The 57,671-nt window shown below is 59.1% G+C and carries 48 protein-coding genes and 2 tRNA genes (1 of these 50 cut by a window edge); 30 read left to right on the top strand and 20 right to left on the bottom strand.

What is annotated here, in order from left to right:
• Positions 1-74 precede the first annotated feature (74 nt).
• On the bottom strand, positions 75-1,748 hold the full coding sequence (gene recN, locus AC1Q6I_RS12635) for a DNA repair protein RecN (protein WP_024077448.1): 1,674 nt from the start codon (positions 1,746-1,748) through the stop codon (positions 75-77).
• Positions 1,749-2,002: 254 nt separating this feature from the next.
• Between recN and grpE the strand changes: the two genes are divergently transcribed.
• From grpE to AC1Q6I_RS12675, 8 genes are all read left to right on the top strand, one after another.
• Positions 2,003-2,563 (top strand): nucleotide exchange factor GrpE, encoded by a 561-nt coding sequence (gene grpE, locus AC1Q6I_RS12640; RefSeq protein ID WP_024077447.1) that lies wholly within the window; start codon positions 2,003-2,005, stop codon positions 2,561-2,563.
• A 102-nt stretch (positions 2,564-2,665) separates the two neighbouring features.
• Positions 2,666-4,582 (top strand): molecular chaperone DnaK, encoded by a 1,917-nt coding sequence (gene dnaK / locus AC1Q6I_RS12645; RefSeq protein WP_024077446.1) that lies wholly within the window; start codon positions 2,666-2,668, stop codon positions 4,580-4,582.
• Positions 4,583-4,899: 317 nt separating this feature from the next.
• Positions 4,900-6,024, top strand: coding sequence for a molecular chaperone DnaJ (dnaJ, locus tag AC1Q6I_RS12650; RefSeq protein WP_024077445.1), 1,125 nt, complete (start codon positions 4,900-4,902; stop codon positions 6,022-6,024).
• 10 nt (positions 6,025-6,034) lie between these two features.
• The gene (gene dapB / locus AC1Q6I_RS12655; RefSeq protein ID WP_024077444.1) at positions 6,035-6,841 is read left to right on the top strand and encodes a 4-hydroxy-tetrahydrodipicolinate reductase; all 807 of its coding nucleotides are present in this window, start codon (positions 6,035-6,037) and stop codon (positions 6,839-6,841) included.
• 258 nt (positions 6,842-7,099) lie between these two features.
• Positions 7,100-8,236, top strand: coding sequence for a glutamine-hydrolyzing carbamoyl-phosphate synthase small subunit (gene carA / locus AC1Q6I_RS12660; RefSeq protein ID WP_024077443.1), 1,137 nt, complete (start codon positions 7,100-7,102; stop codon positions 8,234-8,236).
• 105 nt (positions 8,237-8,341) lie between these two features.
• Entirely contained in the window at positions 8,342-11,563 is a 3,222-nt protein-coding gene (gene carB, locus AC1Q6I_RS12665) for a carbamoyl-phosphate synthase large subunit (protein ID WP_024077442.1), read from the top strand.
• Complete coding sequence (greA, locus tag AC1Q6I_RS12670) at positions 11,560-12,036, top strand: transcription elongation factor GreA (protein WP_024077441.1); 477 nt, start codon at positions 11,560-11,562, stop codon at positions 12,034-12,036. The genes carB and greA overlap by 4 nt, the downstream gene beginning before the upstream one ends.
• Positions 12,037-12,064: 28 nt before the next feature.
• Positions 12,065-12,469, top strand: coding sequence for a hypothetical protein (locus tag AC1Q6I_RS12675; protein ID WP_041161027.1), 405 nt, complete (start codon positions 12,065-12,067; stop codon positions 12,467-12,469).
• A gap of 9 nt (positions 12,470-12,478) precedes the next feature.
• Here AC1Q6I_RS12675 and AC1Q6I_RS12680 read toward each other — a convergent pair whose 3' ends face one another.
• Positions 12,479-12,787 carry a YhbY family RNA-binding protein gene (locus tag AC1Q6I_RS12680; RefSeq protein ID WP_017139256.1) on the bottom strand — a complete coding sequence of 103 codons (309 nt, stop codon included), beginning with the start codon at positions 12,785-12,787 and terminating at the stop codon, positions 12,479-12,481.
• A gap of 105 nt (positions 12,788-12,892) precedes the next feature.
• Between AC1Q6I_RS12680 and rlmE the strand changes: the two genes are divergently transcribed.
• From rlmE to AC1Q6I_RS12760, 16 genes are all read left to right on the top strand, one after another.
• Positions 12,893-13,543 (top strand): 23S rRNA (uridine(2552)-2'-O)-methyltransferase RlmE, encoded by a 651-nt coding sequence (rlmE, locus tag AC1Q6I_RS12685; protein ID WP_015885924.1) that lies wholly within the window; start codon positions 12,893-12,895, stop codon positions 13,541-13,543.
• Positions 13,544-13,743: 200 nt separating this feature from the next.
• Positions 13,744-15,654 (top strand): ATP-dependent zinc metalloprotease FtsH, encoded by a 1,911-nt coding sequence (ftsH, locus tag AC1Q6I_RS12690; protein ID WP_032803717.1) that lies wholly within the window; start codon positions 13,744-13,746, stop codon positions 15,652-15,654.
• A gap of 8 nt (positions 15,655-15,662) precedes the next feature.
• Positions 15,663-16,514 (top strand): dihydropteroate synthase, encoded by an 852-nt coding sequence (gene folP, locus AC1Q6I_RS12695; protein WP_024077438.1) that lies wholly within the window; start codon positions 15,663-15,665, stop codon positions 16,512-16,514.
• Positions 16,515-16,530: 16 nt separating this feature from the next.
• On the top strand, positions 16,531-17,868 hold the full coding sequence (glmM, locus tag AC1Q6I_RS12700; protein WP_024077437.1) for a phosphoglucosamine mutase: 1,338 nt from the start codon (positions 16,531-16,533) through the stop codon (positions 17,866-17,868).
• 66 nt (positions 17,869-17,934) lie between these two features.
• A complete protein-coding gene (gene tpiA, locus AC1Q6I_RS12705) occupies positions 17,935-18,690 on the top strand; it encodes a triose-phosphate isomerase (RefSeq protein ID WP_069077025.1) in 756 nt (251 codons plus the stop codon).
• A 4-nt stretch (positions 18,691-18,694) separates the two neighbouring features.
• Positions 18,695-19,078, top strand: a complete 384-nt coding sequence (gene secG / locus AC1Q6I_RS12710; protein WP_010206600.1) for a preprotein translocase subunit SecG — start codon at positions 18,695-18,697, stop codon at positions 19,076-19,078.
• 22 nt (positions 19,079-19,100) lie between these two features.
• Positions 19,101-19,186 (top strand) — tRNA-Leu (locus AC1Q6I_RS12715).
• Positions 19,187-19,282: 96 nt separating this feature from the next.
• Positions 19,283-19,359: transfer RNA gene (locus AC1Q6I_RS12720), tRNA-Met, on the top strand.
• Between the two features lie 140 nt (positions 19,360-19,499).
• Positions 19,500-19,958 (top strand): ribosome maturation factor RimP, encoded by a 459-nt coding sequence (gene rimP / locus AC1Q6I_RS12725; RefSeq protein WP_032865935.1) that lies wholly within the window; start codon positions 19,500-19,502, stop codon positions 19,956-19,958.
• A gap of 47 nt (positions 19,959-20,005) precedes the next feature.
• Positions 20,006-21,487 (top strand): transcription termination factor NusA, encoded by a 1,482-nt coding sequence (gene nusA, locus AC1Q6I_RS12730; RefSeq protein WP_008057419.1) that lies wholly within the window; start codon positions 20,006-20,008, stop codon positions 21,485-21,487.
• Between the two features lie 27 nt (positions 21,488-21,514).
• The gene (gene infB, locus AC1Q6I_RS12735; protein WP_024077435.1) at positions 21,515-24,040 is read left to right on the top strand and encodes a translation initiation factor IF-2; all 2,526 of its coding nucleotides are present in this window, start codon (positions 21,515-21,517) and stop codon (positions 24,038-24,040) included.
• A gap of 159 nt (positions 24,041-24,199) precedes the next feature.
• The gene (gene rbfA, locus AC1Q6I_RS12740) at positions 24,200-24,595 is read left to right on the top strand and encodes a 30S ribosome-binding factor RbfA (RefSeq protein WP_024077434.1); all 396 of its coding nucleotides are present in this window, start codon (positions 24,200-24,202) and stop codon (positions 24,593-24,595) included.
• Positions 24,596-24,598: 3 nt separating this feature from the next.
• Positions 24,599-25,516, top strand: coding sequence for a tRNA pseudouridine(55) synthase TruB (gene truB, locus AC1Q6I_RS12745; RefSeq protein WP_010562682.1), 918 nt, complete (start codon positions 24,599-24,601; stop codon positions 25,514-25,516).
• Between the two features lie 115 nt (positions 25,517-25,631).
• Positions 25,632-25,901, top strand: a complete 270-nt coding sequence (gene rpsO / locus AC1Q6I_RS12750) for a 30S ribosomal protein S15 (protein ID WP_003176135.1) — start codon at positions 25,632-25,634, stop codon at positions 25,899-25,901.
• Positions 25,902-26,096: 195 nt separating this feature from the next.
• Complete coding sequence (gene pnp / locus AC1Q6I_RS12755; RefSeq protein WP_024077433.1) at positions 26,097-28,202, top strand: polyribonucleotide nucleotidyltransferase; 2,106 nt, start codon at positions 26,097-26,099, stop codon at positions 28,200-28,202.
• A gap of 296 nt (positions 28,203-28,498) precedes the next feature.
• Complete coding sequence (locus AC1Q6I_RS12760; RefSeq protein ID WP_024077432.1) at positions 28,499-29,116, top strand: BON domain-containing protein; 618 nt, start codon at positions 28,499-28,501, stop codon at positions 29,114-29,116.
• Between the two features lie 149 nt (positions 29,117-29,265).
• Here AC1Q6I_RS12760 and AC1Q6I_RS12765 read toward each other — a convergent pair whose 3' ends face one another.
• From AC1Q6I_RS12765 to dksA, 14 genes are all read right to left on the bottom strand, one after another.
• Positions 29,266-32,199: a DUF748 domain-containing protein gene (locus tag AC1Q6I_RS12765; RefSeq protein ID WP_102623721.1), complete on the bottom strand. Its 2,934-nt coding sequence runs from the start codon at positions 32,197-32,199 to the stop codon at positions 29,266-29,268.
• A gap of 89 nt (positions 32,200-32,288) precedes the next feature.
• Entirely contained in the window at positions 32,289-33,305 is a 1,017-nt protein-coding gene (locus tag AC1Q6I_RS12770; RefSeq protein ID WP_102623720.1) for a class I SAM-dependent rRNA methyltransferase, read from the bottom strand.
• 68 nt (positions 33,306-33,373) lie between these two features.
• The gene (locus tag AC1Q6I_RS12775; RefSeq protein WP_102623719.1) at positions 33,374-34,243 is read right to left on the bottom strand and encodes an oxygenase MpaB family protein; all 870 of its coding nucleotides are present in this window, start codon (positions 34,241-34,243) and stop codon (positions 33,374-33,376) included.
• Between the two features lie 15 nt (positions 34,244-34,258).
• Positions 34,259-36,196, bottom strand: coding sequence for an acetate--CoA ligase (acs, locus tag AC1Q6I_RS12780; protein ID WP_069077022.1), 1,938 nt, complete (start codon positions 36,194-36,196; stop codon positions 34,259-34,261).
• 105 nt (positions 36,197-36,301) lie between these two features.
• Positions 36,302-37,966, bottom strand: a complete 1,665-nt coding sequence (gene pgi / locus AC1Q6I_RS12785; protein ID WP_024077427.1) for a glucose-6-phosphate isomerase — start codon at positions 37,964-37,966, stop codon at positions 36,302-36,304.
• A 224-nt stretch (positions 37,967-38,190) separates the two neighbouring features.
• Entirely contained in the window at positions 38,191-39,042 is an 852-nt protein-coding gene (gene panC, locus AC1Q6I_RS12790) for a pantoate--beta-alanine ligase (protein ID WP_024077426.1), read from the bottom strand.
• A complete protein-coding gene (gene panB / locus AC1Q6I_RS12795; protein WP_024077425.1) occupies positions 39,039-39,839 on the bottom strand; it encodes a 3-methyl-2-oxobutanoate hydroxymethyltransferase in 801 nt (266 codons plus the stop codon). The genes panC and panB overlap by 4 nt, the downstream gene beginning before the upstream one ends.
• A 322-nt stretch (positions 39,840-40,161) precedes the next feature.
• Positions 40,162-40,644 carry a 2-amino-4-hydroxy-6-hydroxymethyldihydropteridine diphosphokinase gene (gene folK / locus AC1Q6I_RS12800; RefSeq protein ID WP_024077424.1) on the bottom strand — a complete coding sequence of 161 codons (483 nt, stop codon included), beginning with the start codon at positions 40,642-40,644 and terminating at the stop codon, positions 40,162-40,164.
• Between the two features lie 2 nt (positions 40,645-40,646).
• Positions 40,647-42,050 (bottom strand): polynucleotide adenylyltransferase PcnB, encoded by a 1,404-nt coding sequence (locus AC1Q6I_RS12805; RefSeq protein ID WP_069077021.1) that lies wholly within the window; start codon positions 42,048-42,050, stop codon positions 40,647-40,649.
• Between the two features lie 696 nt (positions 42,051-42,746).
• Positions 42,747-44,186, bottom strand: a complete 1,440-nt coding sequence (locus tag AC1Q6I_RS12810; protein ID WP_024077422.1) for a sigma-54-dependent transcriptional regulator — start codon at positions 44,184-44,186, stop codon at positions 42,747-42,749.
• 22 nt (positions 44,187-44,208) lie between these two features.
• Complete coding sequence (locus AC1Q6I_RS12815; RefSeq protein ID WP_024077421.1) at positions 44,209-47,163, bottom strand: sensor histidine kinase; 2,955 nt, start codon at positions 47,161-47,163, stop codon at positions 44,209-44,211.
• Positions 47,147-47,323 carry a hypothetical protein gene (locus AC1Q6I_RS12820; RefSeq protein WP_003176118.1) on the bottom strand — a complete coding sequence of 59 codons (177 nt, stop codon included), beginning with the start codon at positions 47,321-47,323 and terminating at the stop codon, positions 47,147-47,149. Before AC1Q6I_RS12820 ends, AC1Q6I_RS12815 begins: the two co-directional genes overlap by 17 nt.
• 62 nt (positions 47,324-47,385) lie before the next feature.
• Positions 47,386-48,273, bottom strand: a complete 888-nt coding sequence (gene gluQRS, locus AC1Q6I_RS12825) for a tRNA glutamyl-Q(34) synthetase GluQRS (protein ID WP_024077420.1) — start codon at positions 48,271-48,273, stop codon at positions 47,386-47,388.
• Positions 48,274-48,357: 84 nt separating this feature from the next.
• Entirely contained in the window at positions 48,358-48,792 is a 435-nt protein-coding gene (gene dksA / locus AC1Q6I_RS12830; RefSeq protein ID WP_041161025.1) for an RNA polymerase-binding protein DksA, read from the bottom strand.
• Between the two features lie 320 nt (positions 48,793-49,112).
• Between dksA and AC1Q6I_RS12835 the strand changes: the two genes are divergently transcribed.
• Together AC1Q6I_RS12835 and sfsA are read left to right on the top strand one after the other, a co-directional pair.
• The gene (locus tag AC1Q6I_RS12835; protein ID WP_024077418.1) at positions 49,113-50,285 is read left to right on the top strand and encodes a pyridoxal phosphate-dependent aminotransferase; all 1,173 of its coding nucleotides are present in this window, start codon (positions 49,113-49,115) and stop codon (positions 50,283-50,285) included.
• Positions 50,285-50,998, top strand: coding sequence for a DNA/RNA nuclease SfsA (sfsA, locus tag AC1Q6I_RS12840; RefSeq protein ID WP_069077020.1), 714 nt, complete (start codon positions 50,285-50,287; stop codon positions 50,996-50,998). Before AC1Q6I_RS12835 ends, sfsA begins: the two co-directional genes overlap by 1 nt.
• On the opposite strand, the gene AC1Q6I_RS12845 is transcribed toward sfsA, so the two are convergent.
• On the bottom strand, positions 50,995-51,312 hold the full coding sequence (locus AC1Q6I_RS12845) for a Rieske (2Fe-2S) protein (RefSeq protein WP_024077416.1): 318 nt from the start codon (positions 51,310-51,312) through the stop codon (positions 50,995-50,997). The two genes, sfsA and AC1Q6I_RS12845, sit on opposite strands and share 4 nt — an antisense overlap.
• A 156-nt stretch (positions 51,313-51,468) precedes the next feature.
• Here AC1Q6I_RS12845 and AC1Q6I_RS12850 point away from each other — a divergent pair, with 156 nt between their 5' ends.
• The 3 genes from AC1Q6I_RS12850 to AC1Q6I_RS12860 are packed head-to-tail and all read left to right on the top strand — an operon-like array spanning position 51,469 to position 54,148.
• Positions 51,469-52,347, top strand: coding sequence for a heme/hemin ABC transporter substrate-binding protein (locus AC1Q6I_RS12850; protein WP_069077019.1), 879 nt, complete (start codon positions 51,469-51,471; stop codon positions 52,345-52,347).
• A complete protein-coding gene (locus AC1Q6I_RS12855) occupies positions 52,344-53,381 on the top strand; it encodes a FecCD family ABC transporter permease (RefSeq protein ID WP_102623718.1) in 1,038 nt (345 codons plus the stop codon). The genes AC1Q6I_RS12850 and AC1Q6I_RS12855 overlap by 4 nt, the downstream gene beginning before the upstream one ends.
• Positions 53,381-54,148: a heme ABC transporter ATP-binding protein gene (locus tag AC1Q6I_RS12860; protein WP_102623717.1), complete on the top strand. Its 768-nt coding sequence runs from the start codon at positions 53,381-53,383 to the stop codon at positions 54,146-54,148. The genes AC1Q6I_RS12855 and AC1Q6I_RS12860 overlap by 1 nt, the downstream gene beginning before the upstream one ends.
• A gap of 258 nt (positions 54,149-54,406) precedes the next feature.
• Here the strand turns inward: AC1Q6I_RS12860 and AC1Q6I_RS12865 are convergent, their stop codons facing one another.
• The 3 genes from AC1Q6I_RS12865 to AC1Q6I_RS12875 form a co-directional block, all read right to left on the bottom strand.
• Positions 54,407-54,679 (bottom strand): TfoX/Sxy family protein, encoded by a 273-nt coding sequence (locus AC1Q6I_RS12865; RefSeq protein ID WP_024077412.1) that lies wholly within the window; start codon positions 54,677-54,679, stop codon positions 54,407-54,409.
• 201 nt (positions 54,680-54,880) lie between these two features.
• Complete coding sequence (locus tag AC1Q6I_RS12870) at positions 54,881-55,225, bottom strand: pentapeptide repeat-containing protein (RefSeq protein WP_024077411.1); 345 nt, start codon at positions 55,223-55,225, stop codon at positions 54,881-54,883.
• A 92-nt stretch (positions 55,226-55,317) separates the two neighbouring features.
• Positions 55,318-56,874, bottom strand: coding sequence for a bifunctional aminoglycoside phosphotransferase/ATP-binding protein (locus AC1Q6I_RS12875; RefSeq protein WP_102623716.1), 1,557 nt, complete (start codon positions 56,872-56,874; stop codon positions 55,318-55,320).
• Between the two features lie 118 nt (positions 56,875-56,992).
• Between AC1Q6I_RS12875 and mrcB the strand changes: the two genes are divergently transcribed.
• A protein-coding gene (gene mrcB / locus AC1Q6I_RS12880; RefSeq protein ID WP_024077409.1) for a penicillin-binding protein 1B crosses the window boundary here: on the top strand, positions 56,993-57,671 show its beginning. The gene runs 1,646 nt beyond the window's last position; the window shows 679 of its 2,325 coding nt (coding positions 1-679); the start codon lies at positions 56,993-56,995; its stop codon lies beyond the right edge, outside the window.

Raw genomic sequence — 57,671 nt, forward strand, 5'->3', positions numbered from 1 at the left:
AGACGTGTTCTGCAAACGAATGAAGGCGACCCTAGGGTCGCCTTCGTGCTGTCTTAAGAAAGGAAATGTTCGGCTTAGGCTTTCGCAGCCACGACCATTTTTTTCGCGTGAGCCAAGGACTCCTTGGTCAAGTCGATACCGCCCAGCATGCGCGCCACTTCTTCCACTCGCTCTGACTTGTTCAGCTTGGACACAGCGGTATGGGTCTTATCGTTGCCTCGCACTTTATGCACAAACAAGTGCTGATGCCCTTGGGCGGCCACTTGCGGCAAGTGGGTCACCGTCAGCACCTGGCCGCGATCCCCCAGGCGACGGAGCAATTGACCCACGATTTCGGCGGTCGGCCCGCCAATGCCAACGTCCACCTCATCGAATACCAGCGTCGGGACGCGTGAAGTCTGGGCCGTAATCACCTGGATCGCGAGGCTAATCCGCGAAAGCTCACCCCCCGAGGCCACTTTTGCCAACGCTTTGAGTGGTTGTCCAGGGTTGGCGCTGACCAACAGTTCCACCTGCTCAAGGCCGTGGGGTTGCAGTTCATCGCTGGTATTGGTGTGCAGTTCAATGCTGAAGCGCCCACCCGGCATGCCGAGGCGCTGGATTTCCTGCTCTACAGCACTGGCCAGGCTGGTCGCTGCCTGCTGGCGAAGATCGCTCAATTCGCGAGCCTTCTCCTGGTAATGGCGAGCGAAGGAGGCGAGTTCGTCGCCCAGCCGCTCAATGGATTCGTCGTTCGCGTTCAGGGTTTCGATTTCATCCAGCAGTTTCTGCTGCATGGCCGCCAATTCGGTAGGCTGGATTCTATGTTTGCGCGCCAGGGTGTAGATGGTGTCCAGGCGTTCTTCTATTTCCTGCAAGCGTGCTGGGTCGGCGTCGAAGTGATCAAGGAAGCGGTTGAGTTCGCCCACGGCCTCCTCGACCTGGATCTGCGCACTGGTCAGCAGGGTGGTGGCCTCGTTCAGCGAGCCGGACGCATTGTTCACGCTGGATAGCCGATTGAGGCTGGCCGTCAGCGCGTTGAGTACATTGCCCGAATCACTTTCACTGCATTGCTCTACGACTTGCCTGCAAATAGCCAGTAGCGTTTCGGCGTTGGTGAGGTTCTTGTGTTCCTGTTCGAGCTGTTCCAGCTCGGTTTCGCCAAGGCCCAGGCTTTCGAGTTCTTCGAGCTGATAGCTGAGCAGTTGATGGCGCGCGCGTTGTTCGTCGCCGGAGTTGGAGAGTCGCTCCAGTTCCAGGCGGGTCTGGCGCCAGCGTTGGGCGGCCAGGAGAACCTGGCGGGCGAGGTCTGTGGCGCCGGCGTATTCATCGAGCAGGCGGCGATGGGTGTCGGTTTTCAGTAAGGATTGGTGTTCGTGCTGGCTGTGGATATCGATCAGCAGCTCACCCAGGGCCTTCAGGTCGCCAAGGGGGCAGGGGGTGCCGTTGATATAGCCGCGGGAGCGCCCTTCGGCCGTGATGACTCGGCGCAAAATGCAGGGGCCTTCATTATTAAGGTCGCGTTCGGCGAGCCAGGCTTCCGCCTCGGGGATGTCCGCCAGGTCGAAGGTGGCCAGGATGTCGGCCTTGTCCGCACCGGGGCGCACTACGCCGCTGTCGGCACGGTCGCCGAGGGCCAGGCCCAGGGCGTCGAGCATGATCGACTTGCCGGCGCCGGTTTCGCCTGTGATTACGCTCATCCCGCGATCCAGTTCGAGATCCAGATGTTCAACGATGGCGTAGTTATGTACGGACAGGTGCACGAGCATGACGGCCGCTCCCAGGCTTTAGGTCTGGTTATTTATACAGTGTTTTGTTCTGGGCTGACAATCCTGACGCTTAGCTCGATTTGCTTGAATGTGGGATTTTTTTAGTGCGATGGGGAATGAGCGTGCAGGAGTTGATCTGGAGCAATTGAAAGACTTTTGGTAAGGCTTGCGCCCTTGAACCTGGAAATTGTGGCCCCATATACCGGAACAGAAGCGCGAGTTGAGTTCGCGCATGATTTTGAAAGGAGAAATCTATGGCTGACGAACAGACGCAGGATACGCAAACTCCAGACGCCAATCCGGCGGCCGGTGATGAGCTGGCGACCCGTGTACAAGTGCTCGAAGAGCAATTGGCCGCTGCGCAGGATCAGTCTTTGCGTGTTGCCGCCGATCTGCAGAACGTCCGCCGTCGTGCCGAGCAGGACGTGGAGAAGGCTCATAAATTTGCGCTGGAAAAATTCGCCGGTGATCTGTTGCCGATCATCGACAGCCTGGAGCGTGGGCTGGAGTTGTCTAACCCGGATGACGAAAACATCCGTCCGATGCGCGAAGGGATTGAGCTGACCCTGAAAATGTTCCAGGACACCCTGAAGCGTTATCAGTTGGAAGCTATCGATCCACAAGGCGGCGAGCCGTTCAGCGCCGAGCATCACCAAGCCATGGCCATGCAGGAAAGCCATGACCTGGAGCCTAACAGCGTGTTGAAAGTGTTCCAGAAGGGTTACCAGCTCAATGGTCGCCTGTTGCGCCCGGCAATGGTGGTGGTGAGCAAGGCGCCAGCACCTGTTGCACCTTCTATTGATGAGCAGGCTTGAAATTTGCCGTAAGGCCCCCATCTATAAGTCAAGCGATTAAGTGCTACCGCAGTTAGCTACCACTGCTGCGGCATCCAAATTCAAGTTTCGGGAGAGTAAATCATGGGCAAAATTATCGGTATCGACCTGGGGACCACCAACTCCTGCGTCTCTGTGCTGGAAAACGGCGTTGCAAAAGTTATCGAAAACGCCGAAGGCGCGCGTACCACGCCGTCGATCATTGCTTACGCCAACGACGGTGAAATCCTCGTTGGTCAGTCGGCCAAACGTCAGGCTGTGACCAATCCGCATAACACCCTGTACGCGGTGAAGCGTCTGATCGGTCGTAAGTTCGAAGAAGAAGTCGTACAGAAAGACATTAAGATGGTCCCTTACAAAATCGCCAAGGCCGATAACGGTGACGCCTGGGTTGAAGTAAACGGCCAGAAAATGTCGCCGCCGCAAATCTCGGCTGAAATCTTGAAAAAGATGAAGAAAACTGCCGAAGACTACCTCGGTGAAGCGGTGACCGAAGCGGTGATCACCGTTCCGGCCTACTTCAACGACAGCCAGCGCCAGGCGACCAAGGATGCCGGCCGCATCGCGGGCCTGGACGTTAAACGTATCATCAACGAACCCACTGCCGCTGCACTGGCTTACGGCATGGATAAGGCCAAGGGCGATCACACCGTCATCGTTTATGACCTGGGTGGCGGTACCTTCGACGTTTCCGTTATCGAGATCGCTGAAGTTGACGGCGAGCACCAGTTCGAAGTGTTGGCCACCAATGGTGACACCTTCCTCGGTGGTGAAGACTTTGACATTCGTCTGATCGACTACCTCGTTGACGAATTCAAGAAAGAAAGCGGCATGAACCTTAAGGGTGACCCGCTGGCCATGCAGCGCCTGAAAGAAGCCGCTGAGAAAGCCAAGATCGAGCTGTCTTCCGCTCAGTCGACCGACGTTAACCTGCCGTACATTACTGCAGATGCTACCGGTCCTAAGCACTTGAACGTGAAGATCTCGCGCGCCAAGCTGGAAGCGCTGGTTGAAGACCTGGTTCAGCGCACCATCGAGCCTTGCCGTATCGCGCTGAAAGACTCTGGTATCGACGTTGGCGCGATCAACGACGTGATCCTGGTTGGCGGTCAGACCCGTATGCCACTGGTTCAGAAGCTGGTTACCGAGTTCTTCGGCAAGGAAGCACGTAAAGACGTGAACCCGGACGAAGCGGTTGCCATGGGTGCTGCGATCCAAGGTGCGGTATTGGCCGGTGACGTGAAAGACGTGCTGCTGCTGGACGTGAGCCCGCTGACCCTGGGTATTGAAACCATGGGTGGCGTGATGACGGCGCTGATCGAGAAAAACACCACGATTCCTACCAAGAAATCGCAAGTGTTCTCGACTGCCGATGACAACCAGGGCGCCGTGACCATCCATGTGTTGCAAGGTGAGCGTAAGCAGGCTGCGCAGAACAAGTCCCTGGGCAAGTTCGACCTGGCCGAGATTCCACCAGCACCACGTGGCGTGCCACAAATCGAAGTGACCTTCGACATCGACGCCAACGGCATTCTGCACGTAGGCGCCAAGGACAAGGCCACCGGCAAGACTCAATCGATCGTGATCAAGGCCAACTCCGGCCTGTCCGAGGAAGAAATTCAGCAGATGATTCGCGATGCTGAAGCCAACTCCGAAGAAGATCGCAAGTTCGAAGAGCTGGCCGCTGCGCGTAACCAGGGTGATGCCCTGGTTCACTCGACACGCAAAATGGTCGCTGATGCTGGCGATAAAGTAACTGCCGAAGAGAAGGCTGCGATCGAAGCTGCCGTGGTTGCCCTGGAAGCCGCCGTTAAAGGTGACGACAAGGCTGCCATTGAAGCCAAGGTTGAGGAACTGTCGAAAGTTTCCGCGCCAGTTGCCCAGAAAATGTACGCCGAGCAAGGCCAGCCAGCTGAAGGCGCTGCGCAACACGCAGAGCCTGAAGCCAAGCACGACGACGTTGTCGATGCCGAGTTCGAAGAAGTCAAAGAGCAGAAGTAATCTGCTTGGCCGGTTGACCGCTATCAAGCGGTGACTGGTAGGATGTCGCCGCGCGGGAGCTTGCTCCCGCGTTGGTGTGTCTGGGGTATGCGAATTTTTACAGCATGCGACAACGTTCGGATGCTGGCGGTGTGATCGGGAATGCTCCTGCTTCCTGGGCGACAGTCACCGCGTTTTTGGCCGGGTCCCTGGCTGAAAGCAGTTATGACCAGGATCGCTGAATTGACGTGAGTTGGGTCCGGGCCTGTATTGGGGCTCAACGAGTTTGGCAGGGCTCAGGAGGGTCTGGCCGAACGTCCTTAAGAGTGCAAAGACTTATGGCAAAGCGTGACTATTACGAAGTATTGGGTGTGGAGCGTGGCTCCAGCGAGGCGGACCTGAAAAAGGCTTACCGTCGCCTGGCGATGAAGCACCACCCGGACCGTAATCCGGATAACAAAGAATCCGAAGAAATGTTCAAAGAGGCCAACGAGGCCTACGAATGCCTGTGTGATCCCAACAAGCGTGCGGCCTACGACCAGTATGGTCACGCCGGCGTCGACCCGAGCATGGGTGGCGGCGGAGCCGGCTTCGGCGGTCAGAACTTCTCCGATATTTTCGGCGATGTGTTCAGTGACTTCTTCGGCGGCGGCCGCGGTGGCCAGCGGGGTGGTGCCCAGCGGGGCAGCGACCTGCGCTACACCCTGGAGCTGAACCTGGAAGAAGCCGTGCGCGGCACCAGCGTCAATATCCGCGTGCCGACGCTGGTCAACTGCAAGCCGTGCGACGGTTCGGGGGCTAAGAAAGGCTCCTCGCCGATCACCTGCCCGACCTGTGGCGGTATCGGTCAGGTGCGCATGCAGCAGGGCTTCTTCTCGGTGCAGCAGACCTGCCCGCGTTGCCATGGGCAGGGCAAGATCATTTCCGATCCGTGCGACTCCTGTCACGGCGAAGGCCGCGTCGAAGAGTACAAGACGCTGTCGGTGAAGGTGCCTGCAGGCGTGGATACCGGCGATCGCATTCGTCTGTCGGGCGAAGGCGAGGCGGGGACGCAGGGTGGTCCGACGGGCGACCTGTATGTGGTGATCAATGTGCGCGAGCACTCGATCTTCCAGCGCGACGGCAAGCACCTGTTCTGCGAAGTGCCGATCAGCTTTGTCGATGCAGCCCTGGGCGGTGAGTTGGAGATTCCGACGCTGGATGGTCGGGTCAAGCTCAAGATTCCTGAGGGGACGCAGACCGGTAAGCAGTTCCGTATCCGTGGCAAGGGCGTTGCGCCGGTGCGTGGTGGTGGTGCCGGTGACTTGATGTGCCGTGTGGCGGTGGAAACTCCGGTCAACCTGGGTCGTCGTCAGCGAGAGTTGCTGGAAGAGTTTCGCAGTTCGTTGGAAGGTGATGACTCCCATTCGCCGAAGACCACGGGCTTCTTCGATGGCGTGAAGCGCTTCTTCGGCGACCTGTAAGGAGTTGAGTATGCGACGTATAGCCGTAATGGGCGCTGCCGGGCGCATGGGCAAGACGCTGGTCGAGGCGGTGCAGCAGCGATCGCCGGCCTCCGGGTTGACGGCGGCGATCGTTCGCCCTGGCAGCACGCTGATTGGTGCGGATGCGGGTGAATTGGCCTCGTTGGGGCGCATTGGTGTGTCGTTGTCCGGCAATCTGGAGCAGGTGGCTGATGAGTTCGACGTACTGATCGACTTCACCCTGCCGGACGTGATGCTGAAGAACCTGGCGTTCTGTCGCAAGGCAGGCAAGGCCATGGTGATCGGTACGACGGGCTTGAGTGCGGAGCAGAAGCAGTTGCTGGTGGCGGCGGGCAAGGATATTCCGATCGTGTTTGCCGCTAACTTCAGTGTGGGTGTGAACCTTTCGCTCAAGCTGCTTGATCTCGCAGCTCGCGTGCTGGGGGATGAGGCGGATATCGAAATCATCGAGACCCATCACCGGCACAAGATCGATGCGCCCTCGGGCACCGCGTTGCGTATGGGGGAGGCTATTGCCGATGCGTTAGGTCGCGACCTGTCGAAAGTGGCGGTATACGGCCGTGAAGGTCATACCGGCGAGCGTGCGCGTGACACCATCGGCTTCGCTACCGTTCGCGGTGGTGATGTAGTTGGCGATCACACTGTGTTGTTCGCATCCGAAGGCGAGCGCCTTGAAATCACGCATAAGGCGTCCAGTCGCATGACGTTTGCCAAGGGGGCGGTACGTGCTGCGCTCTGGTTGGACGGTCGCGAGCCGGGGCTTTACGACATGCGCGATGTGCTGGATCTGCACTAATCGATAGCTAAAACGGGGCTTCAGGATTATCCTGAGGCCCCGTTTTACCCGCTAAGCGACGTCCTGTCGCATTCTCCTGCCTTTAAGGCTCATTAGCGGTGGACCAAAAAAGCCTTTTTCTGTAAGCTACAGCTTTAGTGTGTCCACTAAAAGCGCGCAGAATAATTCAGTGAAGAAGCGGGGTGACGTGTCCATACGTCACTCCGCTTTTTTACAACCTGCGATCGCCCTTTCAGGCTTTATTTACGGGAGGTCTTCTTGACTAAGCCAGCCATACTCGCCCTTGCTGATGGCAGCATTTTTCGCGGCGAAGCCATTGGAGCCGACGGTCAAACCGTTGGAGAGGTAGTGTTTAACACTGCCATGACCGGCTATCAGGAAATCCTTACCGATCCTTCCTACGCCCAACAGATCGTGACCCTGACCTATCCGCACATCGGCAACACCGGTACTACACCGGAAGACGTCGAGTCTGATCGTGTCTGGTCGGCGGGCCTGGTGATTCGTGACCTGCCTCTGGTTGCGAGCAACTGGCGTAATACGATGTCGCTATCCGATTACCTGAAAGCCAACAATGTTGTGGCGATCGCCGGTATCGATACGCGCCGTCTGACACGCATCCTGCGTGAAAAAGGTTCGCAGAACGGCTGCATCATGGCCGGTGACAATATTTCCGAAGAAGCAGCGATCGCCGCAGCGCAAGGTTTCCCTGGCCTCAAGGGCATGGACCTGGCGAAAGTCGTCAGCACCAAGGAACAGTACGAGTGGCGCTCCACTGTCTGGGACTTGAAGACCGACAGCCACGCGACCATCGACGCGGCTGATCTGTCGTATCACGTGGTCGCCTATGACTACGGCATCAAGTACAACATCCTGCGCATGCTGGTCGAGCGTGGTTGCCGCGTGACCGTGGTGCCGGCGCAAACCCCAGCCAGTGACGTGCTGGCCCTGCAACCGGATGGTGTGTTCCTGTCCAACGGCCCCGGTGACCCTGAGCCATGCGACTATGCCATCAAGGCCATCAAGGACGTTCTGGAGACCGACATTCCGGTGTTCGGTATCTGCCTGGGGCATCAACTGCTGGCCCTGGCCTCTGGCGCCAAGACCTTGAAAATGGGGCATGGCCATCACGGCGCCAACCACCCTGTGCAAGACCTGGATACTGGCGTTGTGATGATCACCAGCCAGAACCACGGTTTCGCGGTGGACGAAGCGACTTTGCCGGGTAATGTCCGCGCGATTCACAAGTCGCTGTTCGACGGCTCCCTGCAAGGCATCGAGCGCACCGACAAGAGTGCGTTCAGCTTCCAGGGCCACCCTGAAGCGAGCCCGGGCCCGAACGACGTAGCGCCGCTGTTCGACCGTTTCATCAATGAGATGGCCAAGCGACGCTGACTGAGTGGCTTGCGGGCGGCCCCGAATGTCGGTGGCCCCCGCAGGCTCTTCAAGGATTGTTCAAGACGGCTTGCCGACTGACCTGCGGATTTGAGTGACAAACCCATGCCAAAACGTACTGACATAAAAAGCATCCTGATTCTCGGCGCTGGCCCGATCGTAATCGGCCAGGCCTGCGAATTCGACTACTCCGGCGCCCAGGCCTGTAAGGCGCTGCGCGAGGAGGGCTACCGCGTCATCCTGGTGAACTCCAACCCAGCCACTATCATGACTGACCCGGCCATGGCCGACGCCACCTACATCGAGCCGATCAAGTGGCAGACCGTTGCCAAGATCATCGAGAAAGAGCGTCCGGACGCACTGTTGCCAACCATGGGCGGCCAGACCGCCCTGAACTGCGCCCTGGACTTGGAACGCGAAGGCGTCCTGGAGAAATTCGGCGTAGAGATGATCGGTGCCAATGCCGACACTATCGACAAGGCTGAAGACCGTTCCCGCTTCGACAAGGCCATGAAGTCCATCGGCCTGGCGTGCCCACGTTCCGGTATCGCTCACAGCATGGAAGAAGCTAACGCGGTCCTCGAGACCCTGGGCTTTCCGTGCATCATCCGTCCTTCCTTCACCATGGGCGGCACCGGCGGCGGTATCGCTTACAACCGTGAAGAGTTCGAAGAAATCTGCGCCCGTGGCCTGGACCTGTCTCCGACCAAAGAGCTGCTGATCGACGAATCCCTGATCGGCTGGAAAGAATATGAGATGGAGGTTGTCCGCGATAAGAAGGACAACTGCATCATCGTCTGCTCCATCGAAAACTTCGACCCGATGGGCGTGCACACCGGTGACTCGATCACCGTGGCTCCAGCACAGACCCTGACCGACAAGGAATACCAGATCCTGCGTAACGCGTCCCTGGCGGTGCTGCGTGAGATCGGTGTGGAGACTGGCGGTTCTAACGTGCAGTTCGGCATCTGCCCGACCACCGGTCGCATGGTCGTTATCGAAATGAACCCGCGTGTGTCCCGTTCGTCGGCCCTGGCCTCGAAGGCTACCGGTTTCCCGATCGCCAAGGTCGCGGCCAAACTGGCCGTGGGTTACACCCTGGACGAACTGTCGAACGACATCACCGGCGGCAAGACCCCGGCGTCCTTCGAGCCGTCCATCGACTACGTCGTGACCAAGCTGCCACGTTTTGCCTTCGAGAAATTCGCCAAGGCTGACGCGCGCCTGACCACCCAGATGAAGTCGGTGGGTGAAGTCATGGCCATCGGCCGGACCTTCCAGGAATCCCTGCAGAAAGCCCTTCGTGGCCTGGAAGTGGGTGTTTGCGGCCTGGACGAAAAACTTGACCTGAGCAACCCGGAAAGCATGAGTGTGCTCAAGCGCGAGCTGACTGTGCCTGGGGCCGAGCGTATCTGGTACGTCGCTGACGCCTTCCGCGCCGGCATGACCGTCGAAGACATCTTCGGCATGAACATGATCGACCCGTGGTTCCTGGTGCAGATCGAAGACTTGATCAAGGAAGAAGAGAAGGTCAAGACCCTGGGCCTGGCCAGCATCGATCGCGACATGATGTTCCGCCTCAAGCGCAAGGGCTTCTCCGACCAGCGCCTGGCCAAGCTGCTGGGTGTGACTGAGAAAAACCTGCGCACGTACCGCCACAAACTGGAAATCTTCCCGGTCTACAAGCGCGTTGACACCTGCGCGGCCGAGTTCTCCACCGACACTGCCTACCTGTACTCCACTTACGAGGAAGAGTGCGAAGCGGCGCCGTCGGGTCGCGACAAGATCATGATCTTGGGCGGCGGTCCAAACCGTATCGGCCAAGGTATCGAGTTCGACTACTGCTGCGTACACGCCGCTCTCGCCCTGCGCGAAGACGGGTACGAGACCATCATGGTCAACTGCAACCCGGAAACTGTTTCCACTGACTACGACACCTCCGATCGTCTGTACTTCGAGCCAGTGACCCTGGAAGACGTGTTGGAAATCGTGCGCGTCGAGAAGCCAAAAGGCGTGATCGTCCAGTACGGCGGCCAAACCCCGCTGAAACTGGCACGTGCCCTTGAAGCTGCCGGCGTGCCGATCATCGGCACCAGCCCGGACGCTATCGACCGTGCCGAAGACCGCGAGCGCTTCCAGCAAATGGTTGAGCGCCTGAACCTGCGTCAGCCGCCAAACGCCACTGTGCGCAGCGAAGACGAAGCCATCCGTGCAGCCAGCAAGATCGGCTACCCGCTGGTGGTGCGTCCTTCCTACGTGCTGGGCGGCCGTGCGATGGAAATCGTCTACGAAGAAGAAGAACTCAAGCGTTACCTGCGTGATGCGGTGAAAGTATCCAACGACAGCCCGGTGCTGCTGGATCACTTCCTCAACTGCGCCATCGAGATGGACGTGGATGCTGTTTGCGACGGTACCGACGTGGTCATCGGCGCAATCATGCAGCACATCGAGCAGGCGGGCGTTCACTCCGGTGACTCCGCATGCTCGCTGCCGCCTTACTCGTTGCCAGCGCACATCCAGGACGAGATGCGCGAACAGGTCAAGAAAATGGCCCTGGAGTTGGGCGTGGTCGGCCTGATGAACGTACAGTTGGCGCTGCAGGGCGAAGACATCTACGTCATCGAAGTCAACCCGCGTGCCTCGCGTACCGTGCCGTTTGTGTCCAAGTGCATCGGCGTGTCCCTGGCCATGATCGCTGCGCGTGTGATGGCAGGTAAGACCCTGAAGGAAATCGGGTTCACCAAGGAAATCATTCCGAACTTCTACAGCGTGAAAGAGGCGGTGTTCCCATTCGCCAAATTCCCTGGCGTGGACCCGATCCTGGGCCCAGAGATGAAGTCCACCGGTGAAGTGATGGGTGTGGGCGATACCTTCGGCGAAGCTTTCGCCAAGGCTCAAATGGGCGCCAGCGAAGTGTTGCCAACCGGCGGTACTGCTTTCATCAGCGTGCGTGATGATGACAAGCCACTGGTTGCAGGCGTGGCCCGTGATCTGATCAACTTGGGGTTCGAAATCGTGGCCACCGCCGGGACCGCCAAGCTGATCGAAGCTGCCGGCCTGAAAGTGCGTCGCGTGAACAAGGTGACGGAAGGCCGTCCGCACGTGGTCGACATGATCAAGAATGACGAAGTCACCCTGATCATCAACACCACCGAAGGTCGCCAGTCGATTGCGGACTCTTACTCCATTCGTCGTAACGCCTTGCAGCATAAGATCTACTGCACCACTACCATTGCTGCTGGCGAAGCTATCTGCGAAGCGCTCAAGTTCGGTCCGGAAAAGACCGTGCGTCGCTTGCAGGATCTACACGCAGGATTGAAGGCATGACCAAATACCCAATGACCGTCCAAGGCGCGAAGGCCTTGGAAGAGGAGCACGCCCATCTGACCAAGGTCGTACGTCCAAAGCTGAGCCAGGACATCGGTACGGCCCGCGAGCTGGGTGACTTGAAGGAAAACGCCGAATACCACGCTGCTCGTGAGCAGCAGGGTATGGTCGAGGCGCGGATCCGTGACATCGAAGGCCGTATGCAGAATGCGGTGATCATTGACGTCACGACCATCCCGCATACCGGCAAAGTGATTTTCGGCACAACAGTGGAAATCGCTAACGTCGAGACTGACGAAAGCGTGGTCTACCACATCGTGGGTGAGGACGAAGCTGACTTCAAACTCGGCAAGATCTCCGTTGGTTCTCCACTGGCTCGCGCCTTGATTGCCAAGGAAGAGGGTGATGTGGTGGCGGTCAAGACGCCTGGCGGCGTGATCGAGTACGAGATTGTTGAAGTCCGCCATATCTGAAAGGCGGCGCCCGCTTCGTGCGGGCGCTATGCTTTGGCAGCTTGCCCAGATGCTTTGGGTGGGTGGCCTGTGGCTGTTGCACATTGGCGTGGTACCGGCGCTGGGCCTGATTGGTCTGGCGCCGTTGCTGATCGATGAAATCGATGGATTGTTGAGCGCGTTGCTGGTGAGTTTCGCAGCGGCGTGCGTGACGCTTCAGGCACTGGTGCTGATCAAGGCCGAAGGCTTGGGGAGTTTGTGGCGGGATATTCGCGGGCAACTGCTGTTGATGGCGCTGTATGCATGCGCGATGTTTTGCGTGGTGCATGTATGGCTGCCGGAAGCGTTGCGCTGGCAGTTATTCAGCTATCTTGTGCTAGGGTTTTCCGGCCTGGTGCTGGTCATGCAGCCGGCGCCCGGGTGGAGTGGCGGGGCGCGCGAGGCGCGCCCGTGACCCTTGTTGTCATTTGAAGCGATGAACGTTCGACAGTTGCTTGTTGACGCTGAAGTTCTTGCGATACAGCAGCGCCATCTTGCCGATGACCTGAACCAGGTCCGCCTTGCCCACCTTGCACAGTTCTGCAATGGCGGCTAGGCGCGCTTCGCGGTCAAGGATGTTGACCTTGATCTTGATCAGTTCGTGATCGCCCAGTGCGCGTTCAAGTTCGGCTAACACACCTTCAGTCAAACCGTTGTCTGCCACAATCAAAACTGGTTTCAGATGGTGGCCAATGGATTTGTACTGTTTCTTCTGCTCTTGAGTGAGCGGCATAATCTGACCCCTGCGTCTGATCTTGTAAAAAGCGGCGGCCAGTTTACCCGAGCGAGTCCGGGACCGCCCAGTTAATCACGACCCGTTTTATTTTCGAGGTGGCCCGTGGCCCGTTCCAAAACTAGCCTTAAGTGGCTGCAAGAGCATTTCAACGATCCTTACGTCAAAAAGGCGCAAAAGGATGGCTATCGTTCCCGGGCCAGCTACAAGCTGTTGGAGATCCAGGACAAGGACAAGTTGATTCGTCCAGGCATGAGCGTTATCGATCTTGGTGCGGCCCCTGGTGGGTGGTCCCAGGTGACCAGTCGTCTGATTGGTGGTCAAGGTCGCCTGATCGCTTCCGACATCCTCGAAATGGACAGCATCCCGGACGTGACCTTCGTTCATGGCGACTTTACCCAGGACACCGTGCTCGCCCAGATCCTCGAGGCTGTGGGAAATTCGCAGGTAGACCTTGTGATTTCCGACATGGCCCCCAATATGAGTGGATTACCGGCCGTTGATATGCCGCGGGCCATGTTCCTTTGCGAATTGGCGCTGGATCTGGCGGGTCGGGTGTTGCGTCCTGGTGGCGATTTCCTGGTGAAGGTGTTCCAGGGAGAAGGTTTTGACGAGTACCACAAGAACATCCGCAAGTTGTTCGACAAGGTGCAGACGCGTAAGCCTGACTCTTCCCGAGACAGGTCCAGAGAGCAATACTTGCTGTGCCGCGGCTTCCGTGGTGTCGAAGGCGCGGCGAGTGAAGAGCGTTTTTGAGGAATTCGAGGAGGGCGATAGGTTTTTTTATATCGCTTTCGTCACGAAGCTTTACGAATATTGTGTAGTCAAAGTTTCACAAAGGGTTACAGACGGCGCCTGCCAGAGTTGTAGGTAATGTAGTAAGTTAGGCCGGTGAATATCATGCGAAGCGCGCGCCAGTAGCGGAGCTTGCTTCAGAGGGTAGTTAATTGAACGATATGGCAAAGAATCTGATCCTGTGGTTGATCATCGCGGCTGTCCTCGTGACGGTGATGAACAACTTCTCCAGCCCTAACGAGCCGCAGACCCTCAACTATTCCGACTTCATCCAGCAAGTTAAGGATGGCAAGGTCGAGCGCGTAGCGGTTGATGGCTACGTGATCACCGGCAAACGCAACGATGGCGACAGCTTCAAGACCATTCGTCCGGCAATTCAGGACAACGGTTTGATCGGCGACCTGGTGGATAACCACGTGGTTGTTGAAGGCAAGCAGCCTGAGCAGCAGAGCATCTGGACCCAGTTGCTGGTCGCCAGCTTCCCGATCCTGGTGATTATCGCCGTGTTCATGTTTTTCATGCGCCAGATGCAAGGTGGTGCGGGAGGCAAGGGCGGGCCGATGAGCTTCGGCAAGAGCAAGGCGCGCCTGCTCTCCGAAGACCAGGTGAAAACCACCCTGGCTGACGTTGCTGGTTGCGACGAAGCCAAGGAAGAAGTCGGTGAACTTGTAGAGTTCCTGCGCGACCCAGGCAAGTTCCAGCGCCTGGGCGGCCGTATTCCTCGCGGGGTGCTGATGGTTGGTCCTCCAGGTACCGGTAAAACCTTGCTCGCCAAGGCGATTGCCGGTGAAGCCAAAGTGCCATTCTTCACCATTTCCGGTTCTGACTTCGTCGAGATGTTTGTCGGCGTCGGTGCCAGCCGTGTTCGCGATATGTTCGAGCAGGCCAAGAAGCACGCACCGTGCATCATTTTCATCGACGAAATCGATGCCGTAGGTCGTCATCGTGGCGCTGGCATGGGCGGCGGTCATGATGAGCGTGAGCAGACCCTCAACCAGTTGCTGGTTGAGATGGATGGTTTCGAGATGAACGATGGCATCATCGTAATCGCCGCGACCAACCGTCCGGACGTGCTGGACCCTGCGCTGCTGCGTCCAGGTCGTTTCGACCGCCAGGTGGTGGTTGGCTTGCCGGATATCCGTGGTCGCGAACAGATCCTGAAAGTCCACATGCGTAAAGTGCCGATGGGTGACGACGTGGCTCCGGCCGTGATCGCCCGTGGTACCCCAGGTTTCTCGGGTGCTGACCTGGCCAACTTGGTAAACGAGGCTTCGCTGTTTGCGGCCCGTACCGGCAAGCGCATCGTTGAAATGAAAGAATTCGAGCTGGCGAAAGACAAGATCATGATGGGCGCTGAGCGCAAATCCATGGTCATGTCCGAGAAAGAGAAGCAAAACACCGCTTATCACGAAGCTGGCCACGCCATTGTAGGGCGTGTGGTGCCTGAGCATGACCCTGTCTATAAAGTTTCGATCATTCCTCGTGGTCGGGCGCTGGGTGTCACCATGTTCCTGCCGGAGGAGGATCGCTACAGCCTCTCCAAGCGTGCGCTGATCAGCCAGATCTGTTCGCTGTACGGCGGTCGTATCGCTGAAGAGATGACCTTGGGCTTCGACGGGGTGACCACCGGTGCCTCCAACGACATCATGCGTGCCAGCCAGATTGCACGGAACATGGTGACCAAGTGGGGGTTGTCGGAAAAACTCGGTCCGTTGATGTATGCCGAGGAAGAGGGTGAAGTATTCCTGGGTCGTGGTGGTGGCGGTCAGAGCGCCAGCTTCTCTGGTGAGACAGCCAAGCTGATCGACTCCGAAGTGCGCAGCATCATTGACCAGTGCTACGGTACGGCCAAGCAGATCCTGACCGACAATCGCGACAAATTGGATGCGATGGCTGATGCGCTGATGAAGTACGAAACCATCGATGCCGATCAGATCGACGACATCATGGCTGGCCGTACACCGCGTGAGCCTCGCGATTGGGAAGGTGGTTCAGGTACCTCGGGTACTCCGCCAGTGGTGCAGAATGAACGCCCTGAAACCCCGATCGGCGGCCCCGCAGCTGACCACTAAGGTTTGAAATGACTTTTGCGTTGTCCTCTACCCGGTTGCCTTGCGGCAACCGGGTTCTTGATTTGGCCCAGACACATGTCATGGGCATTCTTAATGTCACCCCTGATTCCTTTTCTGACGGCGGCCGCTTCAGCCAGCTGGACGCAGCGTTGCGTCATGCTGAGTCGATGGTGGCTGCAGGAGCGACCCTGATTGATGTCGGTGGTGAGTCCACTCGGCCTGGCGCTCGCTTTGTTTCTCCGTTGGAGGAACTGGAGCGCGTGGCGCCGGTTGTCGAGCGCATTGCTCGTGAACTGGATGTCATCATATCGGTTGATACATCCACGCCAGCGGTGATGCGTGAGGCAGCGCGCCTGGGTGCGGGACTCATCAATGACGTGCGTTCGCTGCAGCGTGACGGTGCCTTGGATGCGGCGGCGGCGTCCGGCCTTCCAGTGTGCCTGATGCATATGTTGGGCGAGCCCGGCAACATGCAGGACTGCCCTCACTATGACGACCTGGTGGGTGAAGTGAGTGGGTTCCTTGCTGCACGGATCGCCCAGTGCGCCACTGTTGGCATCCCGCCTGAGAAGATCATCCTTGATCCCGGGTTCGGGTTCGCCAAGACCTTGCAGCACAATTTAAGCCTGTTCAAGCATATGGAAGCTTTGCATGCCCTTGGTCGGCCCCTGTTGGTTGGGGTTTCGCGCAAGAGCATGATAGGGCTCGCCTTGAATCGTCCGGTGGGTGAGCGGTTGTACGGTGGCCTTGCACTTGCGGCGCTTGCGGTAACCAAGGGCGCGCGTATCTTGCGCGTGCATGATGTCGCCGAGACCGTCGATGTGGTGCGAATGATCGCCGCTGTAGAATCAGCCGAATAAGAATGATGGAGCACTTATGACTAAAAAATACTTTGGCACCGACGGTATCCGTGGTCGGGTCGGCGAATATCCGATTACTCCTGATTTCATGCTCAAGCTGGGTTGGGCGGCCGGTATGGCGTTCCGTAGCATGGGCGCATGCCGCATCCTGGTGGGCAAGGACACCCGTATCTCGGGTTATATGTTTGAATCGGCACTGGAGGCGGGTCTGTCCGCTGCCGGTGCTGACGTTATGCTGCTGGGGCCGATGCCGACTCCGGCGATCGCATACCTGACGCGTACTTTCCACGCTGAAGCCGGTATCGTGATCAGTGCTTCGCACAATCCCCATGACGATAATGGCATCAAGTTTTTCTCGGGGCAGGGCACCAAGCTGCCTGACGAGATCGAGTTGATGATCGAAGAGCTTCTGGATGCGCCGATGACGGTGGTCGAATCCAGTAAGCTGGGCAAGGTGTCGAGAATCAATGACGCGTCTGGCCGTTATATCGAATTCTGCAAGAGCAGTGTGCCAAGTAGTACCAATTTTGCGGGGTTGAAGATTGTTGTCGACTGCGCCCATGGTGCGACCTACAAGGTGGCGCCAAGTGTATTCAAGGAATTGGGTGCGCAGGTTACCGTGCTGTCGGCTCAGCCTAACGGGCTGAACATCAATGAAAACTGCGGCTCGACCCATATGGAGCAACTGCAGGCAGCCGTTCTGGCTGAGCATGCCGACCTGGGTATCGCGTTTGATGGCGACGGTGATCGTGTCCTGATGGTTGATCACACCGGTACCGTGGTTGATGGCGATGACCTGCTGTTCATCATCGCTCGCGATCTGCATGAGCGTAACAAGCTGCAAGGCGGCGTCGTTGGCACGCTGATGAGTAATCTCGGGCTTGAGCTGGCCTTGGCCGAGCTGGGGGTTCCGTTTGTTCGTGCGAATGTGGGTGACCGTTATGTGATCGCCGAACTGCAGGAGCGTAATTGGCAGGTGGGTGGCGAGAACTCGGGGCACGTGGTGTGCTTCCAGCACACGACTACGGGCGACGCCATTATTGCCGCGCTACAAGTGCTGCTGGCATTGCGTCGACGCGACGAGAGTCTTGCCCAGGCGCGTCAAGCCCTGCGCAAATGTCCGCAAGTGTTGCTCAATGTGCGATTTGCCGGTGGCGATAATCCGATCGAGCACCCTGCTGTCAAAGAGGCCTGCGAGCGCGTGACCCTGGCGATGGCGGGACGTGGTCGCGTATTGCTACGCAAGTCCGGTACGGAGCCTTTGGTGCGCGTTATGGTCGAAGGCGAGGATGAAACACAGGTTCGGGGGCACGCCGAAGACCTGGCAAAACTGGTAACTGAAGTTTGCGCCTGAATTCGGCTTGCCAGTGATGATGTGGTTGGGTAACATCTGCGCCCACTTTGACCGACGAGGTACAGCATGCGTCGCACTATGGTAGCTGGTAACTGGAAGATGCACGGTACCCGCGCCAGTGTCGCTGAGCTGATCAATGGCCTTCGTCACTTGGCCTTGCCTAGCGGTGTTGATGTTGCGGTTTTCCCGCCTTGCCTGCATATCACCCAAGTGGTTGATGGCTTGAAAGGTAAGTCGATTCAGGTCGGCGCGCAGAATTCTGCAGTGGAAGCCATGCAAGGTGCTCTGACGGGTGAAACTGCACCAAGTCAGTTGGTCGATGCGGGTTGTTCCTACGTGCTTGTCGGGCACTCCGAGCGCCGTCAGATGATGGGTGAGCGTGATGGAACGCTCAACCGCAAGTTCGCGGCAGCACAGGCTTGTGGCCTGATTCCAGTGTTGTGCATAGGGGAGACCCTTGAGCAGCGTGAGTCGGGTAAGACTCTTGAGGTTGTCTCGCGTCAGCTGGGCAGCATCATTGAAGAGTTGGGTGTTGGTGCATTTGCAAAGGCAGTAATTGCTTACGAGCCGGTCTGGGCCATTGGTACCGGGCTGACTGCTACACCGCAACAGGCGCAGGATGTGCACGCAGCCATCCGCGCGCAGTTGGCGGCAGAGAATTCTGAAGTCGCACAAGGTGTGCGTCTTCTATACGGCGGCAGCGTGAAGGCGGCCAATGCGGTCGAACTGTTCGGCATGCCGGATATCGATGGGGGGCTCATTGGTGGAGCCTCCCTGAATGCAGATGAGTTCGGTGCGATTTGTCGCGCCGCGGGAAACTGAAAAAATGCTGGAAACAGTCGTAGTCGTTTTTCATCTGTTGGCTGCCCTGGGCGTAGTTGCCCTGGTTTTGTTGCAACAGGGTAAAGGTGCGGATGCTGGTGCGTCTTTCGGTGCAGGTGCTTCAAATACTGTATTCGGAAGCCAAGGTTCCTCTACCTTTCTTAGTAAGTTTACTGCTATACTTGCCGCCGGTTTCTTCATAACCAGCTTAGGGTTAGGTTACTTTGCTAAAGAGAAAGCTCATGTGCTGACTCAAGTAGGTCTCCCAAACCCAGCAGTGTTGGAAGTGCCAAAAGCAAAACCGGCTTCTGATGATGTCCCGGTGCTTCAAGAGCAAAAGTCGGCTACTCCAGCGACTGACGTACCTCCAGCTCAAGAGCAGAAGTAAGAAGGGTTGTAAACGCTGTATTGCCGAGGTGGTGGAATTGGTAGACACGCAACCTTGAGGTGGTTGTGCCCATAGGGTGTAGGGGTTCGAGTCCCCTTCTCGGTACCAATTATCAGGAGAGCCCGCTGTTGCGGGCTTTCTTGTAGGTGGAAGGTTACATTGACCCTGTAAGGGATCGGTCGTATACTTCCGCCCCAGCTTTGTCGCGGGGTGGAGCAGTCTGGTAGCTCGTCGGGCTCATAACCCGAAGGTCGTCGGTTCAAATCCGGCCCCCGCAACCAGTTTTAGCGGAGCCCCTTTTAAGGGGCTTTTTGTTAGCTGGACACTTTCAACGCCGCTGTTCGACGGCGTTTCAAGGATGGGCGTTTCGCCCATTTTTTTATTTTGCACAGCATGCACATACATGCACGAGGGGGTTCAGGTGTCGAGCAAGCTAGAAGAGTTGCAGGCCTTGCTGGCCCCGGTGGTCGTGGCCCTAGGCTATGAATGCTGGGGTATTGAGTTTTCGGCTCAAGGTCGCCACTCAATGTTGCGCGTTTATATCGATAAAGAGGGCGGCGTGCTGGTGGACGATTGTGCCATTGTCAGTCGTCAGATCAGCGGTGTCCTGGATGTTGAAGATCCAATCGCCGTTGAATACACCCTCGAAGTTTCCTCGCCAGGCATGGAACGCCCACTGTTCACTATTGATCAGTTTGCAAAATTTGCCGGTGAACAAGTGAAGATCAAGCTGCGATCTCCCTTTGAAGGGCGACGCAATTTTCAGGGCCTTCTGCGCGGTGTAGAAGAGCAGGACGTCGTGGTGCAGGTAGAAGACCATGAGTTCCTGTTGCCGATCGATATGATCGACAAGGCCAACATTATTCCCAGTTTTGACTGAGACGCGGATCCCGCGGATCCAATGGCTTGCGAAAGGCGAGGCGTACGATGAGCAAAGAAGTACTGCTGGTTGTTGAGTCGGTATCCAATGAAAAGGGCGTACCGGCAAACGTGATTTTTGAAGCGCTGGAGTTGGCCCTGGCCACTGCTACCAAAAAGCGTTTTGAAGACGAAGTTGATCTGCGTGTGGAAATCAACCGCCACACCGGTGCCTATGAGACTTTCCGTCGCTGGACGGTCGTCGAAGAAGCCGATCTTGATGATCCGGCCATTGAAACCTGGCCAAGCAAGGTTGCTGAAACGCATCCTGGTGCCAAGGTGGGTGATGTTGTCGAAGAAAAGATCGAATCGATCGAGTTCGGCCGTATTGCTGCACAGACCGCCAAGCAGGTCATCGTGCAGAAGGTTCGCGAAGCCGAGCGCGCTCAAGTCGTTGACGCCTATCGCGAGCGCCTGGGAGAAATCATCTCGGGTACTGTGAAAAAAGTTACCCGCGACAACGTGATCGTCGACCTGGGCAACAACGCCGAAGCGTTGCTGGCCCGTGAAGACATCATCTCTCGCGAAACCTTCCGTGTCGGCGTGCGTCTGCGTGCGCTGCTCAAGGAAATCCGCACCGAGAACCGCGGCCCTCAGCTGATCCTGTCGCGTACCGCGCCGGAAATGCTGATCGAACTGTTCCGTATCGAAGTGCCGGAAATCGCCGAAGGCCTGATCGAAGTCATGGCTGCGTCCCGGGACCCGGGTTCGCGCGCCAAGATCGCGGTCCGCTCCAAGGACAAACGCATCGACCCGCAGGGCGCTTGCATTGGTATGCGCGGTTCGCGCGTCCAGGCAGTGTCGGGCGAATTGGGCGGTGAGCGTGTGGACATCGTCCTTTGGGACGATAACCCGGCGCAGTTCGTGATCAACGCCATGTCGCCGGCTGAAGTGGCGGCAATTATCGTTGACGAAGATGCCCATGCAATGGACATCGCCGTTGGCGCAGACAATCTGGCTCAGGCCATTGGTCGTGGTGGTCAGAACGTGCGTCTGGCCAGCCAACTGACCGGCTGGACCCTGAACGTGATGACCGAATCGGACATCCAGGCTAAGCAGCAAGCTGAAACCGGTGACATCCTGCGCAACTTTATCGACGAGTTGGAAGTCGACGAAGATCTGGCGCAGGTGCTGGTAGATGAAGGCTTCACCAGCCTGGAAGAGATTGCCTACGTACCGTTGGAAGAAATGCTCAACATCGACGGCTTTGACGAAGACACCGTCAACGAGCTTCGCGCTCGGGCCAAGGATCGTTTGTTGACTAAAGCCATCGCTACTGAGGAAAAGCTGGCAGACGCCCATCCGGCCGAAGACCTGCTCTCGCTTGAGGGTATGGACAAGGATTTGGCGATGGAACTGGCGGTGCGCGGCGTAATTACCCGCGAAGACCTGGCCGAGCAGTCTATTGACGATCTGCTCGACATCGACGGCATTGACGATGATCGTGCCGGCAAGTTGATCATGGCCGCCCGAGCCCATTGGTTCGAGTAATTAGGCGCGGCCTGAGGAGAGAAGTGCATGACGCAAGTCACGGTGAAACAACTGGCCGATGAGGTCAAAACACCGGTAGAGCGCCTGTTGCAGCAGATGCGTGAGGCAGGTCTGCCGCACACCGCCGCCGATGAAGGTGTGAGCGATAGTGAGAAGCAGTCTTTGCTGACTCACTTGAAGAGCAGCCACAAGGCGAAAGTGGAAGAACCGCGCAAGATTACATTGCAGCGCAAAACCACCAGCACCCTGCGTGTTGCTGGTAGCAAGAGCATTAGCGTTGAAGTGCGCAAGAAGAAAGTCTTCGTGCAGCGCAGCCCGGAAGAAATCGAAGCCGAGCGTAAACGCGAACTGGAAGAACGTCGTGCAGTAGAAAATGCTGCTCGCCAGAAGGCTGAAGAAGAAGCCAAGCGTCGCGCCGAAGAAGAAGCGCGTCGCCAGCCTGCTGCTGCGCAACCTGCTGCCACTGATGCAGTCGCGGCCCCTGCTGCGCCTGTAGAAGCTGTGCGTGAGGCCGCTCCGGTTGCCGCTGCACCAGCACCTGCTGCTGACGCTCGTAAACGCGACGAACCTCGTCGTCCGGACAAGCCACGTGCCGACGATAACAATCGTCGCGGTGGTGGTGGTGATGGCGAGCGCAAAAACGCTCCGCATCGCGCCTCGGTCAAAGAGAAAGCGCCTGCGCCACGCGTTGCGCCACGGACTACCGACGAAGAAAGCGATGGCTTCCGTCGTGGTGGTCGCGGCAAGGCCAAGCTGAAAAAACGCAACGCCCACGGTTTCCAGAGCCCAACCGGCCCTGTCGTGCGTGAAGTGAAGATCGGCGAGACCATCACTGTAGGCGACCTCGCCCAGCAGATGTCGGTCAAGGCAGCTGAAATCATCAAGTTCATGTTCAAGCTGGGCACCCCGGCCACCATCAACCAGGTACTGGACCAGGAAACTGCCCAATTGGTTGCGGAAGAGCTGGGCCACAAAGTGACCCTGGTCAGCGACACAGCCCTGGAAGATTCCCTGGCCGAGTCCCTGAAGTTTGAAGGTGAAGCCGTTTCCCGTGCACCAGTCGTGACCGTAATGGGCCACGTTGACCACGGTAAAACTTCCCTGCTCGACTACATTCGTCGTGCCAAGGTTGCAGCAGGTGAGGCTGGCGGTATTACCCAGCACATCGGCGCCTACCACGTTGAAACCGATCGCGGCATGGTGACGTTCCTCGACACCCCAGGTCACGCCGCGTTTACCGCGATGCGTGCCCGTGGTGCCAAGGCGACCGACATCGTGATCCTGGTGGTCGCAGCGGACGACGGCGTGATGCCACAAACCATCGAAGCCGTTCAGCATGCCAAGGCAGCTGGCGTACCGTTGGTGGTGGCAGTGAACAAAATCGACAAGCCGGGCGCTGATCTCGATCGCATCCGTAGCGAATTGTCGGTTCACGGCGTGACTTCTGAAGAGTGGGGTGGTGACACTCCGTTCGTACCGGTCTCCGCGAAGATGGGTACTGGCGTTGACGAATTGCTTGAAGCCGTTCTGTTGCAAGCCGAAGTTCTGGAACTGACCGCTACTCCATCGGCTCCTGGCCGCGGTGTCGTGGTTGAGTCCCGCCTCGACAAGGGCCGTGGCCCGGTTGCGACCGTCCTGGTTCAAGACGGTACCCTGCGCCAAGGCGACATGGTGCTGGTCGGTTCGAACTACGGCCGTGTACGTGCCATGCTTGACGAGAACGGCAAGTCCATCAAGGAAGCTGGTCCGGCCATCCCTGTCGAGATTCTCGGCCTGGACGGTACCCCGGATGCTGGCGACGAGATGAGCGTGGTTGCCGACGAGAAGAAAGCCCGTGAAGTGGCTCTGTTCCGTCAAGGCAAGTTCCGCGAAGTCAAGTTGGCCCGTGCTCACGCCGGCAAGCTGGAAAACATCTTCGAGAACATGGGGCAGGAAGAGAAGAAGACGCTTAACATCGTCCTCAAATCTGACGTTCGTGGTTCCCTCGAAGCGTTGAACGGCGCCTTGAACGGCCTGGGTAACGACGAAGTGCAAGTGCGTGTTGTTGGTGGCGGTGTTGGTGGTATCACCGAGTCCGACGCTAACCTGGCACTGGCTTCCAACGCTGTACTGTTCGGCTTCAACGTGCGTGCCGATGCTGGCGCTCGCAAGATCGTCGAGCAGGAAGGCCTGGACATGCGTTACTACAACGTCATCTACGACATCATCGAAGACGTCAAGAAAGCCCTTACCGGCATGCTTGGCAGCGACGTCCGGGAAAATATCCTGGGTGTTGCCGAAGTACGTGACGTGTTCCGTTCGCCGAAATTTGGCGCGATCGCCGGCTGTATGGTTATCGAAGGCACCGTTTACCGTAACCGTCCAATCCGTGTACTGCGTGAAGACATCGTTATCTTCGAAGGCGAGCTGGAATCCCTGCGCCGCTTCAAGGATGACGCTTCTGAAGTACGTGCCGGCATGGAGTGCGGTATCGGCGTCAAGAGCTATAACGACGTCAAGGTTGGCGACAAGATCGAAGTTTTCGAGAAGGTTCAGGTTGCTCGCAGCCTCTAACTCGCGCACTTCAAGGGCCACGCCGCGTGTGGGCATGCAAATGCCCCGCGCCGCGTCCGGACTCTAAACGCAACGCCCGGTCTGGCTTTTGTCAGGCCGGGCGTTTGCCGCTTTCAGACCCCACGGATTTCACCGTGTGGCAGTAACAGGTAACAAGACATGGCAAAAGAATACAGCCGTACCCAACGTATCGGCGATCAGATGCAGCGCGAGCTGGCTCAACTGATCCGTCGCGAAGTCAAAGACCCGCGCGTTGGCCTGGTCACTATCACTGCCGTTGAAGTGAGCCGTGACGTGGGTCACGCCAAGATCTTCATCACCGTGATGGGCCAGGACAGCAGCGAAGAAATCGCGCAAAGCATCAAGGTGCTCAACGCTGCCGCCGGCTTCCTGCGTATGCAGCTTGCCCGTGAGATGAAGCTGCGCAGCGTGCCTCAGTTGCACTTCCACTACGACGAAAGCGTCGTGCGGGGTGCGCACCTGTCGGCACTGATCGAGCGTGCAGTGGCTGAAGATAATCAGCACCCGTCCACACCTGAAGACGCCAAGGAGTAAGCGGTGGCTCAGGTTAAACGTATCCGTCGCAATGTCAGTGGCATCATTCTGCTCGACAAGCCCATTGGCTTTACCTCCAATGCCGCGTTGCAGAAGGTCCGCTGGCTGCTCAATGCCGAAAAGGCCGGGCACACGGGCAGCCTCGATCCCCTGGCCACCGGCGTGCTGCCGTTGTGCTTTGGCGAGGCCACCAAGTTCTCGCAATACCTGCTCGACTCCGACAAGGGTTACGAAACCCTGATGCAACTGGGCAAGACCACTACCACGGCCGATGCCGAAGGTGATGTTCTGCAGGTTCGCGACGTGACCGTTGGTCGTGCTGATATCGAAGCTGTTTTACCCGCTTTTCGCGGGCAAATCAGTCAGATACCGCCGATGTACTCGGCTCTCAAGCGGGATGGGCAGCCTCTTTACAAGCTGGCACGTGCGGGCGAAGTAGTGGAGCGCGAACCGCGTTCTGTTACTATTGCGCGCTTGGAATTGCTCGCCTGTGAAGGCGACACCGCCCGCTTGGCGGTGGACTGCAGCAAAGGCACCTATATCCGGACCCTGGTGGAAGATATTGGTGAGAAGCTCGGTTGCGGCGCGTACGTTGCAGAACTGCGACGCACACAGGCCGGACCTTTCAGCCTGGCCCAAACGGTCACGCTGGAAGAGTTGGAGGCGGTGCATGCCGAAGGCGGCAACGAGGCGGTTGATCGCTTCCTGATGCCATCGGACAGCGGTTTGCTTGATTGGCCATTGCTGCACTTCTCGGAGCACAGCGCGTTCTATTGGCTCAATGGCCAGCCGGTACGTGCCCCGGATGCCCCGAAATTTGGCATGGTGCGAGTACAGGATCATAACGGTCGCTTTATCGGTATCGGTGAAGTGAGCGAAGACGGGCGCATCGCGCCGCGTCGACTGATTCGGTCAGAATGACCGAACGAGTGTGGCTGTTAACAGGCACGGTCAACACTCATTTTTAGATACAGGGATTTGTCCCTGGCCTGTTGAAACTGCCCTTTAGGCAGTTTCCTGAAAAAAGGATTGCCTCATGGCTCTCGACGTTCAAGAAAAAGCACAAATCGTAGCTGACTATCAGCAAGCTGTTGGTGACACTGGTTCGCCAGAAGTGCAAGTTGCACTGCTGACCCACAACATCAACAAGCTGCAAGGTCACTTCAAGGCCAACGGTAAAGATCACCACTCCCGTCGTGGTCTGATCCGCATGGTAAACCAGCGCCGTAAGCTGCTGGACTACCTGAAAGGCAAGGATCTGGGTCGTTATCAGGCTCTGATCGGTCGCCTGGGTCTGCGTCGCTAATCAGCGATTGCGCTAGAGGTTGGTTGTCTGCCGTGTGTCAGTGGGATTCCCGCTGGCTCATGGCAGGCTCCCAGCCTCAAGTTTTATCTGGATACACGTTTTACCCCTGGACAACAGTTGGGCCGACTCCCGACATTGCCCAAGAATTTCGTAAGAAGACAAGTTCCCCAAGAGCCACAAAGAAGGTAGGACACCGTGAACCCGGTTATCAAAAAATTCCAGTTCGGTCAGTCGACCGTTACCCTCGAGACAGGCCGTATCGCCCGTCAAGCTTCCGGCGCAGTGCTGGTTACCGTTGACGACGACGTCACCGTATTGGTGACCGTTGTAGGTGCCAAGCAAGCCGATCCAGGCAAGGGTTTCTTCCCTCTGTCTGTCCACTACCAGGAAAAGACTTACGCTGCCGGTAAGATCCCTGGCGGTTTCTTCAAGCGCGAAGGCCGTCCTTCCGAGAAAGAAACCCTGACTTCCCGACTGATCGACCGTCCGATCCGTCCGCTGTTCCCAGAAGGCTTCATGAACGAAGTGCAGGTTGTCTGCACCGTCGTTTCCACCAGCAAGAAAACCGATCCGGACATCGCAGCGATGATCGGTACTTCGGCTGCCCTGGCCATCTCCGGTATTCCTTTCGATGGTCCGATCGGCGCTGCCCGCGTTGCCTTCCACGAAAGCACCGGCTACCTGCTGAACCCGACTTACGAGCAACTGAAAGCTTCGAGCCTGGACATGGTCGTTGCCGGTACTTCGGAAGCCGTGTTGATGGTTGAATCGGAAGCCAAAGAGCTGACCGAAGACCAGATGCTGGGCGCGGTACTGTTTGCTCACGACGAGTTCCAGGTCGTGATCAACGCCGTTAAAGAACTGGCCGCTGAAGCTGCCAAGCCAACCTGGACCTGGGCTGCTGCCCCGGAAGCCACCGAACTGCTGGGCGCTATCCGTGCCGAGTTCGGCGAAGCGATCTCCCAGGCCTACACCATCACCATCAAGGCCGACCGTTACGCTCGCCTGGGTGAGCTGAAGGATCAGGTTGTTGCCAAGCTGTCCGGCGAAGAAGGCCAGCCTTCCGCCAGCGACGTCAAGGCTGCATTCGGTGAAATCGAATACCGCACCGTTCGCGAGAACATCGTTAACGGCAAGCCACGTATCGACGGCCGTGACACTCGCACCGTGCGTCCGCTGAACATCGAAGTCGGCGTTCTGCCGAAGACTCACGGTTCGGCATTGTTCACTCGTGGTGAAACCCAAGCGCTGGTTGTCGCGACCCTGGGTACTGCCCGTGACGCACAACTGCTGGACACCCTGGAAGGCGAGAAAAAAGACCCGTTTATGCTGCACTACAACTTCCCTCCGTTCTCGGTGGGCGAGTGTGGTCGCATGGGCGGTGCGGGTCGTCGCGAAATCGGTCACGGCCGTCTGGCCCGCCGTTCGGTTCAGGCCATGCTGCCTGCTGCTGACGTGTTCCCGTACACCATCCGTGTGGTGTCGGAAATCACCGAGTCCAACGGTTCCAGCTCCATGGCTTCCGTTTGCGGTGCTTCCCTGGCGCTGATGGACGCTGGTGTGCCGATGAAGGCACCGGTTGCCGGTATCGCCATGGGCCTGGTTAAAGAAGGCGAGAAGTTCGCCATCCTGACCGACATCCTGGGGGACGAAGACCACCTGGGCGACATGGACTTCAAAGTCGCTGGTACCGCTAAAGGTGTTACCGCGCTGCAGATGGACATCAAGATCAAGGGCATCACCGAAGAGATCATGGAGATCGCCCTGGGCCAAGCCCTGGAAGCGCGCCTGAACATCCTCGGTCAGATGAACCAGATCATTGGTCAGTCCCGTACCGAGCTGTCGGAAAACGCTCCGACCATGATCGCGATGAAAATCGACACCGACAAAATCCGTGATGTTATCGGTAAAGGCGGCGCGACCATCCGTGCGATCTGTGAAGAGACCAAGGCTTCGATCGACATCGAAGACGACGGCTCGATCAAGATCTTCGGCGAAACCAAGGAAGCTGCAGAGGCCGCGCGTCAGCGCGTTCTGGGCATCACCGCGGAAGCCGAGATCGGCAAGATCTATGTCGGTAAAGTTGAACGCATCGTCGACTTCGGCGCATTCGTCAACATCCTGCCGGGCAAAGACGGTCTGGTTCACATCTCCATGCTGAGCGACGCTCGTGTTGAGAAAGTGACCGACATTCTGAAAGAAGGCCAGGAAGTGGAAGTGCTGGTACTGGACGTGGACAACCGCGGCCGTATCAAGCTGTCCATCAAGGATGTAGCAGCAGCCAAGGCTTCGGGCGTTTAATCACCCGCAGGTTTCACGCTGAAAAAGGGACTCTTCGGAGTCCTTTTTTTATGGCGGCGGAAAAAGCCCGAAAAATCAGTTGTTTAATCCAAGCCAAAAAACCGCAACTTGCACGCAGGCACGACGCGGTTCATGCAAGTTGCACGATTCCGAAAAGATGGGTATTTGTTAATGCATTGTTTTTAAAGGGTTTTTATCTGGATTTCGACTTGGCACAGTGCCTGCAATATCCCTGTTAACGCTGCAGCATCAAGGTCCACACGCTGCAGACTTTTAATAAAACAGGAGTTACTCGTATGAAGAAGTTCGCTCTCGCTACTGCTACCGCTTTGACACTGGCTATGACCAACGTTGCTTTCGCTCAAACGTCTCAAGCGCCGATGACACTGGCTGCTGGCGAAGTGACTAAGGCCAAGGAGTCCACCTCGGATACCTGGATCACCACCAAAGTTAAAGCTGACCTGCTGACCGAAAAAGGCATCCCAGGTTCGGACATCAAGGTTGAGACCAACAAAGGTGTGGTTTCCCTGTCGTCGACCGTTGCCATCTCTGACTCTCAGAAAGCGACCGCTGTAGCGATCACCAAGAAAATCAAAGGCGTAACTGCTGTTTCGGCTGATGGCCTGTTGGCCGGCGGCGCTACCAAAGCAGACAATATCGACAAAACCAAGGGCGCAGCCGCTGATGCCAAAGGCGCAACCAGCGACACTTGGATCACCACCAAAGTGAAGGCTGACCTGGTTACTGAGAAAGGCATTCCTGGCACAGACATCAAAGTCGAAACCAACAAAGGCGTGGTTTCCCTGTCTTCGACGACTGCTGTGACTGAATCGCAGAAAGCCACTGCTGTTGCGATCACCAAGAAAATCAAAGGCGTTAAAGCAGTATCGGCTGATGGCTTGAAAGCCGAGTAACGCTCAACCCATCGCCTGAACTAGGCGCGGCGGCAACGAGTGAGCCAGTTATCCACTCAATGCACCTCACGTGTTCATGCGACCGGCCACAAGGAAGTGGTCATTACAGGCCCCGGCATTCGTGTCGGGGCCTGTTCTATTGTGGAGGGTTACTCGGCATCCAGATGCATTGGTGTGATCACTCGACCGTCTTTCTCGGCCTGGCCCAGATTGGCGTCGATGAAGTACACCCGGTCATCTTCCAGTTGCCCTTTGTCTACCAGGTAATCCTTGATGGTGCTGGCCCGGTCCTGGCCCAGCTGACGTAGCAATACATCACTGCCGCTCCAGAACTTGATCAAGCCGTCCTTCAGCTTCGCCGTGCGCTCATCGCGGCTGAGGTCTTTCCATTCCGCAGGGGGCTGCTGTTTCAAGCGAGTGCGATAGATACCTTCGAGCAGCGGGGCTTTCTCGCTTTCCGGAACCTCCAGCAGGGAGGCCTGGGCTGGAACCTTCTCGCCGCGACGCTGCAGCATCTTGTAGTAGTTGTACTGGTATTCACGTTCCAGTCGCTCCTGGGCCAGTAAGGGGCCGTCACTGCTGGCCGCCGCTGTGCCTTCGATTTCCAGGCGCAGGGCTGGGCGTTCCTTCAGCGCCTTGGCCAGATTGTCCAATGCGCCCTCAGCCTCTTTGCTCAATTCACTCGAGCCGGCGGCGAACGACACGTTACCCAAGTCTTCCGAACCTCCACCGGTAATCAATCCGCCGATGAATTTGAACGGTGCACTCGCCGCGCGCACCACCAGGTTACGCAGGGTCTGCCACACGATCGGCATCACGCTGAATTGCGGGTTGTTCAAGTCGCCACTGATGGGCAGTTCGATGGAGATCTTGCCATCGCTGTCTTTAAGCAAGGCAATCGCCAGGCGAATCGGCAAATCCACGGCATCGGCGCTGTCGACCTTTTCACCCAACTGCAATTGCTCGACCACCACTTTGTTCTCGGCCTTCAACTGGCCCTTGGTGATCACGTAATGCAGGTCGAGGTTGAGACGGCCCTTGCGGATACGGAAACCGGCGAACTTGCCCGAGTAGGGGGTCAGGGTGGTCAGCTCGACACGTTTGAAACTGGTGGCGATATCCAGCGCTGCCATGGGGTCGAATGGGTTCACGCTGCCTTTGATGGTCACTGGCGCGTAGCGGTCCACCTTGCCCTTGATGTCGACGTTGGCCGGTTTGGCCTGGCGACTGTCGATGGTGCCGATCTGCCCGTTGAGCTGTTGTATTGCGGTCGCAAAGTTGGGCGTGAGGCTGAAGTCGGCGAAGTTGGCCGAGCCGTCGTTGATCGCAATCTGCCCGATATGGATACCCAGGGGCTTATCTTGGCTGGCCGCAGGCTTGGCCGCCGCTTTGGCGCCGCTGTCGGCTGGCTGTGGAATCAACAGGTCGTCCACGTTGGTGGTGCGGTCATCGTTGATCATGAAGCGTGCATACGGCTGCTGCAGGTTGACCTTGTCGATCGACAGGCTGTCGCCATGCTGGTAGTTCAGGCCTTCCAGCACCAGGCGTTGCCACTTGAGGAAGTCACGGGTCTTGAGGGTGTCCAGGGTGTGCAACTGGTCCACCTGGGCCCGGCCGGTTACCTGGAGCTTAAGTGGGTCTGTGCTTTTGAGGTTCACATCCAGGTTACTGCCGAGCATGCCGCTACGCAGTTCCAGACGAATAAACGGGCTGATATAGGATTGGGCGACCCGCAGGTCGATGTCCTGGGTATTCACTTTCAGCTTGGCACTGACGGGGTTGAGGTTGACCTCGCCGGTTGCCTGGATCTTGCCCTGTTTGCCCAGGCCGCTGTCGATCTTGAGGGTGAAGGGGCTTTGGTTGAGGCTATCGAAGTTCTGCATATCGACATTCAACGGCCCCAGCTCCAGCGCGACGACCGGTTTAGCCTGCCGGTCAGCCAGGTGCACCTGGTAGTTGCGCAGTTGCACATCCTTGAGCAGCACTTGCCAGGGTTTGCTGGGCGCTGCCGGTGCAGGTTTTGGCGAGTCGGCAGTGGCCGGTGCGCTGGCCGGTTCCGGTGCCTTGGCCGGTTTGCCTGGCTGGCTGGCGAATAGTTTTTGCCAGTCCAATTGCCCATCGGCTTCGCGGGCGGCCCAGGTTTCCAGCTTGTTGCTGCGGATCTTGCCGACCACCACTTGCTGCTTGGCCAGGTCCACTGTTGTTTCGCTGATGTCCAGGCGCTCCAAGCGTACCAGTGGGCGGCCATCCGGCGCCTTGATGGCAAAGGGCGCGATGCTCGCGGCCGTGTTGTTCAGGTTCAGCGCAGTCTCATTGGCCAGGCTGAATGTGTAGTCGGTACTGAAGTTGAGCACACCGTCCTCAAGCACCAGTGGCAGTGCATCCCGCACATACGGCCACCAGGCTTTCATCTTGCCGTCGGTGACCTTCAATGTGCCTTTGGAGGTGATCGGCACCAGGCTGAAATTGCCTTTCCAGTCGATCTGCCCACCCTGGGGGCCCGCGGCCACGAGGGTCATGTCGGCGTTGTCTTCCGGCAGCGTGCTGAGGTTTTTCAGCTCGAAGTCGAGTTTGTCATAGAGGAACTCGATGGGCTCGCTGGGGCGCAGGTCTTCGAAATGTAAATAGCCGCCGGCCAGCTTGATGTTGTCGATACGCAACGGGAACGGTTTGGCGTTGGGATCGGCCGGGGTTGGCTCGCTGGGCGGCAACTTGAACAGTTGCGCGAGGTTCAGTTGGCCGGATTTGTCGAACAGCAGCTCGGTCTTGGGCTTGTCGAGTTGCACATCCGCCAAGTGCACGGCGCGGGTCCACAGGCTGTCGAGCTGCAGGTTGGCATACAGCCGCTCGAAACCGACCTGTTCCTTGCCTGGATCGCCGATTTGCAGGCCCCACACGGTCAGCTCCAGGCTGAACGGGTTGAGCTCGATGCGTTCGATGCGGGCTGGCACCGTGGTGTAGTTGGCCAGTTGTTGATTGGCTATGCGGAGGGCGATGCCGGGCAAAATCAGAAAGCCCAGCAAGCTGTACAGGGCTACGGCAGTCAACAAGGCGCCAGCGGCGCGAATCAATCCTTTGGGCATGGGGGCGGCGCCATCTATGTCGAACAGGAGTGCCTTGGAGTATGGCACGGGTTTTCGGTTCCGAAGAGCCAGTCCTTTTGAGATAAGTCCTATAACTGCAGGATCATTGTCTTCAGCGGTGGCTGTTGGTCTTGCGAAGGAAAATCGGCGCCGGGCGCCATGATGCGCCAGTCGCGTACCGGGCGCCCCGCTTTCTCGGCGCAACGCAGTACCTGGTCACGCCAATCGTCCATGCTCACTTTTGCCAGGTTGTTACAGCAGATCAGTACGCCGTTGTCGGCGGTTGCCAGCAATGCTGGCTTGAGCAGGCTCTGGTAGTCACGCAGCAGGTCGACGGTGCCGAAGGCGCTCTTGGCCCAGGCGGGCGGGTCGAGTAACACCAGGTCGTATTGACGTTGCTCCAGGCGCGGATAGCTCGGCAGCTTTTGCCCGCGACGCTGAGCGATCGGCAGGCCGGCCAGTTGGCGAATCGCCGGGAAGTAATCGGACTGCACAAATTCCATGGTGGGTAATTGCGGATTCAACAGGCCGTTCTCACGACCGACCGCCAGGTTACCTTCGGCAAAGTCCAGGTTGCACACCTCACGTGCGCCACCGGCGGCGGCACTCAGGCCGACCCCACACGTATAGGCAAACAGGTTCAGTACACTTTTGCCGGCGCTGTGGGCCTTGACCCAACCGCGAGTGTTGCGCAGGTCGAGGAACAGCAGCGGGTCCTGCCCGACATGGCGCCCGCGCACGCGGTAGTTGAGGCCCCATTCGTGGCCGACCAGGTCTTCCAGCGCCGCAGGCTCGGCGCGGTATACCGTGTCTTCGCGGTCGATGCGCGAGTTGCCACGCGAGCGGTCGTTGTACACCAGCAGCAATTCCAGGCCCATGTACTGGTTGATCAGCCGGTGCAGGTCCAGCAGGTCGTGGGTGTCCAGCGCCTGGTGGAAGCTTTGTACCAGCAACTGCGGGCCGTAGCGGTCGATCGTCAGGCCGCCGGCGCCTTCCTGGCTACCATGGAACAGCCGATAGCAATCGGTGCCCTGGGCATGCAGTTCGTTGATCAGGTCCTGGCGTCGATCGAGGGCGGCGCGCAGCGCCTGGTTCAGGGGAGACATGGAGCGCGCCTTGCTTTAGGTAATTGTGGGCAATGAGGGCGCGGAGTCTAACAGCTATGGGCCGCGGGCTACATCAGCCCCATCCGCCGATGGGCGCGTTGCACCGAACCATTGCGCATCGCCCAACGCAACAAGGGCGCGCTACTCTTGACCCCGGCGCGGATCATCTGGCGCTGCAGCGGACTTTGGTGGTGTTCGAGCATGGCGCTGGCCCAGTCCGGCAACAGGTCGATCCCGGCCTGCATCATCAACGCGCCAAAGGGTTTGGCCAGGTGGCTGGGGGCGGGCGCATTGAGCAGCAGGCGCAGCACTTCGCGGCTGCGCTCGTCGCACAGCAGTTGTGGGCGAACACGTGCCAGATAATCCGAGACTTCCTGCCGGGAGCGCGGAACCTGCCGGGCACCCAGGCGTTCGGCCACCAGGGCGATTTCGCTGTAGTAGCGATCCTGGTCCCGCCCCGACAGCTGCGGATTGCGATACCGCAAGTGGGCGGCGAGAAAGTTGCTGACTTCCGCTACGTGTACCCAGGTCAGCAACTCCGGATCGCTGGCCGCGTAAGGCCGTCCGTCCGGGGCGTGCCCGACGACCTGCAGGTGAATGGTGCGCACTTTCTCGATCAGCCACTCGGCGTCTTTGCGCGAGCCGAATGTGGTGCCGGAGATGAATTGCGAAGTACGGCGTAAACGCCCGAGCATGTCCTGGCGAAAATTCGAATGGTCCCACACGCCGGCCAGGGCCAGGGGGTGCAGGGCTTGCAGCATCAAGGCGCTGATGCCGCCGATGAGCATGCTGCTGAAGTCGCCGTGGACTTGCCAACTGACCGAGTCCGGGCCGAAAAGGCCGGGATCGCCCTTGGGGTTTTCCAGGTCCAGTTGGCCCAGCGACAAGCCGGTGAGGCTCATCAACTGGGTTTCTATACGGCTGCGGATAAATTCCATGGCGACTCGGATTTCCTAGCGGTTCAGGCGTTTGTCGATCAAACCGTCGACCACGCTCGGGTCGGCCAGGGTCGATGTATCGCCCAGGCTGTCCAGTTCATTGCAGGCGATCTTACGCAGAATCCGCCGCATGATCTTGCCGGAACGGGTTTTCGGCAGGGCAGGCGCCCATTGGATCAGCTCTGGCTTGGCAAAACTGCCGATTTCTTTGCTGACCAGGTCCAGCAGGTGCTTTTTCAGCGCATCGCTGGGTTCGACACCATTCATCGGGGTCACAAAGGCATAGATACCTTGGCCTTTGACGTCATGTGGGTAGCCCACCACGGCCGCTTCGGCGACCTGGTCATGCAGCACCAGCGCACTTTCTACTTCGGCTGTGCCGATGCGGTGGCCGGAGACGTTGATCACGTCGTCGATGCGCCCGGTGATCCAGTAGTCACCGTCTTCATCGCGGCGTGCGCCATCACCGGTGAAGTAATAGCCGGGGTAGGGTTTGAAATAAGTGTCGATCATGCGCTGTGGATCACCGTAGACACTGCGAATCTGCCCCGGCCAACTGGCCTTGATCGCGAGCACGCCGCTGCCGGCACCGCTGAATGCCTTGCCTTGTTCATCGAGCAGCACGGGTTGTACGCCAAACATCGGCTGGGTGGCACACCCGGGTTTGATCCGCTGGGCGCTGACCAACGGGCTGAGCATGATGCCGCCGGTTTCGGTCTGCCACCAGGTATCCACAATGGGGCAGCGCTGCTCGCCGACTGCATTGAAGTACCAGTCCCAGGCTTCCGGGTTGATCGGTTCCCCGACGCTGCCCAACAGGCGCAGGCTGGCGCGGGAGGTATTCTCAAGCGGGCCATGGCCTTCACGCATCAAGGCGCGCAGCGCGGTTGGCGCGGTGTAGAAGATATTGACCTGGTGTTTGTCGATCACCTGCCAGAAGCGCGAGCTGTCCGGGTAACTCGGCACACCTTCGAACATCAGCGAGGTGGCGCCATTGGCCAACGGGCCATACACGATATAGCTATGACCGGTGACCCAGCCCACATCCGCGGTGCACCAGAACACCTCGCCATCGCGATAATCGAGCACGTACTTGAAGGTCATTGCCGCTTGCAGCAGGTAGCCGCCGGTGGTGTGCAGCACGCCCTTGGGTTTGCCGGTGCTGCCGGAGGTGTAGAGGATAAACAGCGGGGCCTCGGCGTCCATCGGCTCGGGCGGGCAATCATCGCTCGCGGTGTCCAGGGCCTGCCGGTACTTGAGGTCGCGGCCTTCGCTCCAGTTCACGGCAGCCCCGGTACGCTCCACCACCAGTACCGTGCTGACATTCGGGCAATTGGCCAGGGCTTTGTCGACATTCTGTTTCAGTGCCACGGGTTTGCCGCCGCGCACGCCTTCATCGGCGGTGATGACCGTGCGGCAATCGGCGTCGAGAATACGGTCGCGCAGGGCATCCGGCGAGAAACCACCAAACACCACCGAATGCACCGCCCCGATGCGCGTACAGGCCAGCATGGCGTAGGCCGCTTCCGGAATCATGGGCATGTAGATGCACACGCGGTCGCCTTTCTTCACGCCCCGGCTTTTCAGCACATTGGCCAGGCGGCAGACGTTTTGATGCAGTTGACGGTAGGTGATCTTGACGGACTTGGTCGGGTCATCGCCTTCCCAGATAAAGGCGGGCTGCTCGGCGCGTTGCGCCAAGTGACGGTCGATGCAGTTATAGCTCACGTTCAGTTGGCCGCCGGCAAACCATTGGGCGGCGCCGGTGTTGATATCGCAGTGCTGGACCGTGTGCCACGGCTTCATCCAGTCGAGAAACGCCTTGGCCTGCTCGGCCCAGAAGGTGTCTGGCTGTTCGATGGATTGGCGATAGAGGCGTTGGTAGTCCTCTTGACTGAGTTGCGCAGCCCGGCGGACGGCATCGGCGCTTGGAAAGGTGCTGATATCGAACATGAGCGCTCCTTATTCTTGTTTTGGCGACAAGTCATAAAGATGCACCCTGTGGGGGGAGGGTTCAAGGCCAACGTCCAAACGGACGTTGACCCTGTCGTACCGGTATCAGCCGCGGTGACGACCGCGGAAATAGTTGATCAGGCCCTGGGTCGAAGCATCTTCGGCGCTGGTTTCTTCGGCACCGGTCAGGCGGTTGTAGACGCCTTTGCCCAGCTCCTTGCCCAGCTCAACGCCCCATTGGTCAAAGGCGTTGATGCCCCAGATCACGCTCTGCACGAACACCTTGTGTTCATACATCGCCACCAGCGCGCCCAAGCGACGGGGGCTAATGCGCTCGACCACCAAGGTGTTGCTCGGACGGTTCCCGGGGATCACCTTGTGCGGGGCCAGCTTCTGCACGTCGTCTTCCGGGATGCCCTTGTCGCGCAACTCGGCTTCGGCTTCGCTGCGGGTCTTGCCGAGCATCAGCGCCTGGCTCTGGGACAGGCAGTTGGCATACAGCCACTGATGGTGGTCGGACACAGGGTTGAAGCTGACGATCGGCACGATGAAGTCGGCCGGGATCAGTTGGGTACCTTGGTGCAGCAACTGGTGATAGGCGTGCTGACCGTTGCAGCCGACGCCGCCCCAGATGACGGGGCCGGTATCGGTGGACACGGGCGTGCCGTCCTGGCGCACGCTCTTGCCGTTGGATTCCATGTCCAACTGTTGCAAGTGTTTGGTGATATTGCGCAGGTAATGGTCGTACGGCAGGATCGCATGGCTCTGCGCACCCCAGAAGTTGCCATACCATACGCCGAGCAAGCCCAGCAGCACTGGCATGTTGGCCTCGAACGGCGCGTTCTGGAAATGCTGGTCCATGGTGTAGGCACCGGACAGCAGCTCCTTGAAGTTGGACATGCCGATGGCCAATGCGATTGGCAAGCCGATGGCCGACCACAGCGAGTAGCGACCGCCGACCCAGTCCCACATCGGGAAGATGTTTTCTTCGCGGATACCGAAGGCCACGGCTGCCGCGTTGTTGCTTGATACGGCGATAAAGTGGCGGTACAGCTCCGCTTCCGAGCCACCCTGGGCCAGGTACCAGGCACGGGCGGCCTGGGCGTTCTTCAGGGTTTCCAGGGTGTTGAACGATTTCGACGAGACGATGAACAACGTGGTCTCGGCGCGCAGCTTCATGGTCAGCTCATGGAACTCGCTGCCGTCGATGTTCGCCAGGTAATGGCAGCGCACGCCTTTATGGGCGTAGGACAACAGTGCCTCGGAGACCAGCTCCGGGCCGAGGAAGGAGCCACCGATGCCGATGTTCACCACGTCGGTGATCGGCTTCTCGGTGTAGCCACGCCATAGGCCGTCGTGGATGCGGCCAACCAGGTCAGTGATCTGGTTCAGCACCTTGTGCACGTCCGGCATGATGTTCACACCGTTGACCGACAACTTGTCACCCACCGGGCGGCGCAGTGCCGTGTGCAGGGCAGGGCGACCTTCCGAGGAGTTGACCGGCTCGCCGGCGTACAGCGCGTCAATGGCGGCCTTGAGGTCGACTTCCTTGGCCAGCGCCACGAGCAGGTCACGGGTTTCGCTGGTGATCAGGTTTTTCGAGTAATCGAGGAAAAGTCCGCAGCTGCTCAAGGTGAACTGGGAAAAACGCTGAGGATCGGCATTGAACGCTTCGCGCATGCTGAAATCCTGCATGGCTTGGCGGTGTTGATTGAGCGCTTGCCAGGCGGGCAGAGCGGTAACGTCATGAGGAGTGCGGTAGTACGCCATCGCTGCGGGTTTCCTTTTATTACGGGGACTGCCTTTAGGACATTTCAAAGCCCGGAACGTCCAGTCTTTTATCAAGGGCTGGGTGCCGGACAGCGCTAACCATAGCGCAGGGCGATTACATTAAACCTAGCGTGTCGATATGTCTTGGCTTTGTCTGCGCTGTGGCCGGTACTTTTTTATACCGGCACATCAGGCAGGGTCACAGGCGGGGTGTCGAGAGGGGGTCAGGCGAGGTTCAGGTGCAGGTTATCGATGAGGCGCGTGGCCCCCAGATAAGCCGCTACCAGGATCACCACGTCGCGATCTTCGGCCGTGGCCGGGCGCAGGTTCACGCCTTGGCGCACTTCGAGGTAATCCAGGCGCAACCCGGCGGCTTCGATCTGCTGGACCTGTTCGGCACGCAGTTTGGCGAAGTCGCGGTCACCGCCTTTGATGGCGGCGGCAATCTGGCTGAGGCTGCGGTACAACACCGGCGCGACCGCGCGTTGGGCTTCGGTGAGGTAGCCGTTGCGCGAGGACAGCGCCAGGCCATCTTCGGCGCGGACGGTAGGCTCGCCGATGATCTGGATCGGCATGTTCAGGTCATGGACCATGGCGCGGATCACGGCCAGTTGCTGATAGTCCTTCTGCCCGAACACAGCCATGTCCGGCTGGACCATGTTGAACAGCTTGCTGACTACCGTGGCCACTCCTTCAAAGTGACCGGGACGGCTGGCACCGCACAGGCCTTCAGACAGTTGCGGGACACTGACGCGGGTCTGGCCGGCCATGCCGTCGGGGTACATTTCCTCGACAGTGGGGGCGAACAGCAGGTTGCAGCCGGCTTGCAGGAGCTTTTCCTGGTCTGCGGCGAGGGTGCGCGGGTACTTGTCGAGGTCTTCGCCGGCGCCGAACTGCAGCGGGTTGACGAAGATGCTGGCGACCACGAAGTCCGCCTGCTGGGCGGCCTTGGCCACCAGGGTGGCGTGGCCGCTGTGCAGGTTGCCCATGGTGGGCACGAAGCCGATGCGTTTGCCGGCGTTGCGGGCATGGGCCACGGCGGCCCGCAGTTCACGTATGGTTTTTACCGTGTTCATGCAGAAAACCCGTGTTCGGCACCTGGGAAGGTCACGCCCTTGACTTCAGCGACGTAGGCGCTCAAAGCGGCGTGGATACTGTCCTGGCCAATCATGAAGTTCTTCACGAACTTCGGCACACGGCCAGTCATCGACAGGCCGAGCATGTCGTGCAGCACCAGGACCTGGCCGTCGGTGGCGGAACCGGCACCAATGCCGATCACCGGGACTTTAACGGCGTGGGTGATTTCCGCCGCCAACTCACTGGGAACGCATTCGAGCAGGATCATTGCGGCGCCAGCCTGCTCCAGGGCGATGGCATCGGCACGCATCTGGCGCGCCTGGGCCTCATTGCGGCCTTGTACCTTATAGCCACCCAGGATATTCACGGACTGCGGCGTCAGGCCCATGTGCGCGCACACAGGAACACCCCGTTCAGCCAGCAGGCGGATCGATTCGGCGAGCCAGACGGCCCCTTCCACCTTGATCATGTGCGCGCCGGCTTGCATCAGTTTGCCGGCGTTCTGGAAGGTCTGTTCGAGGGTGGCGTAACCCATGAACGGCAGGTCGGCGATGATGAAGGCGCCGTCGTTACCGCGCTTGACGCTGGCGGTGTGGTAGGCGAGCTCATCGGTGGTAACGGGCAGGGTGCTGTCATTCCCTTGAAGAACCATGCCCAGGGAGTCGCCCACCAATAACACTTCGACACCTGCCTGGCAGCTGGCGTGGGCGAAGGTAGCGTCATAGCAGGTCAGCATGGTGATTTTTTCACCTTTGAGCTTGAGGCTCTGCAAGGTGGTCAGGGTAATGTCTGGCATGAAAAGGGTCCTCGTTCAGGCGCTTGGAAACAGCGAGTAACGCGCGTGAGTCTTTGTTTATACAGGCGCACTGTCTTGAAAGCAGTGCTTATATGGCCTGGATTGCGCCCTTTAGCGCCGGGTTGGCGGCAGCGGGACGCCTATAGTCGTGAGGAGGACACGGGAAGTCAATTGGATGTGTTACCGCATTGTTACGACCGCGATGTTACCGCTGTTACTGACGCGATTGCAGGTGCGAGGGTGCTCGTGAAGAACGCGCAGGCACCACGTTTAATCAGGGCGTGCGCGTTATCGTTGACGATTTTCGCGAGCAAGCCCGCGCCTACAAAGGTAAGCGTTCCAAGCCGACAAACGGGCAGGCCGCCAGCAGTTTGCTGAGTGTCTGGCCGTCAGGCAGTTGCAGGTCGGCAGGGGCCAGTTCGGCCAAGGGGTACAACACAAACGCGCGCACGTGCATCTGGTAGTGCGGCACCTTGAGGCGTGGTTCGTCGATCAGGCGGTCACCAAACAGCAGGATATCCAGGTCAAGCGTGCGCGGCCCCCAACGCTCGAGGCGCTCGCGGCCCTGGTCATTCTCGATGGCTTGCAGTGCGTCAAGCAGGTCCAGCGGTGCAAGGCTGCTGTCCAGGGCCGCAACCGCGTTGGTATAGCGCGGTTGGCCCGGGAGTAGGGAATCACTTTGATAGAAGGAGGACACACCGACGAGGCGGGTGCCGGGCAATTGTGCCAGCGCCTCGATAGCGCTGCGCAATTGCTGATCCGGGGCGGCCAGGTTGCTGCCCATGCCGATGTAGATGCGTTCCACGTTTATTCGCCCGTGGCGCCCGAGGCATCGGCGGCGCTGCGTTTACGCTTGGTGCCGCTGCGACGACGCTTCTTGGGCCCCTCGCTGGCGCCTTCGCCTTTGCTGCCGAGCTCTCGAATCATCTCGCGGCGTTCGCTGTCATTGGCGTCCTGGTAGTCGGTCCACCATTCGCCCAGGCCGTCGGTCTGCTCGCCAGCGCTTTCACGCAGCAGCAGGAAGTCGTAGCCAGCGCGGAAGCGCGGGTTGTCCAGCAACAGGTCGGCACGCTTGCCGCTGCGGCGGGGCAGGCGCTCCTGCATATCCCAGATTTCGCGGATCGGCATGGTGAAACGTTTCGGGATAGCGATGCGCTGGCATTGCTCGGTGATCAGTTCGTGAGCGGCTTCCTGCATGGCTGGAATCGGCGGCATGCCACGTTCTTGCAGGCGCAGTACGCGTTTTGGCAGGGCCGGCCACAGCAGGGCAGCAAACAGGAACGCCGGGGTTACCGGTTTGTTCTGTTTGATGCGCAGATCGGTATTGATCAACGCTTCGCTGATCAATGTGTGGGTATACGTCGGGTTGTATTCCAGGGCCTCGGCGCTGGCCGGGAACAAGGGGTCGAACAACTGCAGGTCGACGAGCATTTCGAAGGTGTCGGCGGCGTAGCCCGAGAGGAACAGCTTGAGCACTTCTTCGAACAGGCGCGCCGAGGGAATCTCCTGCAGCATGGGGGCCAGTTCACGAATCGGCGCAGCGGTGTGTCGCTCGATACCGAAGTTCAGCTTGGCCGCAAAGCGCACGGCCCGCAGCATACGAACCGGGTCCTCCTGGTAGCGCTGCACCGGGTCGCCGATCAGGCGGACCAGGTTGTTACGGATGTCGTGTACGCCGTTGGCGTAATCAAGAATGCGCTCACTGACCGGGTCGTAATAGAGGGCGTTGATGGTGAAGTCGCGACGCTGCGCGTCTTCTTCCAAGGTGCCATAGACGTTGTCGCGCAGGATGCGCCCGCTCTCGTTGCGGGAAGACTGATTGGTGTCCTCCTCTTCATCGTTTTGCGGATGGCCTGCACGGAAGGTCGCGACCTCGATGATTTCGCGACCAAAGTGGATGTGCACCAACTTGAAACGGCGGCCGATGATGCGCGCATTGCGAAACTCGGCGCGCACTTGCTCTGGCGTCGCACTGGTGGCGACGTCGAAATCCTTGGGCGTGATGTTGAGCAACATGTCGCGTACGCACCCGCCCACCAGATAAGCCTGGTAGCCGGCGTTCTGCAAACGTTCGACGATGTTCACTGCATAACGGCTGAACTGAGCGCGTTGCAGCGAATGTTGGCTGCTGTTGAGCACTTCAGGCGTGCTGCGTTTGTGTTGCGTACGACGCAAGGGAGAACGGAATGACTGGAACAACTTCTTCAGCATGGGATGCACTGTTTGAAGGAATGTTCGGCCATAACGAAGAATGACCGCATGATGGGCGGGGATTCTAGCATTTAGTCAGGGGATGGTGTAGGAACAAGCTACAGGCCTTGCGCCATAAGCCTTGAAAATGCCAAATGCCAGAAACTACAAGGGGAGCCGAAGCTCCCCCAGAAGTAGTTGCGTGCTCTATTTTTATTATTGATTTCGGGCTTCTTGTTTTTGTTGATCGCCCTCGCCATGAAGCTTCACCTTCATGACACTCCCAATCGGGAGTCAAGAGCAAACGGATTGCTTTGGTCGCTGTGTTGCTGATCTACGATCCAACCAGTTCAGGCTCTGCCTTAGGGCAGTTTTTGTTGTTCTCGGCCTGGTTGCGGGGCAAGCCCCAATGCAACGCCTCTCCAAAAGAATCAGTTAGCTGCGCCTCCGCCGTGTTGTTTTTATTGTGCGTGAGTCGATTCGTCTTATTTTTATTGTCTTGTACAAAGCTTGTTATTGTTTTTGTACTAAGCATATAGCAGGGTGCGTGCCAACTTTTGCGCCGACCAGCAAAACCGGGGGGTTGAGCTGATTTTTGATTTCTGCGGGCAAAAAAAAGCCGGGGCTTCGTTACCGTAAGCCCCGGCTTTTGTTACGCAAAAAATCCGCGGTAACAGTTTTTTCACATCTGAGGGTGTTACCTGTGGGCGCGCACCCTCAACTCTCGCTGGCTACGCCGGTCTTGCGCCGTGGAATGCCCAGGCGCTGGCGCCGTTCCCACAGGCACTTGCGGCTTACGCCCAATTTGCGGGCCAGTTCGGTCTCGGTCATGTGGTCCTGATGCTCCAGGACAAAGTGCTGGAAGTAATCTTCCAGTGACAAATCTTCAGTCGGCTCATGGCTGGTATTGCCACCGCCGCCCTGTTGCGGGGCCAGGCCAATGAAGTCGTCATCGTCCAGATCGCTCAGTTCGATGTCGATGCCCAGCAGCTCGGCGGAAATTTCCGGGCTCTCCGACAGGATCACTGCACGCTCAACCGCATTTTCCAGCTCACGTACGTTGCCCGGCCACGAGTAATGACGGATCGCTTGCTCGGCGTCCGGGGCAAACTTCAGGTCCGTACGGTTGATGCGCGCGCTCTGGCGTAGCAGGAACGCATTGGCGATCTCGTTGACGTCGGCACCACGCTCACGCAGCGGCGGCAGCTTGAGAGCGATGACGTGCAGGCGGTAATACAAGTCTTCGCGGAACTGGCCGATCTTGGCCAGGCTCTTCAGGTCGCGGTGGGTTGCCGCGATCAGGCGCACGTCGACCTTCTGCGACTGTACCGAGCCGACGCGGCGGATTTCGCCTTCCTGTAGCACGCGCAGTAAACGCGCCTGGGCTTCCAGGGGCAGTTCGCCGATTTCGTCGAGGAACAGTGTGCCGCCGTCCGCCGCTTCCACCAGGCCCGCACGCCCGGCGCTGGCGCCCGTGAAGGCGCCTTTCTCGTGGCCGAACAGTTCGGATTCGATCAGCGATTCGGGGATCGCTGCGCAGTTCACCGAAATCATCGGTGCCTTGGCGCGCTTGGAGAGGTTGTGCAGGGCGCGGGCCACCAGTTCCTTACCGGTACCCGACTCCCCCTGGATCAAAACATTGGAGTCGGTAGGCGCCACTTTGCGGATCTTGCTGTACAGGTCCTGCATCGGTGGGCAGGAGCCGATGATGCCGATCTCGCCATTGCTGTTATCAATGCCTGGCTTGTCGGCACCGCCGCCGGCCTTGCCGGTGGGGCGCTGTTCGGTCGGTGCGCTGCTGGCCGACTGCCGGTCACGCAGGATGCGCGCCACGGCCTGGAGCATCTCATCATGGTCGAAAGGCTTGGCGATGTAGTCCACCGCGCCCATTTTCATGGAATCCACTGCCGAGCGCAGGCTGGCATAGCTGGTCATGATCAGCACCGGGGTGCCCTGGCCAAGCTTGATCAGCTCTGTACCGGGCGCGCCGGGCAGGCGCAGGTCGCTGACAATCAGGTCGAACGTGGGAATGCTGAACCGCTCTTGGGCTTCCTGCACCGAGCCGGCTTCGCTGACTTGGTACTGATTACGTTCAAGCAGGCGACGCAAGGCAGAGCGGATAATGGTTTCGTCTTCGACGATCAAAATGTGCGGCATTGATTCAATTCTCTCGACGGTCTCAGTTCACAGCGGACGTCGCTTCGACATGACGCGGCAAGGTCACCCGAATACGGGTGCCGCGTTGGCTTTCGGTGTCAGCCGGGCTGTCGATGGTGATTTGTCCATAATGCTCTTCAACGATGGAATAGACCAGTGCAAGGCCCAGACCGGTACCTTCACCTGGGTCCTTGGTGGTGAAGAAGGGTTCGAACAATCGGTCCATGATGTTCTGTGGAATGCCGCTGCCTTCGTCCTCCACGATCAGGTCGACCGTGTGCTCGAAAGCCTCGCTCTTGACGCGTACCGCACTGTGGGGAGGGGACGCATCGCGGGCGTTGGACAGTAGATTGATCAACACCTGCGCCAGGCGCTGGGAGTCACCGTCGACCCAGTGGTCCGGGTCGCACAAATTGAAGAACTGTACTTCGAAATTACGCCGGTTCAACGCCAGCAGCCCAATGGCATCCTGCGCCACTTCGGCCAGGCACACCGCCTCGTCCTGGTTCTGGTGGGCGCCGGCATGGGCAAAGCTCATCAGCGACTGCACGATGCGCGATACGCGCTTGGTCTGTTCGAGGATTTGCCCGCTGATCTCGATGATTTCACCGTCTTCTTCGCGCTCTTCCCGCAGGTTCTGCGCGAGGCATGCGATACCGGTAATCGGATTGCCGATTTCATGGGCAACGCCCGCAGCCAGGCGGCCAATGCTGGCCAGGCGCTCGGAGTGCACCAGCTTGTCTTCGAGCATCTGGGTGTCGGTCAAGTCTTCCACCAGCAGCACCAGGCCACTATTTCCGGGGGCCAGGGGTTCGTCGATGGCGGCTTTGTGCAGGTTGAGCCAGCGGGTCTGGCCGTCGAGGGCCAGGTGCTGTTTGTGCAGGTGTTCGTCGGGCAGGTTGATAAACCCCTGCAGCAGTTCTTTCCACGGATCACCCAGGGTATTGAGGCGCGAACCTACTACACGTTGTGCGGCGATACCGGTGAGTTCTTCCATGGCCTTGTTCCACATCAGGATCTCTTGGTCCTTGGCCAGGGAGCAGACGCCCATGGGCAGTTCCTGCAGGGTCTGGCGGTGGTAGCGGCGCAGGGCATCGAGTTCGGCGGCAAGGCCGGTGAGGCGTGAGTGGTAATCCTCCAGCCGGCTCTCGATGAAATGGATGTCTTCGGTGACGTAGTTTTCGCCACCCGCCTTGTAGGGCAGGAAGGTTTCCACCATGTCCTGGGATACGCTGGGCCCCATCAACCCGGACAGGTTGGCCTCGATGCGATCACGCAGTCGGCGCAAGGCATAGGGGCGCCGTTCGTCGAACGGCAGGTAAAGATCGCGCAGCGCCTGTTCGACCTCCTTCTGCGCTGCCTTGGCCCCCAGCGGTTTGGCCAGTTGTGTGGCGAACTCCTGGGGCGAAGCCGCATGCAGCTCTCGGCGTTGCGGGCGCCGCACATTGTCCACCGCGCAGGCCTCGGCGGCGCTGGTTTCTTCCGGGCTGGCGTTGGTGAACAGCGAGATCAGGGTGAACATCAATACGTTGGCGGCCAGCGAGGCAATCGCCGCCATGTGCCAACTGGTGTCATCCAGCACGTAGATCATGTTCAGCAGCGGGATGTAGAAACCCTGCAAGTTGCCGACCAGCGGTAGCAGCATGGTGACGAGCCATACCAGGATCCCCGCCAGCAGCCCGGCGATAAACCCACGGCGATTGGCGGTCGGCCAGTACAGCACCGACAACACGCCCGGCAAGAACTGCAAGGTGGCCACAAACGCGACGATGCCGAGATTGGCCAGGTCTTGCCCCGCACCCAGCAGCAGGTAGAAACCGTAACCGGCCATGATGATCGCGACGATCAGTGCGCGGCGTGTCCATTTCAGCCAGCGGTAGATATTGCCTTCTGCGGGGGGCTGGTACAGCGGTAGCACCAGGTGGTTCAGCGCCATGCCGGAGAGTGCCAGCGTCGTGACGATGATCAGCCCGCTGGCTGCCGATAAGCCGCCGACATAGGCCAGCAGCGCCAGGGCCGGGCTGTTGGCGGCGATGCCGATACCGAGGGTGAAATACTCAGGGTTGGTAGTGGCCCCCAGCTTCAGGCCAGCCCACAGGATCAGCGGCACGGCCAGGCTCATCAACAGCAGGAACAGTGGCAAACCCCAGCTGGCGCTGACCAGCGAACGCGGGTTGAGGTTCTCGGTGAAGGTCATGTGATACATGTGCGGCATCACGATCGCGGAGGCGAAGAACACCAGCAATAGCGTGCGCCACGGGCCTTCCTGCAAGGGCGTGTGCAGGGCGGCGAGAGCGGTCTGGTTTTGCAGCAGCCACAGTTCCAGCTGTTGCGGGCCGTCGAATACGCCGTAGAGCGCGTAGAGGCCAACGCCGCCGATGGCGATCAGCTTGATCACCGACTCGAAGGCGATCGCAAATACCAGGCCTTCGTGTTTCTCGCGCGTGGCGATATGGCGTGAGCCGAAGAAAATCGTGAACAGTGTGATCAACGCGCAGAACGCCAGGGCGACGCGATGTTGCACCGGCTCGCGAGTGAGGATGCTGATGGAGTCGGCCACTGCTTGCATCTGCAGGGCCAATAGGGGCAACACGCCGATCAGCATGAAAATGGTGGTCAGTGCGCCGGCCCAGGTACTGCGAAAGCGGAAGGCGAAGAGATCGGCCAGGGATGACAACTGGTAGGTGCGGGTGATCTTCAGGATCGGGTACAGCAGCACCGGCGCCAGCAGAAATGCCCCGGACACCCCGAGGTAGCTGGAGAGGAAGCCATAGCCGTACTGATAGGCCAGGCCCACGGTGCCATAGAACGCCCAGGCGCTGGCGTAGACGCCCAAGGACAAGGTGTAGGTCAATGGATGGCGAATGATCGCCCGCGGAATCATTCCGCGCTCACTGATCCAGGCCACTGCGAACAAGGCAGCCAGGTAGGCGGCGCTGATCAGCAGCATCTGGGTGAGGCTAAAGCTCATCGGCATCTTTTTGGCTCTGCAGGATAAAGGTCACGACGATCAGGATCAGCCACAGTAGATAAGGCCGATACCAGGCGCCCGTGGCGTCGATCCACCAATCCATGATGGCGGGGGAAAACAGGTAGATCCCGACGACCAGCAGCAGGACCAATCGATAGATGTACATGTTGGCCTCTGATTGAAAAACTGCGGCGATGGTAACGGATGGCTGGCAAGCTGCAAGCGCCTTCAGCGCAACTGCGATTCTGCCAGCGTGAGTGTGCGTGGAATCAGCGAGGCATCCCACTGTTGAATGCCCCAATCCAGCAGCTCCCGTGGGCTGGCGTGGAGCAGTTCGTCGCCGGGTTGCTGGCCGAGGGCACGCAAGGCTCTTAACAGCAAAGGCGTGGCCTGGTCTTTCGTCAATGGCGGGGAACGGTAGGACTTGCCCAGCTTGTTACCGTCCGGCTGGACGACCAGCGGTACATGCAGATAGCGCGGCTGGCGCAGGCCCAGCAACTCTTGCAGGTACAACTGGCGCGGCGTGGAGTCCAGCAGGTCGGCGCCGCGCACGATATCGGTAACACCCTGCCAGGCATCGTCGAGGACAACCGCCAGCTGATAGGCGTAGAGGCCGTCGCGGCGGCGGATGACGAAATCGCCTACGTCGCGGCCCAGATGTTGTCGGAATTCGCCCTGTACTCGGTCGATAAAGTGGTATTCCAACTCGGGGACGCGCAACCGAATGGCGGCATCTTGCTGGTCGTGCCCGGCATTGCGGCAGAGGCCAGGGTAAATGCCGTTGTAAGGTTCCAGTTGTTTGCGCGAGCAGGTGCAGGCGTAGGCCAGGCCATGATTGAACAGATCGTTCAGCACTTTGGCGTAGGCATCATGTCGATCGCTTTGTCGGACCAGTTCGCCGTCCCACTCGAAACCATAGCTTTCAAGGGCCTGGAGAATGGCCGCCTGGGCGCCGGGCTCTTCGCGGGGAGGGTCGAGGTCTTCCATGCGCATCAGCCAACGGCCGTGATTGGCGCGAGCGTCGAGGTAGGAAGCGAGGGCGGCGACCAGCGAGCCGAAGTGCAAATGGCCGCTGGGCGTAGGGGCGAAACGCCCAATATAGGTAGAGGCTGTCATGGGCCGGATACTACTGGAAAACCGGTAAACGCCAGAAACAAAAATGGGGCGTTTGTACGCCCCATTCGTCCAGTTCGGCAGGGATTACTTGCCGACCTGTTTCTCCTTGATTTCAGCCAAGGTCTTGCAGTCTACGCACAGGTCCGCGGTTGGACGAGCTTCCAGGCGGCGAATTCCGATCTCGACGCCGCAGGATTCGCACCAGCCGTATTCTTCGTCCTTGATCAACTGCAGTGTCTTGTCGATCTTCTTGATCAGCTTGCGCTCACGATCCCGGGCGCGCAGTTCAAGGGCGAACTCTTCTTCCTGGCTCGCACGGTCGGCCGGATCAGGGAAGTTGGCTGCTTCGTCCTTCATATGGTCGACGGTGCGGTCGACCTCTTGCATCAAGTCCTGTTTCCACTTGTTAAGGATCTTGGTGAAATGCTCGCGCATGGGCTCGCCCATGTACTCTTCACCTTTCTTCTCTACGTATGGTTCGAAGCCGCTGATGCTCTGTTGCTTTGCTTGGGTGGACATGAATAGACCGCCTCTCACTCTTCTAATCCATTGCGCAGGATTGCAACGTCACCGACACCTGCCGGCCCTGCGGCTGCAAGCGGGCGAACTTACCAGATAGATTCAGGGTGCGCCACTCCCGGTTGTCGAGGCCCATCGCGCAGGGGTTGCAAATTGCAGCAGCCCGCCATGGTTGGGTGTGCATCGCCTCGGATATTGATTTTAGTCGTTCTGCAAGCGCTTGCCGGGCTCTTCTTGAATGGCCGAGCAGGCAATAGAGCATGTTTTAGCGTGGGGGTTCGGTAGAATCCTGATTTTGTTCTTAACGTTAAGGAAGGCTAATGGCTCAGCCCTACAGTGCGCGCAGTCGCGCCATCGAACCTTTTCATGTCATGGCGTTGCTGGCGCGAGCCAACGAGTTGCAGGCGGCTGGCCATGATGTGATCCACCTGGAAATCGGCGAGCCGGACTTCACCACTGCCGAACCGATCATCCAGGCTGGCCAAGCCGCACTGGCCAGTGGCAAGACCCGCTACACCGCCGCCCGTGGCCTGCCGGAACTGCGCCAGGCCATCAGTGGCTTCTACCAGCAACGCTATGGCTTGAGCGTCGATCCCGAGCGCATCCTGATCACGCCTGGTGGCTCCGGCGCATTGTTGCTGGCCAGCAGCCTGCTGGTGGATCCAGGCAAGCACTGGCTGTTGGCAGACCCCGGCTATCCATGCAACCGGCACTTCCTGCGCCTGGTCGAGGGCGCGGCGCAGTTGGTACCGGTGGGCCCCGATGTTCGCTATCAATTGACCGCCGAGTTGGTGGCCAGGCACTGGAGCGAGGACAGCGTGGGTGCACTGGTCGCGTCTCCGGCCAACCCGACAGGCACTCTCCTCACGCGTGACGAATTGTCCGGGTTGTCGAATGCGATCAAGGCACGTAACGGCCACCTGGTAGTGGACGAGATCTACCATGGCCTCACCTATGGCACCGATGCCGCCAGCGTGCTGGAGGTCGACGACGATGCCTTCGTCCTCAATAGTTTTTCGAAGTATTTCGGCATGACCGGTTGGCGCCTGGGGTGGCTGGTGGCGCCGCCCGATGCGGTGGGCGAGTTGGAGAAGCTGGCGCAGAACCTCTACATCAGTGCGCCGAGCATGGCGCAGTATGCTGCCTTGGCTTGTTTCACCCCGCAAACCCTGAGCATTCTGGAAGCGCGGCGCGCCGAATTCGGTCGACGTCGGGACTTCCTGCTGCCGGCACTGCGTGAGTTGGGGTTCGGCATTGCGATAGAGCCGGAAGGTGCGTTCTATTTGTACGCGGATATCAGCGCGTTCGGCGGCGATGCCTTCGCGTTCTGCCGTCATTTCCTGGAAACCCAGCATGTCGCGTTTACGCCCGGTTTGGATTTCGGCCGGTATAAAGCCAGCCATCATGTGCGCTTTGCCTACACGCAAAATCTTGATCGACTACAGGAAGCTGTCGAACGGATCGCCCGCGGCTTGCAGAGTTGGCAAGGCTGATGCGCTTTCATCCTCCCCTCGAAGAAGCTCGGTTGATCCGGCGTTACAAACGTTTCCTAACCGATATCGAAACCGTTACCGGTGAGTTGCTCACCATTCACTGCCCCAATACCGGTTCGATGCTCAATTGCATGGTGGAAGGCGGGCAGGTTTGGTTCAGTCGTTCCAATGATCCGAAGCGCAAGCTGCCCGGGACTTGGGAAATCGCCGAAACGCCACAGGGCCGCCTGGCCTGCGTCAATACCGCCCGCGCCAACCAGTTGGTCGAGGAGGCGCTGCGTGCGGGGGTAATTACTGAACTGAACGGCTTTACTGCGTTGAAGCGTGAGGTGCCTTACGGTCAGGAGAAAAGCCGTATCGACTTTCGCCTGGATTACCCCGATGGCGCGGCCTATGTCGAAGTCAAAAGCGTGACGCTGGGTTTTGACGGCTCGGCGATTGCGGCTTTTCCCGATGCAGTGACCCAGCGTGGCGCGAAACACCTGCGGGAGTTGGCCTACTTGGCCCGGGACGGTGTACGCGCGGTGCAGTTGTATTGCGTCAATCTCTCGGGCATTGAGGCCGTGCGCCCGGCCGCGGAAATCGACGCCGCCTATGCTGCCGCCCTGCGAGAAGCCAAGGCGGCGGGCGTGGAGGTGCTGGCGTATGGCGTACGTGTTACATCCGAGGAAATTTGCGTGGACCGCCGGCTGGACGTGCTGCTTGGCGACTAGAGTTCTACCCACAAACCTTGTGCGTCCTCTCGACCGGCCAGAGCCTTGAGGCTTTGACCGGCGCAGGGGCCGGCGATGCACTCGCCGCTCTCGATCAGGAACAGCGCGCCGTGGGTAGCGCACTGGATCAGGCTGGCGCTGGCGTCGAGGAAATGGTCGGGCTGCCATTCCAGTGGAATGCCGCGATGGGGGCAGCGGTTGACGTAGAAGTAGGCAACGCCGTCCCGACGCACGGCCAGCAGCTTGCAGCCGTCGATATCAAAACCGAGGCTGCTGTTGGGGGCGAGGGTGTCGGAAGGGCAGAGAAACTTCATTTCAATCCTTAAGTGCCTTGACGTTCAAATGCAAACAATTATCAAATGCCAGCTTCGCACGATGACTGGCTGGGCGCTCAGTACGATGCCTGGCAGAGATGACCTGTCACATCGATGAGTGGCTCAGTGGCCGCGCCCTTGGAAGGAAACCCTGTTATGCGACTGAGTGCCAGCGCTATTGCGCTTGTTGTCGGACTGCTGGTCAATCACGTGGCATGCGCCGTTGAACTGCCCCAGCGCTGGGTGAGTGCCGGTGGGGCCTTGTCTGAGTGGGTCGTGGCCCTGGGCGGTGAATCGAAGTTGGTGGGCGTCGATACGACCAGCCAGCATCCGGCGTCCCTCAAGGCATTGCCAAGCATCGGCTATCAGCGGCAATTGTCGGCTGAAGGCATTCTCAGCCTGCGTCCGCAGATCCTGGTGGGCACTGAAGAGATGGGGCCGCCGCCGGTTCTGGCGCAGATTCGCGGTGCGGGTGTGCAGGTGGAGATGTTCTCGGCGCAACCGGATTTGCCTGCCTTGAAGGCTAACCTTGAGCGCCTGGGCACGTTGCTGGGCACTGAGGCCAAGGGCCGCGAGTTGTTTGTGGGATACGAGCAGGCCCTTGGTCGGCAGAAAAGTTGGGTTGCCCAGGCGCAGGCCACGCAAAAGGCGCCGGGTGTGTTGCTGCTGCTCGGTAATGCGGGTGGCAAGCCGTTGATCGCCGGCAAGGACACTGCCGCTGATTGGATGCTGCGGCAGGCCGGTGGGCGCAACCTGGCAACCCATATTGGCTATAAGCCGTTTTCCGTGGAGTCGCTGGCGGGGCTGAGCCCGCAAGTGCTGGTGTTCGCTGATCGCGCCCTCAGCGGCGATGCGGCACGGGCTGCGCTGTTCAAGGAGAACCCGATACTGGCTTCCACCCCGGCGGCCAGGAATGGGCGGGTAATTGAGCTGGACCCGACGCTGCTGGTGGGCGGGCTCGGGCCGCGTTTACCGCAAAGCCTGTCGGCGTTGTCCGCCGGCTTCTATCCATCCCAGGCTAAACCGGCCCCATGACCACCCTGGTCAAGCCGCGAGCCCTGTTTATCGGGCTGGCGCTGCTGTGTGCACTGGCGATCTGGCTTTCATTGGCCCTGGGGCCGGTCAGCTTGCCCCTGTTGGATACGCTCAAGGCGGCGTTGCGCTTGGTAGGCGTGCCGATCGAGGCACAGGGATTGGAGCAGGCGGAGTTGATCCTGGGGCAAATTCGCTTGCCGCGGACGTTGCTGGGCCTGGCAGTGGGGGGCGTGCTGGCATTGTCAGGCGTGGCGATGCAGGGCTTGTTTCGCAACCCGTTGGCGGATCCGGGTTTGGTCGGGGTCTCCAGCGGTGCTGCGCTGGGGGCGGCCATCGCCATTGTCGGTGGTTCGTTCTTCGGCGGTTTGCCGGACGCGTTCGGCCCCTATCTATTATCGCTGTGTGCGTTTCTCGGTGGGCTTGGCGTCACGGCGCTGGTTTACCGGCTGGGGCGGCGCAACGGCCAGACTAACGTCGCGACGATGCTGCTCGCCGGCATCGCGCTGACAGCCCTCGCCAGCTCGGCGGTGGGTTTGTTCACCTATCTGGCGGATGACGCCACCCTGCGGACCCTGACCTTCTGGAACCTCGGCAGTCTCAATGGCGCCAGCTACTCGCGCCTGTGGCCGTTGCTGCTGGTGACCGCCGGTGTGGCGCTGTGGTTGCCGCGCCGGGCGAAGGCGTTGAATGCGCTGTTGCTTGGTGAGTCCGAAGCCAGTCACTTGGGCGTTGATGTAGAGCGCCTCAAGCGCGAATTGGTGTTTTGCACGGCCCTCGGCGTGGGAGCGGCCGTGGCGGCAGCGGGAATGATTGGGTTTGTCGGGCTGGTCGTGCCGCACTTGGTGCGATTGCTGGCGGGGCCGGATCATCGGGTGTTGTTGCCAGCCTCGATATTGGCAGGTGCGAGCCTGCTGCTGTTGGCGGATCTGGTCGCCCGCTTGGCGTTGGCGCCGGCTGAATTGCCGATCGGCATCGTGACGGCGTTTATTGGCGCGCCGTTCTTTCTTTATCTGTTATTGCGAGGGCGCGCCTGATGTTGCGGGTGGAGGCGCTGCAGATACGGCGTGGTCGCAAAATCGTGCTGGCGGACGTCAGCCTGGACCTGTTGCCGGGTCAGGTGCTCGGTGTGCTGGGGCCTAATGGTGCTGGCAAGAGCACATTGCTGGGGGCGTTGTGTGGTGAACTGCCGCCGGACCAGGGCAAGGTATGGCTGGATCAGCAGGAGCTGAAGGGCTGGAGCGGATCGCAGCGCGCCCAGCGCCTGGCGGTATTGCCGCAAAGTTCGACCTTGGACTTCGCCTTCCGCGTCGAAGAGGTGGTAGGCATGGGGCGCTTGCCCCATCAGACTGGACGGGTGCGTGATGAGGAGATTATCCAGGCAGCGCTGCAGGCCGCGGATGTCGGGCATTTGAGCGGCCGCAGCTACCTGGCCTTGTCGGGCGGCGAACGCCAGCGTGTGCATTTGGCGCGAGTCATGGCGCAATTATGGCCGGGCGAGGAGGGGCAGACGTTGTTGTTGGATGAGCCGACGTCGATGCTGGACCCCTTGCACCAACACACGACCTTGCAGGCGATACGGACATTCGCCGATCGGGGCGCGGCTGTGCTGGTGATTCTCCATGATCTGAATCTGGCGGCGCGTTACTGTGACCGGATCTTGTTGCTGTCCCAAGGACGTCCGCATGCACTGGACACGCCGGCACGGGTGATGCGACCTGAGCCGCTTAAAGCGGTATTCGGTTTGGATGTATTGGTGCAGCTCCACCCTGAGCGTGGGCATCCGTTGATTATCGCGCGTTGAAGTCCGGGTGGTTGTCAGCGCCTTTTCGCAGGCAAAAAAAGACCCGGCAAAAGCCGGGTCAAATAACCGTGATTAGCCTGATGAGGAGATAATCTGAGAGTCCGAACCAATGGTCTTTCAGTTATCGGCTGATCTCGCGACCAGTTGTGATAATCATAACGATTCTCATTTAAGAGTCAACATTTGTTTTTGCTGGCTCTCGTGCTTTTCTCAAACACGCGTTCGAAAAGCCTGTAGACACTGTATGGGCTTGCCGGTCTAATTTTTCTGGCGTGTGGAAATAGCGTCCAATTGACGGTTCAACGCTTCCTTGCGCTCGGCAGGGAGGTCGTTCCAGTGCACATCCATCAATGCCCCTTCGATTGCATACAGCAATACTTTGGATGCGCGGAACCCTCGGGTGCGTACCGCTCGATAAGCATCCACAGCTCCCAGGCGGCGCAAGTCGGATGCGCTGTGGATACCCACCGCATGCAGCCACTGCGCCGACGTCTTGCCAAGGTTTTTAAGGTGTTGCAGCTCATCGTTCATCAAGCCTCCTTGCGACGGCCGAATGGTGCGGTGGGTATCGTGACCAGGCAAGTCTGAAAGGAGTGTAGCGTTCAGTAGGAAAAGCGTAGTTCTTTGGCCAGGAACGGCGCAAAAGCTTATAAGAATGGGGCGAGGTTTTTGACGGCGGGCAGGCGTGAAGCCCCGGCACGCTGTATGCGCAGCCGGGGTTGGGGCAGGGGATTACTTGGTGCGGTAGCGCAGGCGCGTGCCAAAGTTGACCGACATGAGGATCTCATCGGCAGTCAATTCAGGCGGAAAGTAGGTCCCCGAAATCTGCGCATGGGCCAGGCTGGCGCCCTCCAGTGAGCAGTCGCGCAAGTCCAGGCCGCGCAAGTCGGCAGATCGGAAGTACGCGTCGGTGAAATCTACCCCTGCGGCGTTCAGGTCACGCAGGTCCAAACCTCGGAAGTCGCCACCACGCATGTCGATAACGCCGTCTTTGGGACGTTCCTGATTGAAGCCTCGGATATCGTCTTTATGCAGGAGCGAGTAGAGCGGTGTATCGAGAAGCTTCGGCTGACTCATGATGTCGATACCTGTTGGATTTATGACGCCATTATAGTGCCACTATTCCCTGGTTGCGCGCCGAAGACGACGACGCAGCCAAGAATTTTTTCTTACAAACCCGGCAGGCGCTGACGGATGTGCGCTACCAATGCGTCCAGTGTCCCACTTTCATTGGTTTCGACGCGCTTGCTCAGGAGTAGCTCCTCGGCCGTGAGTGGGTCGCGATGGGCTTGCTGTTCTTCGATAACAGCCAGGGTGGCGTCGGAAGGGTCGTTTTTATCGGCCAGACGTTGAGCCAGCCAACTGGTGATGACGGCTTGTGGTGCGTTGCAGTCCAGGATCAGGAAGGGCGCGCCGGTCGCTTCGGCGACCTTGGCCGCGGCGTCGCGCTGGTCGCGCTTCAAGAAGGTGGCATCCAGCACCACCGGGAAGCCGGCCCGCAGGATGGTATCGGCCATCTCGTTCAGGCGCGCGTAGGTTTTTGCACTCGCATCGGCGGCATAGATGCCGGCCTGTGGGGTGTTTTCCACTTGTTGCTCGCCAAACAAGCGCTTGCGTTCCACGTCCGAGCGCAGGCGAATGGCGCCCAGCGCTTCCACCAGGCGCATTGCTACATGGCTTTTGCCGACCGCTGACACGCCATGGGTAATGGCCAGGAAGCGTGAGGGAATGGTGCTATAGCTTTCTGCCAAGTTGGCATAGTTGCGGTACTGGCGCAGGGTGGTGGCGCGGCGCACCGGGTCTGCTTCGCTTGGCATGCTGAACAGCGAAACCTTGGCGCGTACCAGTGCGCGGTACGCTTTATAGAAGTTCAGCACTTCAAGGCCGCGATAGTCGCCGGTCAGTTCCAGATACTGGCTGATAAAACGGCGCGCCAGGGATTTGAGGCCGCGGTCTTCCAAGTCCATGGCCAGGAAGGCGGTGTCGGCATACACATCGGTGAAGCGGAACGGCTCGTTGAACTCGATGCAGTCGAAGATCACCACATGGCCATCGATCAAGGTGGCGTTGCCGAGGTGGATATCACCGTGGCACTCGCGGGTGAAACCATCGAGCTTGCGTTGTGCAAGTAGTGGCTTGAGGCGCTCGAAGCTGCTTTCGGCCCAGGCTTGAAGGGCTTCAAGTTGCACCAGGTCGGCCTTGTCGCTGAGGAATGGGCGGATCTGTTCAAAGTTTTGCCGTACGGGCGCCATCACTTCGTCTGGGGTGCCGGCCGGGTGATCTTGGGGGACTTTGGGGGCCGTGAGATGAAAGTGCGCGATTTGCTTGGCCATTTCATCGATGTGCGCGCTGGTCAACTCGCCATTGGCTTGCAGGGTGCTGAGCAGCTGGCTCTGTGGGAACTGGCGCATTTTCAGCGCGTATTCGATCACCGGGCCTTCACCGCCCAATTGCGGTGCTTCGGCAGTGCCGGTAATTGGCAACACTTCAAGATACAAATCTTGGGTAAGGCGCTGGTTGAGGCGCAGCTCTTCCCGGCAGAAATGACCGCGATCCTTCAGGTCGGTGAAGTCCAGAAAGCCGAAGTTCATTGGCTTCTTCAGTTTGTAGGCGTAGGGGCCGGTCAGTATCACCCATGAAATATGGGTCTCGATGACTTGAAACGCTTCGACTGGATGGGGGTATAGGGCCGGGTTTTGCAGGGCGGTGATCAGGGACTGGCTCACGGGCGATCCTTCAGAGTCTTGGGAAATTCATGGCAGGCATTATGGCCGCTACGCACGGTCGTGCAAACCGCTGTCCGGCTCATGTTGATCATCAATAAAGTGCGTATAATCCGCCGCCATGACTCGATCCCGATCTCCCCGTTCCCGTAAAAAACCTCCTTCCCGCGGCCTGCGCCCATGGCTGGGTTGGGCGCTCAAGCTCAGCCTTGTGGGCCTCGTCGTGCTCGCCGGCTTCGCGGTATATCTCGACGCTGTGGTCCAGGAGAAATTCTCCGGCAAGCGTTGGACTATCCCGGCCAAGGTGTATGCCCGCCCCTTGGAGCTGTTCACCGGCCAGAAGCTGAGCAAGGATGACTTCCTTACCGAACTCGACGCCTTGGGCTACCGCCGCGAACCCGTGAGTAACGGGCCTGGCGCGGCAGCCGTCAGCGGTAACACTGTCGATTTGAATACCCGTGGCTTCCAGTTCTATGAGGGCCTGGAAAAAGCCCAGCCGGTGCGGGTGCGTTTTTCCGGCGACTATGTGGCCGAGCTGTCGTCACTCAATGGCTCCAAACTGCCGGTGGTTCGCCTGGAACCCCTGATGATCGGCGGGATTTATCCGAAGAACCTTGAAGATCGTATCCTGATCAAGCTTGATCAGGTGCCGCCGTACCTGCTGGAAACCCTGGTCGCTGTGGAGGACCGCGATTTCTACAGCCACTGGGGCGTCTCGCCGAAGTCGATTGCCCGTGCCATCTGGGTCAACACCTCCGGCGGCAAAATGACCCAGGGCGGCAGTACGCTGACCCAGCAGT

The organism is Pseudomonas sp. MPR-R2A5 (assembly GCF_058793055.1).

Excerpts from the sequence above, each read along its gene's own strand:
- recN (WP_024077448.1), bottom strand. The coding sequence starts at position 1,748 with ATGCTCGTGCACCTGTCCGTACATAACTACGCCATCGTTGAACATCTG.
- grpE (WP_024077447.1), top strand. The coding sequence starts at position 2,003 with ATGGCTGACGAACAGACGCAGGATACGCAAACTCCAGACGCCAATCCG.
- dnaK (WP_024077446.1), top strand. The coding sequence starts at position 2,666 with ATGGGCAAAATTATCGGTATCGACCTGGGGACCACCAACTCCTGCGTC.
- dnaJ (WP_024077445.1), top strand. The coding sequence starts at position 4,900 with ATGGCAAAGCGTGACTATTACGAAGTATTGGGTGTGGAGCGTGGCTCC.
- dapB (WP_024077444.1), top strand. The coding sequence starts at position 6,035 with ATGCGACGTATAGCCGTAATGGGCGCTGCCGGGCGCATGGGCAAGACG.
- carB (WP_024077442.1), top strand. The coding sequence starts at position 8,342 with ATGCCAAAACGTACTGACATAAAAAGCATCCTGATTCTCGGCGCTGGC.
- greA (WP_024077441.1), top strand. The coding sequence starts at position 11,560 with ATGACCAAATACCCAATGACCGTCCAAGGCGCGAAGGCCTTGGAAGAG.
- AC1Q6I_RS12675 (WP_041161027.1), top strand. The coding sequence starts at position 12,065 with ATGCTTTGGCAGCTTGCCCAGATGCTTTGGGTGGGTGGCCTGTGGCTG.
- AC1Q6I_RS12680 (WP_017139256.1), bottom strand. The coding sequence starts at position 12,787 with ATGCCGCTCACTCAAGAGCAGAAGAAACAGTACAAATCCATTGGCCAC.
- ftsH (WP_032803717.1), top strand. The coding sequence starts at position 13,744 with ATGGCAAAGAATCTGATCCTGTGGTTGATCATCGCGGCTGTCCTCGTG.
- folP (WP_024077438.1), top strand. The coding sequence starts at position 15,663 with ATGACTTTTGCGTTGTCCTCTACCCGGTTGCCTTGCGGCAACCGGGTT.
- glmM (WP_024077437.1), top strand. The coding sequence starts at position 16,531 with ATGACTAAAAAATACTTTGGCACCGACGGTATCCGTGGTCGGGTCGGC.
- tpiA (WP_069077025.1), top strand. The coding sequence starts at position 17,935 with ATGCGTCGCACTATGGTAGCTGGTAACTGGAAGATGCACGGTACCCGC.
- secG (WP_010206600.1), top strand. The coding sequence starts at position 18,695 with ATGCTGGAAACAGTCGTAGTCGTTTTTCATCTGTTGGCTGCCCTGGGC.
- nusA (WP_008057419.1), top strand. The coding sequence starts at position 20,006 with ATGAGCAAAGAAGTACTGCTGGTTGTTGAGTCGGTATCCAATGAAAAG.
- infB (WP_024077435.1), top strand. The coding sequence starts at position 21,515 with ATGACGCAAGTCACGGTGAAACAACTGGCCGATGAGGTCAAAACACCG.
- rbfA (WP_024077434.1), top strand. The coding sequence starts at position 24,200 with ATGGCAAAAGAATACAGCCGTACCCAACGTATCGGCGATCAGATGCAG.
- rpsO (WP_003176135.1), top strand. The coding sequence starts at position 25,632 with ATGGCTCTCGACGTTCAAGAAAAAGCACAAATCGTAGCTGACTATCAG.
- AC1Q6I_RS12760 (WP_024077432.1), top strand. The coding sequence starts at position 28,499 with ATGAAGAAGTTCGCTCTCGCTACTGCTACCGCTTTGACACTGGCTATG.
- AC1Q6I_RS12765 (WP_102623721.1), bottom strand. The coding sequence starts at position 32,199 with ATGCCCAAAGGATTGATTCGCGCCGCTGGCGCCTTGTTGACTGCCGTA.
- AC1Q6I_RS12770 (WP_102623720.1), bottom strand. The coding sequence starts at position 33,305 with ATGTCTCCCCTGAACCAGGCGCTGCGCGCCGCCCTCGATCGACGCCAG.
- AC1Q6I_RS12775 (WP_102623719.1), bottom strand. The coding sequence starts at position 34,243 with ATGGAATTTATCCGCAGCCGTATAGAAACCCAGTTGATGAGCCTCACC.
- acs (WP_069077022.1), bottom strand. The coding sequence starts at position 36,196 with ATGTTCGATATCAGCACCTTTCCAAGCGCCGATGCCGTCCGCCGGGCT.
- pgi (WP_024077427.1), bottom strand. The coding sequence starts at position 37,966 with ATGGCGTACTACCGCACTCCTCATGACGTTACCGCTCTGCCCGCCTGG.
- panC (WP_024077426.1), bottom strand. The coding sequence starts at position 39,042 with ATGAACACGGTAAAAACCATACGTGAACTGCGGGCCGCCGTGGCCCAT.
- panB (WP_024077425.1), bottom strand. The coding sequence starts at position 39,839 with ATGCCAGACATTACCCTGACCACCTTGCAGAGCCTCAAGCTCAAAGGT.
- AC1Q6I_RS12805 (WP_069077021.1), bottom strand. The coding sequence starts at position 42,050 with ATGCTGAAGAAGTTGTTCCAGTCATTCCGTTCTCCCTTGCGTCGTACG.
- AC1Q6I_RS12810 (WP_024077422.1), bottom strand. The coding sequence starts at position 44,186 with ATGCCGCACATTTTGATCGTCGAAGACGAAACCATTATCCGCTCTGCC.
- AC1Q6I_RS12815 (WP_024077421.1), bottom strand. The coding sequence starts at position 47,163 with ATGCCGATGAGCTTTAGCCTCACCCAGATGCTGCTGATCAGCGCCGCC.
- AC1Q6I_RS12820 (WP_003176118.1), bottom strand. The coding sequence starts at position 47,323 with ATGTACATCTATCGATTGGTCCTGCTGCTGGTCGTCGGGATCTACCTG.
- gluQRS (WP_024077420.1), bottom strand. The coding sequence starts at position 48,273 with ATGACAGCCTCTACCTATATTGGGCGTTTCGCCCCTACGCCCAGCGGC.
- dksA (WP_041161025.1), bottom strand. The coding sequence starts at position 48,792 with ATGTCCACCCAAGCAAAGCAACAGAGCATCAGCGGCTTCGAACCATAC.
- AC1Q6I_RS12835 (WP_024077418.1), top strand. The coding sequence starts at position 49,113 with ATGGCTCAGCCCTACAGTGCGCGCAGTCGCGCCATCGAACCTTTTCAT.
- sfsA (WP_069077020.1), top strand. The coding sequence starts at position 50,285 with ATGCGCTTTCATCCTCCCCTCGAAGAAGCTCGGTTGATCCGGCGTTAC.
- AC1Q6I_RS12845 (WP_024077416.1), bottom strand. The coding sequence starts at position 51,312 with ATGAAGTTTCTCTGCCCTTCCGACACCCTCGCCCCCAACAGCAGCCTC.
- AC1Q6I_RS12850 (WP_069077019.1), top strand. The coding sequence starts at position 51,469 with ATGCGACTGAGTGCCAGCGCTATTGCGCTTGTTGTCGGACTGCTGGTC.
- AC1Q6I_RS12855 (WP_102623718.1), top strand. The coding sequence starts at position 52,344 with ATGACCACCCTGGTCAAGCCGCGAGCCCTGTTTATCGGGCTGGCGCTG.
- AC1Q6I_RS12860 (WP_102623717.1), top strand. The coding sequence starts at position 53,381 with ATGTTGCGGGTGGAGGCGCTGCAGATACGGCGTGGTCGCAAAATCGTG.
- AC1Q6I_RS12865 (WP_024077412.1), bottom strand. The coding sequence starts at position 54,679 with ATGAACGATGAGCTGCAACACCTTAAAAACCTTGGCAAGACGTCGGCG.
- AC1Q6I_RS12870 (WP_024077411.1), bottom strand. The coding sequence starts at position 55,225 with ATGAGTCAGCCGAAGCTTCTCGATACACCGCTCTACTCGCTCCTGCAT.